We start from the raw sequence: 57,671 nt of genomic DNA on the forward strand, positions 1-57,671 counted from the left end.
AATGCAATACGTTCGGTTGTAACATTGCAACATGATAAAAAGGAACTGCACGCAACGTTTACAGGTAATCCTGTTCATTATCGTTATGTAAATGAAGAGTATATGGGGATTACGCTATATGATCAAAATGGGAACACAAAAAAGCGTGTAACAGCGGAAGGACAAGAAACTTCAAAGAAATTTGCGGAGCAAGTGAGTGGAATGCAGTTTGAATATGGTGATGTAGTAAAAGTATTCCATGCAGAACCGGACCGCTTGAAATGGTATCAAAATAATAGCCTTGCTGGCCAAGGTAAGGCGAAAGTAGAAAAAGAATTATTCTTCAAGGTAACTGAAAAAGGCTTTGAAAGAATGGAAACTTTACAAGAGGTAAAGGCAGTACCACAGAAGGTAGTAATCGGAACAGATGTAGAGAAAATAAATGCAAAAAACTTTGTTGAAGTAAAAGATGGAGAAGTAGTTGGATTTGTAGAAAAACCAAATACAACAAAAATCGGTGAACAAAAAGTAAAAGTAGAAACGAAAGATCGATTTGGAAATAAGAAAGTGACAGAAGTTCCTCTAACAGTAACATATGGAGATAGCCTACTTGTATATGGGCTGAGCTATAGAGATGGTGACTTGAAATCAATTGTAACTTTGCATCATGATACGAAAAAACTGAGTGCGACAGATACAAAGAACCTAATTCATGATTACTTTAAAGATGAAAAGTATTTTGAATTCACATTGTACGATAAAGAAGGAAGAGTGAAGAAAAATATAGCAGTAAAAGGTTTAGAGAATACGCAAGAATTTGCTAAGGAAGTAAATGGAATTGCATTTGAGTATGGAGATGTAGTGAAAGTATATCATGCGGAATCTTCTCGTTTACATTGGTATCAAAAAGATGTATATGTGGGCGAAGGAAAAAGTAAAGAGATAAAGGAATTAGTCTTCAAAATAACTGAAAATGGATTTGAAAGATTAGACGGTGAGCAAACAGTAAAAGCAAATCCGCAGCAAGTAGTAATCGGAACAAATAGCGAAACGCTAGACGCGAAGAACTTTGTTGAAGTACAGGGTGGAGAAGTAGTAGGTTTTGTAGGGGAAATAGATACGACAAAAATTGGTCAGCAAAAAGTGAAAGTAGAAACGAAAGATCGATTTGGAAATAAGAAGGTGACGGAAGTTCCTGTAGAAGTTACATATGGAGATAGCATAGTATATCAAGGTGTGTCGAATGTAACACGTTCAATTGTTACGTTAAACCACGCTGAAAAGAAATTACATGCAACATTTACAAATGAGGAGATTCATTATCGCTTTGTAAATGAGCAGTATATAGGCCTTACGATTTATGATCAAAATGGAAATGAGAAAAAGCATGTAACGGCAGAAGGACAAGAGACTTCAAAGAATTTTGCTGGGCAAGTAAATGGAACGGCATTTGAGTATGGAGACGTGTTGAAAGTATATCATGCGGAACCGAGTCGTTTGAATTGGTACAAAAAGAATGAGTTCGTTAAAAAAGAGGATGCGATGAAGGGGCAAGAAATATCCTTTAAGATTACTCAAAATGGATTAGAGCAAGTGCAATAATAAGAAAAAGCTCGTAAAACATAATGTTTTACGAGCTTTTTTTATTATTCAGCTTCAGAAACTACTGTGAAGCGTTCGTTTACGTGTTTTGGGTTTTCGATTTCATCAAGTGCTGCAACTGCGAAGTCTTCGTAACTTACGTAGCTATCACCTTTTGAGTTAACAAGAAGATTGTCTTTGCCAGATTTGTAAGAACCAGTGCGTTTTCCTAATGCGAATAGTGCAGAAGGGCTGATGAATGTCCAAGTGATATCATTTGTTTGTTGCAAGATTTCTAAGTTTTTACCTTGGTTTTGAGCTGTTGCAAGGTATTCGCCCGGGAAACCTGGTGTATCAAATACACGTGTTGTTTTTTCTTCGTCTACAAATAAGCTTCCTGCTCCGCCAACTACAAGTAATTTTGTATTTGGTGCACCTTTCACAGCTTCAATAAGTACGTTTCCTGCATCTACGTGAAGGTGTTCTTCGCCTGCTGGAGCACCGAATGCATTTACAACTACGTCAAATGCCTGCAGGTCGTTAGATGTAAGAGAGAATACATCTTTCTCTAAAACTTTTACATTGTCTTCTGTAATTTTTGCAGCGTTTCTTACGATTGCAGTTACTTCATGTCCGCGATCCAATGCTTCTTTTAAAATACGACTTCCTGCTTTACCAGTTGCTCCGATAATTCCGATTTTCATAATAAATCCCTCCAAAGTGTTTTGTTAAAGTGTATATCTGAAAGTAAATGAATTTGTTGTAATTAGGTTTGTTACAACCTGTTGTAATCATTATAGTTACAGGTTGGTATTTTTGTCAATAGGGTTGTTTGTGAATTTAGTTTTTGTTTTAGTATGCACAGTTAGAGGGAGGGTAGTCAGTCATAAAGATATTGTTACTGTGAACCTGGCTAATATTTGGAAATTGCAAATTGTCGAAAAATGTTGATTTTTGAATGTTTTTTAAATATAATTCGTTTTATGGAGAAAAGGAGGGGGTTAATTGTATGAATATTTTAGAGCAATTTATTTCATCAACGAATACAATTCTTTGGTCATATATTCTTATTGCAATGTTAATTGGTTTAGGGCTTTATTTTTCTATTAAATTAAAATTCGTACAACTTACTCATTTAGGGGAAATGATTCGTTTAATGAGTGATGGACTAACTGGCAAGACACGTAAAAAGGGCAGCGTATCATCGTTCCAAGCATTTTGTATGAGTTCTGCAGCTCGTATTGGTATCGGGAACTTAGCTGGTGTAGCGTTAGCTATTTCTATGGGAGGACCTGGAGCTGTATTTTGGATGTGGGTTATTGCGATTATCGGTGCGTCTTCAAGTTTCGTAGAAAGTACGCTTGCGCAAATTTATAAAATAAAAGATGGCAGTGGCTTCCGCGGTGGTCCTGCTTATTATATGGAAAAAGGTTTAAATAAACGTTGGATGGGGATTTGGTTCTCTATTCTGATTACAATTAGTTACGGTTTAATTTTCAACTCAGTACAAGCAAATACAGTAACATTAGCGTTTGAAAATGCATTTGGCTTAGAGCGTTATATTGTTGGTATTGTATTAGCTGCATTAGTTGGGGTTATTATTTTTGGTGGTGTAAAAAGTATTGCACGTATGTCGGAAATGATTGTTCCGCCAATGGCGCTTATTTATATTGCAGTAGCTATTTTTGTTGTCATTAAAAACTTCTATTTAATACCAGATGTGTTTACGGAAATCTTTAAAGGTGCATTCGGTTTAGATTCAGCTGTAGGTGGCGGTATCGGTGCTGCGATGAAATATGGTATTCAGCGCGGATTATTTGCGAACGAAGCAGGTATGGGTAGTGCGCCGAACGCGGCAGCAACAGCTGATGTAACGCATCCAGCGAAACAAGGTTTTATTCAAACAATTGGAGTATTAGTAGATACATTCTTAGTATGTACATCAACAGCGTTTATCGTACTATGTTCTGGTGCATATAAAGCAACGAATTTAGAAGGTATTGAATTAACACAAAATGCATTAAGTTCACAAATTGGCCCATGGGCGAGCAGTTTCTTAGCGATTATTATTTTCTTATTTGCATTTAGTTCACTTCTAGGAAACTACTATTATGGTGAAACAAATATTGAATTCATTAAGCAAAGCAAAACGTGGTTAACAATTTACCGTATTGCGGTAGTTGGAATGGTATTATTCGGTTCTGTTGCGACGCTTCAAGTTGTATGGAATATGGCAGACTTATTTATGGGTCTAATGGTAATCACGAACTTAATTGCGATTACACTTCTTGGCCGATTTGCGTATGCAGCATTAGCAGACTATGTAAGGCAAAAGAAACAAGGAAAAGATCCAGTCTTCAGTGCAGATTCTATTCCTGGTTTAACGAATACAGAGTGCTGGGATAAGTCAGTGGTAACAGATAAAGAAAAAGCAGTGTAAATGAAAAGGCGAGCATCGAGGCAAATTCGATGCTCGCCTTTTTTGTTGTAGTAAATGATGAAAAGGGTGAGAGGTAATTATCAATATAACTTTTTTTGTTTGTTTCTCTCGTTATTTATGGGGAACGTACTATTTTAAAAGTATGACTGGTCGAAGAGGATAAGTGATTGAGTATTGGATAAATGCATGTAATAGCTATATTTTTATGAAAAAAACACGTATGTTAAGAGAATTAACATACTCATGTCATAAAACCTTACATAAAGTTCTTGATTACTTAAAGTTTTTAGAATATAATTTTCTTATTGTTAGGAAGAGGGGGCAATACAAATATGGATTTTTTAGCTAGGGTAATTGGGGATGTAAATAATATCCTTTGGTCATATGTCATTATTGCGATGTTAATTGGGTTAGGGCTCTATTTTTCATTTCGTGTGAAATTTGTCCAAGTTCGTTACTTCGGTGAAATGATTCGTTTGCTTGGGGATGGAGCAAGCTCGAAAACGAGGAAAGCGCAAAAAGAGAAGAGCGGTGTATCGTCATTCCAAGCATTTTGTATGAGTACAGCTTCTCGTGTAGGTACTGGTAACTTAGCTGGTGTAGCTATTGCAATCTCAGCAGGTGGACCAGGAGCAGTATTTTGGATGTGGTTAATCGCGGTAATTGGGGGTGCTTCTGCATTTGTAGAGAGCACATTAGCGCAAATTTATAAAGTAAAAGATGGGAATGCATTCCGTGGGGGCCCAGCGTATTATATGGAAAAGGGTTTAAATAAACGCTGGTTAGGTGTTGTGTTCTCTGTTCTAATAACAGTAAGTTTCGGATTGATTTTTAACGCTGTACAGTCTAATACTGTAGCAGCTGCCTTTGATGGTGCATTTAAAACAGATAGCAGATTAGTAGGTCTTGTTATGGCTGGTTTACTTGCAGTTATTATTTTCGGCGGAGTAAAACGAATTGCTCGCGCGGTTGAAATGATTGTTCCAGTAATGGCAATTATTTATGTAGCAGTGGCATTATTTGTTGTTGTAACAAACATTACGGCAATTCCATATGTATTTAAAGAAATTTTCTTACATGCTTTCGGAATTAAAGAAGTAGTAGGCGGAGGATTAGGAGCTGCGATTTTATTAGGGGTAAAACGTGGGTTATTCTCAAATGAAGCAGGTATGGGGAGTGCGCCGAACGCAGCAGCGACTGCAAACGTAACGCACCCAGTTAAACAAGGTTTCATTCAAACTTTAGGGGTATTTACAGATACATTATTAATTTGTAGTTGTACAGCATTTATCATTCTTTTATCAGACGTGCATAATGCAGCTGATTTAAATGGAATTCAATTAACGCAGCAGGCGTTAAGTCAACATATCGGTCCATGGGCTTCTATATTTGTAGCAGTTGCGATCTTCTTGTTTGCATTTAGTTCATTAGTAGGTAACTACTACTATGGTGAAACAAATATTGAGTTCTTAAATGGAAGTAAAGTGCTATTAAATGCATACCGCATTGCTGTACTTGGTATGGTTATGCTAGGATCTGTAGCGACAATTCAAATCGTTTGGGATTTAGCAGATTTATTTATGGGAATTATGGCTGTTATTAACTTAGTAGCAATTGTATTCCTTTCTAAGTATGCTTTCGCAGCTTTATCAGATTATATTAAGCAAAAGAAACAAGGGAAAGATCCAGTCTTTTATGCGGAGTCTATTCCAGGTTTGAACAATACAGAGTGTTGGGATAAGCCAGCGGTAGCTGATAAAGAAAAAGCAGTATAATGAGGTGAGCATCAAGTGAAACTTGATGCTCATTTTTTGTTGGTTCAGCTATTTGTGTGAAGTGAAACTCCTGCTCATTAAAGTTTCGCTTTATAATGAAAAAGACGAACATTCATGAATGTTTCGTAATAAAATGTATTTTTTTAAGAAAAGTGCGGATATGAGTTGTGATTTATGTTAGAATGGAAAATGCCTTTGAAATAAGAGGTTTTATGATCTTTCCTATCCGATTGAAGATTTTGGAGGAGAAATGGAAAGTTCGGATTATTTCTTGTTTTGAATGGTCAGACGTTCAACGTTAATGAAGAGTTAAATGGAGGATTTTATTAATGAAGTTTGTTATGTTCCTTGTAGGATTACTCGTTGTATTTGTACTCGGTTTTCTTATAAGTGCCGATCGAAAGAAGATTAAGTATAAACCAATCGCAATTATGCTTATTATTCAGCTAGCATTATCTTATTTCTTATTAAATACGCAAGTTGGTTATATTTTAGTAAAAGGAATTTCAGATGGATTTGGCGCACTTCTTGGATATGCGGAAGCTGGAATCGTTTTCGTATTTGGTGGTCTTGTTAATAAAGGAGAGGTTTCATTCTTCTTAACAGCGTTATTACCAATCGTATTCTTTGCGGTTTTAATCGGAATTCTGCAACACTTTAAAATTTTACCGATATTTATTCGTGCTATTGGTACGTTGTTAAGTAAAGTAAATGGTCTAGGAAAACTAGAATCATATAACGCAGTAGCAGCTGCCATTGTTGGACAAGCAGAAGTATTTATTACAGTAAAAGATCAATTAAGTAAAATCCCAAAACATCGTTTATATACATTATGTGCATCTTCTATGTCGACAGTGTCGATGTCAATCGTTGGTTCTTATATGAAAATGGTCGAACCGAAATATGTAGTAACAGCACTTGTATTAAATTTATTTAGTGGTTTCATTATCATTCATATTATTAACCCGTACGATATTACAGAAGAAGAAGATACACTGAAATTAGAAAATAAGAAAAAACAATCATTCTTTGAAATGCTGAGCGAGTACATTATGCTTGGTTTCACGATTGCGATTACAGTAGCAGCTATGTTACTCGGTTTCGTAGCATTAATTACAGCAATCAATAGCTTGTTTGATACAATGTTCGGTATTACATTCCAAGCTATTTTAGGATATATTTTCTCACCATTAGCATTCGTAATGGGCATCCCGCAAGCAGAAATGGTAACAGCGGGACAAATTATGGCAACAAAATTAGTATCAAACGAGTTTGTTGCGATGCTTGACCTTGGAAAAGTAGCTGGTGATTTATCGGCTCGTACGGTTGGTATTCTTTCTGTATTCCTTGTATCATTTGCGAACTTCTCATCTATCGGAATTATCGCAGGTGCAACGAAAGGTATCGATGAAAATCAATCAAATGTTGTATCATCATTCGGTTTACGCCTTGTGTACGGTGCGACGTTAGTAAGTATTCTATCAGCGATTATCGTTGGTGTTATGTTATAAAAAAAGGATGGCTCTAGCTCATAGCTAGGGCTATTTTTTTTATGGTAAATTTGCATGAAAAAACCAATTAATTAGGAATATATTAACATATAAAAATCTTTTAAAATTTATATTGCATTTCACCTAGATAACGCTTACAATTTGATTTGTAGGTGGTATCAATTTCAGACTTTCAAGTATGGTAGGAGAGAAGAAGCTACCTTTTATAAATTGCAATTTATGTAAACGCTTACTGATTTTAGATGACAGTTGAATAGTTTTAGGGGTTTTAAATTTTTTTAACAACAATGGTCAGACGTCATTCGTTATACGTTATACGACCAATAATTCGTGGGAGAAGTGGGGGATTCACATATGAAGTTCGTAATGTTTCTAGTCGGTTTACTTGTAGTGTTTGTACTAGGTTTCCTTATCAGTTCAGATCGTAAGAAGATTAAATATAAACCAATTGCACTTATGCTTGTTATTCAATTGGTACTTGCGTATTTCTTACTAAATACAAAGGTCGGATTTGTATTAGTAAAAGGGATTGCAGATGGATTTGGTTCTATTTTAAAATTTGCGGAAGCTGGGGTTAATTTCGTATTTGGTGGTCTAGCAAACGATGGACAAGCACCATTCTTCTTAACAGTATTATTACCGATTATTTTCTTAGCAGTATTAATCGGGATCCTGCAACATATTAAAGTTTTACCGATTATCATTCGTGCAGTCGGTTTCCTATTAAGTAAAGTTAACGGTTTAGGAAAACTAGAATCATATAATGCGGTAGCAGCTGCAATCGTTGGTCAAGGGGAAGTATTCATTACAGTAAAAGATCAACTAAGCAAATTACCGAAAAATCGTTTATACACACTTTGTGCATCTTCAATGTCTACAGTATCGATGTCAATCGTCGGTTCTTATATGAAAATGATTGATCCAAAATATGTAGTAACAGCACTTGTATTAAACTTATTCAGTGGATTCATTATCGTTCATATCATTAATCCATATGAAGTAAAAGAAGAAGACGATATTTTAGAATTACAAGAAGACAAGAAACAAACATTCTTTGAAATGTTAGGCGAATATATTATGCTTGGTTTTTCAATCGCTGTAACAGTAGCGGCGATGTTAATCGGTTTCGTAGCATTAATTACAGCAATTAACGGTGTATTTGATTCAATTTTCGGAATCACATTCCAAAGCATTTTAGGATACATTTTCTCACCATTAGCATTTGTAATGGGTATTCCAACATCAGAGATGCTACAAGCAGGACAAATTATGGCAACAAAATTAGTAACGAACGAATTCGTTGCAATGCTTGATCTTGGTAAAGTAGCTGGTGATTTATCAGCTCGTACAGTAGGTATTTTATCTATCTTCCTTGTATCATTTGCGAACTTCTCATCTATCGGAATTATCGCAGGTGCAACGAAGAGTATCGATGGCAAACAAGCAAACGTTGTATCATCATTCGGTTTAAAACTTGTATACGGTGCAACGTTAGTAAGTATATTATCAGCGATTATCGTTGGGGTTATGCTTTAATAAATAATAAAGAAGTCGTTTATCTCTCGCTTAGAGGGATGAACGACTTTTTTGTTTTTGTATGATAAATAATATAGAGAGGAGGAATTAGGTTGAAAGAACAGGGTATTTTAAAGGAACTTGATGAGGTTATAGATAACATTAATCATTTAACTGGAGAAGATGCTAGAGCATTTTTGAAATTTACACATGGGTACTTAAACATAGTAGAAGAGGGAGAGGGTACTTTTACTCATAGTGATTTTGTTGAAAAGGTTGCAGGGCTTTATAAGAAGGATATGGCTAAGGTTATTGAGCTTAGAAAAGAACAAATTAAAAAATCACCTTAATCCATTCATTAAGGTGATTAAAAGTATTATTCAGCTGGAGGCGTAAATGTACGTTTCTCTAATTCAGCATCTAGCATAAACAGTGCGTTTGAATCGCTTGTAATACGTTTTAATTTTTGAATGATGCTATCGAATGAAGCTTCTTCTTCAACTTGTTCGTCAACGAACCATTTTAAGAATGTAATTGTTGCATGTTCACGCTCGTCCCAAGCGATATCAGATAAGTTATAAATACGTTTCGTTACTTCACGCTCGTGCTCAAGTGCGACTTCAAAAGCGTTTAATACAGATTCGTATTCGTTATTCGGATTATCAAATCCAGTAATAATAGCGCGCTCTCCGCGGTCATTAATATAGTTGTAAAGCTTCATTGCGTGGAAACGTTCTTCTTCAGCTTGTACAAGGAAAAAGTTAGCGAATCCATCATAGCTCTCAGCTGTACAGTAAGCAGCCATTGCCATATAAGCATGGGCAGAATAAAATTCAAAGTTCATTTGTTCATTTAATGCGTCGTGCAATTTTTTTGATAACATAAAATCCCCCTTAGTATTGTGACAAGAATATTATACCATAATTGATAATATTCTCATTTAGATACTTCGAACCTTTTCGAAAGCTTTGTGACGTGTGCGTCCATAATGTCTTGTAAGTCTAAATCATATTTTTGCGAAAGAATAATAAGGTTAGATAGTACATCGCCAAGTTCTTCTTTTAGTTCTTGTTTTAGCTCTTCTTCTGTTTTCGCCTCTTCATCAGGGCGATCGCGGCCAATTTCAATAGCACGAACGACTCGTGAAACTTCCCCAACTTCCTCGGTTAAGAAATTTAAGCGAATAAAGGCATTATACTGTGACCAGCTTCGTTTTTCGTAAAATTCCTCAACCCATCTTTGAAATGCAACGATATCCATTTCTTCCTCATCTCCTCAATATGTTGTACAATGTTCATTGTATCATAACAATATATAGTTTCGGGGTGTAGGAATGAGAAAGATTTGTGTGTTTGCAGGTTCTAATTTAGGGGAGAGACCAGAATTCAAAGAGCAGGCAATTCAGTTAGGTAAAATGTTTGTTGAGAACGAGTATGAGCTCGTATACGGTGGTTCATGCGTTGGATTAATGGGAGAAGTAGCAAACGAAGTTCTTCGTTTAGGTGGACGTGTAACAGGTGTTATGCCACGCGGTCTATTCCGAGGAGAAATTGTGCATACAGGATTAACAGAATTAATTGAAGTAGAGACGATGCATGAACGTAAAGCGAAAATGGCAGAGCTTGCAGATGCTTTTATTGCGCTTCCAGGCGGATACGGAACGTTTGAAGAACTATTTGAAGTTGTATGTTGGTCACAAATTGGTATACACAATAAGCCGGTTGGTTTATTAAACATAAAAGGTTTTTACGGACCAATTCTGCAAATGGTTGAACGTGCAGCAGAAGAAGGATTTATGAATCCATCAAATAAAGAATTGATCGTTTCAGCTGAGACGGCAGATAAACTAATTCATGCAATCCAAAATTATGAGCGTCCTGTTTTGGGAACGAAGTGGAAGCAACTATCATAGCAAATACGGAAACACATGTCGTTTTAATTTAAGATGGCATGTGTTTTTAATTTGGTTAAATATGTTAATGTTGAGATATGATGTTTTTTGGAAAAGGAGAAATTGATGGAGGAGTTTGTGTATTTACGTCCTGTTTTTAAAAGTATTTTAGCAGCGTCTATTCTTGTTATGCTAATCGTTTCAACACAGAAGAAAGAGCTAATTAATGAATTTTCGCTTTGGTTTATTTCGATATTGTGTATCGGTGTTTCGGCGATAACACTCTTTATGATTGGCTTTATTGTTGATGAGTATAATTTGGCTGGAGATCCACAATCGCTTTGTATGTTTATTGCGATTGGTTGTATTAGTGGCCTGAATTTCATTATTTATTACAGAAGGCAATAAAAGAGGCATTCCATATTACTTTGGAATGCCTTTATCATTTTGATTGCTTTGTTTTTTATACAGGTACCAGCCACCCCATCCGCCACCAATTGCTACGACAACGAGGAAAGCATAGTCTTTAACCTCGACACGTATATTGAAAATATTAGCTATAAGTAAGAGAATCCCAACTGTTATTAACGCAAAAAATGCTCTAATTAAGTAGTCTTTCAACTGAACCACTCCCGTCATTTAAGTAGTAAATGATGAATTTGGAAAAGCTTTTTGGATCTATGATACTAAAGGGTGTTTCCTATATTTTAACATAGATGAGATTGTAATATATTGATAAAAGTAGGGGAGAGGGGCGCTGATATTGTCGTGATTTGTCGGCAAATTGATATCCTTTGTCAAATCGTTGATATATTGCGGGTAATGATCGATATAATGAAAAAATCGTTGATATATTGCGAGTTATGATCGATATATTTGAAAAATCGTTGATATAATTTCGTGTACCGTTAAGTGCGACCATTACATAAAAAAGCGACTCTAAACGAGCCGCTTCCGCTTTAAAGTCTATTATTGATTCAAGAACGCACGTAGCATCCAAGCGTGTTTTTCTAGTTCTGTGTAGATACCTAGTAGTAGGTCAGATGTCATTTCATCGTCAGAGTCTTGAGCGATTTCCATGCCTTTTTTCAGTTCGACTAGCATCATTTCGTAGTCTTTCATAATTGCTTCGACCATCCCTTCTGCAGTTTCTCCGTATGCTGCTTCTTGAATAGAAGATAGTTCTAAGTATTCTTTCATTGTTGCTACTGGTTTGCCGCCAATTGCTAAAATACGTTCTGCAATTTCATCGATGTGAGTAGCTGATTCTGTGTAAAGTTCTTCGAATTTCTCGTGTAATGTGAAGAATTGAGGTCCTTTTACATACCAATGGAAGTTGTGAAGTTTTGTGAATAAAACGCTCCAGTCTGCTACTTGTTTGTTTAATACTTCGATTACTTGTTTGTTCATTATGATCAATCTCCTTTTGAGTTGTTATGTGATATCAATTACTAATTTATAATTATTATAATCTAGTAATCTCTATAAATCAACCCTTTTGCTGGAATTAATTTGAACAAATTATGAACTGTTGTAAATAAAAGGCCCTATTACGGTGAAGTAATAGGGCCTTTGTTTGAGATATGGCTCTTGTTCTAAACGAGCCGCTTCCGCTTTTATTTGTTAAACAGCCTTTTGTTTTTCTTCTATATCCTGTCCATCCCAGCACTCTGTATTCTTTAAGCCAGGGATAGAGTTTGCAACGAAGACAGGATCTTTGCCTTGTTTCTTTTGCTTCAAATAGTCTACTAATGCAGCGTAAGCAAATTTGCTAAGGAATGAGATGGCAATTAAGTTTGTGAATACCATTAGTCCCATGAATAAATCAGCTAAACTCCAAACTGTTTTAAGAGCAGCGATTGATCCGAAGAATACCATTCCGACAACTGCAACACGATAAATCATTAACCATGTTTTGCTTTCTTTAATGAATGCGATATTTGTTTCACCATAATAGTAGTTTCCTAGAAGTGAACTGAAAGCGAATAGGAAAATAATAATCGCTAAGAAAGTGCTTGCCCACGGTCCAATTTGTGAACTTAATGCGTTTTGTGTTAATTCGATGCCTTCTAAATTTGATCCTTTGTAAAGTCCAGAACATAATACGATAAATGCTGTTGATGTACATACTAAGAATGTATCTACGAAAACGCCTAACGCTTGAACAAGCCCTTGTTTTACAGGGTGAGATACATCAGATGTTGCGGCTGCATTAGGAGAACTACCCATTCCCGCTTCTGTAGCGAATAAACCGCGCTGAATTCCGAACTTGATTGCTGCTCCAATACCACCAGCTATAGCTTGGTCTAAACCGAATGCACCGTTAAAGATTTCCATGAAAATGCTTGGTAACATACTGAAGTTGTTAATAACGACAAAAATAGCCACGCCGATATAAACGATTGCCATTGGCGGAACAATCATTTCTGTAATACGTGAAATGCTCTTAATGCCACCAAAAATAATAACTGCAACTAATAAGGCTAATAGAGCTCCTACGATTGTTCGCTCTAGTCCAAAAGCATTTTCAAACGCTATTGTTACTGTATTTGCTTGCACTGAATTGAAAATTAATCCGTACGCAACTGTAATAAGAAGTGAAAACCAGACGCCCATCCAGCGTTTGTTTAACCCTTTTTCCATGTAATATGCTGGTCCACCACGGAACCTACTTCCATCTTTTACTTTATAAATTTGCGCAAGTGTACATTCTACAAAACTAGTAGCTGCTCCGATAATTGCGATAAACCACATCCAAAATATTGCGCCAGGTCCACCCATTGAAATTGCTAATGCTACACCAGCTAAGTTTCCGATACCGATACGTGCTGCTGCACTTAAGCAAAATGCTTGGAATGGTGAGATGCTATCTTTCTTTTTTTCTTTTCGATTAAACCCTTTACTAATTAAGCTGACCATCTCACTGAAATGAGTAATTTGGACAAATTTTAATTTAAAAGAGAAGTAAAGACCGAAGCCGATTAGCATTGCAATAAGAATATATGACCATAAAATATTATTCGTTACCTCAAGGAATCTGCTAAAGATATCAACCATATAATACACTTCCTTTTTTTCGTAATAAGAAAATTATATGCAAAAAATATACGAGAATCAATTTTTCTAAAAAATTATGTTACTTAAATCATTTTTGTGTTATGATTATGTTACATCGTAATATTTTTAGAATTATTTACATTTTAAAAAACTAAATTTAAAGCGAGAAGGTGGGGATAATTTGAAAGAAAATTCTTTATGGAAAGTAAGCCTTGAGAGTTTGAAAATGAGAAGTAATATATTTTTTATCATTACATCTTTAAGTATCTTTTTAGGGTCCACTTATTATTACAATAAAAGATTTCCAAATCACAAATATCCTGAGTGGTTAGAATTTCTAAAGTTGATTGGATGAATAAAAGACAGAAAAACAGAAAATTAAAATAAATAAGTTATGGAGGAGCTAAAAATGAATATTAGAGAAAGTGAACTTCCAGGTATTGGTTATAAGTTTCAAATCGTTACGAAAGGTAACGAAAAGATGGTAATTGTCATTCATGATGATGGTCGTAGAGAAATGTATCATTTTGATTCAGATCATGAAGAAAGCATCTCAAGTATTTCGCTACGTGACTCAGAGGCGAGACAAATCGCTGCAATATTAGGTGGAATGGTATATAAGCCTAGGGCGTTAGAAAATGTTGAGATGGTTTTTGAAGGTTTAGCGATTGAGTGGTTCAAAGTGGAGAATACAGCTCCAGCAATCGGAAAAACAATTGGCGATCTTGAAATAAGAAAAACATATAGCGTAACAATAATCGCGGTTATGAAGAAGAACATGAAGAAGTTATTTAATCCAGGACCAGAAACAGTAATTGAAGAAGGAGATATGCTTGTAGTTTCAGGTGAGAGAGAAGAAATTAAAAAAATCATTAATGAATTACTTTCAAATAGGGGGGACTGATTAGATGGATACGTTAATTTTTGAAGTTGGTACAGCTTTAGTTTTAGTGGCAATTGCAGCAGTAATTGCTGGAAAATTTAAATTCTCAGTAATTCCTTTTCTAATCGTTCTTGGAATGTTAGTAGGGCCGCATGCACCGACAATAGGTGTTATCGATCTCAAATTTATTGAAAGTGCAAGTGTAATTTCCTTCCTTGGACGGATTGGGGTTCTATTCCTTCTATTCTATCTAGGATTAGAATTTTCAATGAAAAAACTAATTAAATCTGGACGCTCTATTGCGATTGGCGGAACGATTTATATTTTAATTAACTTTTCACTTGGTTTGTTATACGGATTTATAATGGGATTCCCATTACTAGAAATCTTAATTATTGCGGGTATTATTACGATTTCTTCTAGCGCTATCGTTGCTAAAGTGTTAGTGGACTTAAGAAGAACTGGTAATAATGAAACCGAATTAATTTTAGGAATTATTATGTTTGAAGATATATTCCTTGCTGTATATTTATCAGTTGTTTCTGGTTTAGTACTTGGGGATCATGCTTCCTTCTTAGGTGCCCTTACTTCAATTGGAATTGCTTTAGGATATATGCTTCTATTCTTTATAGTAGCTAGAAAGGCTACGCCGTTATTAAATAAATTGCTCAATATTAGCTCAGATGAAATCTTTATTATTGTAGTATTTGCTTCATTATTCTTCATTGCTGGTTTTTCAGAAACAATTCACGTTGCAGAAGCAATTGGAGCACTTCTTCTAGGATTAGTTTTCTCTGAGACAGAGCATAGTGACCGAATTGAACATCTTGTTGTTCCATTTAGAGACTTTTTCGGAGCTATTTTCTTCTTCAGCTTCGGGTTAAGTATTGATCCGTTCTCATTAGGCGGAGCGATATGGTTAACGTTAGGTGCTGTCCTTCTTACGATAATCGGTAACTTTGTAGCAGGAATGATTGCAGGAAGACAAGCTGGATTATCTCATAAAGCATCAACAAATATCGGATTAACAATCGTTTCAAGAGGAGAGTTCTCCATCATTATGGCTAATATCGGTATCGCCGGTGGTTTAATGTCAGTACTGAAACCATTCTCAGCACTATACGTGCTTATACTATCCATTTTAGGCCCACTTTTGACAAAAGAGTCGAAGAATGTATATAAATTCTTAAATAAAATCTTTAAGTGGGATACGAAGACTAACTAAACTAAATTTTAAAAAATAAAAGTACAAGATATTTCCTGCTTGTACTTTCATTTTTGTAATGAAAACAGTAAAGAGAGGTACATGATGTTAGGAGAGTTGATCCATTCGGTTTTAGTTTTTTTAGAAGGACTTGGTTATTGGGGAATTATGCTTGGATTAATGCTAGAGGTTATTCCAAGTGAAATCGTATTGTCTTATGCAGGTTATTTAGTATCAACAGGAAGCATTACATTTTGGGGCGCTGTCGCGTTCGGTACAATTGGTGGTGTAATTGCACAACTATTCATTTATTGGATTGGTCGATATGGAGGAAGACCTGTTCTTGAGCGATATGGAAAATATATTTTAATTCAGAAGAAACATATTGATTATGCTGAAGATTGGTTTAATCGTTATGGAACTGGCGTTATCTTTACCGCACGTTTTATTCCGGTTGTGCGTCATGCTATTTCGATACCAGCGGGTATTGCGAAAATGTCACATGCTAAGTTTATTACGCTAACTACATTAGCTGTTATTCCGTGGTCAATTGTGTTTGTATATTTAGGTTTTAAATTAGGAACAGAGTGGGAAAGTATTAATAAAGTTGCGGGGCCATATGTGAAATACTTTGCACTTGCTGCTATTGTTTGTGCAATTGGTTATTTTGTATTAAAAAAAATGATGAAAAAAAAGTGATTACAGAAAAGGAATCTATGTCGACGTAGATTCCTTTTTTATTGGCATTTTTTCAAGGATGAAAGAATACGTTTAATATTTACCATATTGTGGCATACATATAGAAAAAGGGTGCTTGGAAAGGGGAATAAAGAGAAATGGAACTCCAGTTTCAAAATGTATATCAACAGGTAGAGAATTGGTATGTGTTGGATTCGGAGCTTCCTTGGGATGTCAAAAAGTTGAGAGAGGATTTGTTTTCTCTTATTGGAGTATGTAAAACGCCCGTTATTTTTTGTGATACGTGTGATGCAAATGATGTGCTTCTATCATTAGGGGAAGAGGAAGAAGAGTTCCTATTCCCAGTAGGTGGTTTTTATCATAAAGAAAAGCAGTTAATTTTCGTTTGTATGTGGGAAGAGTATGATCAAGTTCTCAAAACGCTACTGCATGAATTCCGCCATGCGATGCAGCATAAGAGAGATATATTGTATGTGGGAAGTGAACGGTACGAAGAGCGGTGGATTGAAAAAGATGCGAGGAAGTTCGCCGAGAGGAAATTAGATGAATATAAGAGTAGAAAGTTAATGTAAAGCATAGTGGAGAAATAGCGCTGTGCTTTTTGTACTTATTAAAAATAAGTATTTGACTTTTATTAAGTTTAGTTCTAAACTAATGATATGAAACAAGCGAGGTGATGAAATGAAAACAGAAGATAGACTAGGGCTACTATTATGGTTTCGTTTGTCACGCTTTTATAATAAGAGTATTCGTGAGACGAATCAGCATTTGAAAAAATGGAATATATCTGCCGCCCAGTTTGATGTGTTAGCTCAAGTTGGAGGACATAATCGTTTAACGCAGCAAGAACTTGGAAATAAGCTATTTGTTACGAAAGGAAATGTAACGCAGCTTTTAAATAAAATGGAGCAGCTTGAGTGGATTTTGCGTGAACAAGAGGGTACTACGAAATATATTTCTTTAACAGAAAAGGGAAGAGCTTTATATGAGGAAATCGTCCCACCTCAAGAAACGTTCCAAGCAGAGAAGTTTCATAATTTAAACATAGAGGAACAAAAGCAATTATTAACACTACTAAAAAAGTTACAGTAAGAAAAAATTTTAAAAAAAATCTCGAATTCGAGATAGTATGAGGTGAAGGATATGTTTAGAAAAGTTGATCATAAAAATATGGGCAGAGCAAATCATGGTTGGTTAAATACACATTTTCATTTTTCTTTTGCCAATTACTACAATCCAAATAACATGAACTTCGGAGCGTTACGTGTTATTAATGATGATCTAGTAGCGGCGCAAACTGGTTTTGATATGCATCCGCACCGTGATATGGAGATTATTTCTTACGTTGTAGATGGTGCTTTAACACATGAAGACAGCATGGGAAATCGCGGAACAATTGAGCGTGGACATGTTCAATATATGAGTGCTGGCACGGGTGTATTTCATAGCGAGCATAATTTAGGCGATGAAACGCTGCGTTTATTACAAATTTGGATTTTACCAGACCGCGCAGATCATAAACCAAACTATGGTGAGTTTAAATTTGATTGGAGCAAGCGTGAAGATGAATGGTTCCATATGGTATCTTCAGTAGAAGGAAATGCACCAATTCAAATTCACCAAGATGCGAATTTATATTCTTTATCATTAGAGGCTGGAAAAGAAATTCATTTTCCAGTGAAAGAAGGCCGTCAATTGTACCTTGTACAAATTGAAGGAAGCAGTGTAATAAATGGTGAAACGTTTGTTATGCGGGATGCAGCAGAATCTGTAGAAGAAGATATTCACATTCAAGCGAAAGAGCAATCACACTATTTAGCAATTGAATTGAAAAAACAATAAAAGGTTTATAGAAAAGAGGACATCCGATAGATGTCCTCTTTTTTTGATTGGAATTGTCTGAAAAATGTTTCTCAAATTTTTGGTAGAGGTATCGGCTGGGAAAATAAGAATTGTATAAAAGTGTCAAAAATCTTTATGGGAATGGGGAATGTTATAGTGAAAAAGCAAGTCATTTCATCAGCATTAGCGTTAACTGTTATCGCCGGGGGATTTGGAGCGTTTGGGGCAACGACAACGAAAGCGGAAGAACAAAAAATTCAATATCATCAAGAATTTAAAACACCTGCATACATAGGTGAAGAATGGAAAGCACCGGAAGGACTAGATAAAAAAGAGACAGTCTTTCAATACTTAGAGAGTAAGAAAGATATGTTTAAATTAGCAGGAAATATTGAAAAGCATTTTAATATCGTTGGGGAAGAAAAAGACGCTGAATCTGATACGACACATGTGAAGCTAGTTGAGAAACATAATAACATTCCTGTGTACGGTTCTGATCAAACTGTTACACTTGATAAAGAGAATAATGTAAAAGCATTCTTCGGACAAGTTATTCCGAATTTAGATGATAAAAATATTCCTGCAGCTGCAAGCATTACTGCGGAACAAGCAGAAACAATTGCAAAGGCAGATATTGAGAAAGAAATTGGTAAAGTAAAGAGTTATGATGGTGTGAAAAAAGATTTATTTGTATATGAAAAAGACGGTAATTACTACCTTGCATACTTAGTTAAGGCATCGATTTCAAAACCAGCTCCAGGGTATTGGCATTATTTTGTTGATGCAACGAATGGAAATGTTATTGAGAAATATAACGCTGTAGATAACATTACTGGATTTGGTTACGGAGTATTAGGTGCTAGACAATCATTTGAAATTGCTCAAGATACGAAAACAGGACAATTCAACTTGTTTGATGGTAAACGAGGACAAGGTGTTCATACATTTGATGCAGAAAATATGGACGAGAACTGGTTTAATTTATTCTCACAATGGCTTGGATATACAGGAGAAGAAGTTGAAAGTAAATCTAAGTTCTTCGAAGATAAAGCTGCAGTTGATGCGCATGTAAATGCAGGAAAAGTATATGATTACTACAAAAAGACATTTAATCGTAACTCTTTCGATGATAAAGGTGCGAAACTTATTTCAACTGTTCACGTAGGGGAGAGCTGGAATAACGCAGCTTGGAATGGTGTGCAAATGATGTACGGTGATGGCGATGGAAAAACGTTCATTCCATTATCTGCTGGACTTGATGTTATCGGTCACGAATTAACGCATGCTGTAACTGAACATACAGCAAACCTTGTTTACAAAAATGAGTCAGGGGCGTTAAATGAATCGTTATCTGATATTATGGGTGTTATGGTTGAGAAGAAGAGCTGGGATTTAGGTGCTGATATTTATACACCTGATAAACCTGGTGATGCACTTCGCTCTCTTAAAGACCCAGCGTCTATTCCAAATCCATTAAAACCAAGTGAGGGTTACCCAGATCACTATAGTAAACGTTATACTGGAACAGCTGATAATGGCGGTGTTCATATTAACAGCAGTATTAACAATAAAGCTGCATATTTAGTATCTGAAGGCGGAGATCATTACGGCGTGAAAGTAACTGGTGTGGGCCGTGAAGCGACAGAAAAAATTTACTACCGTGCTCTTACGAAATATTTAACTGCAAACTCTGACTTCAAAATGATGCGTCAAGCTGCTCTTCAGTCAGCTGAAGATTTATATGGTAAAAACTCTAAAGCTGTACAAGCTGTAACGAAAGCTTATGATGCAGTAGGTGTAAAATAATAAGAGAAAAGACCTGACATCCTAGTCAGGTCTTTTCTTTATCCCGCTATCCGCAAATGATGAAATTTCCACTTTATTTAGTCGCGAATACCTAATGCGATTTTCGCCATACGTGACATACGTTCTTTCGACCACGGTGGATTCCAAACGACATTTACTTCTATTTCATTAACTTCAGGTACGTTTGTTGATAATACTTTTTTAACGTCTGATACGATTTGCCCAGCCATTGGACAACCGATAGAAGTCATAGTCATCGTAATGACAGCATTATTATTTTCATCTGCTGTAACATCATAAACTAATCCAAGATTAACGATATCAACACCTAGTTCAGGGTCAATAACAGCCTCTAAATTGGCAAGTAATTTATTTTCAAATGCTTCTTGTGACATAAGCAGCCCCTCCTACACTTTAATGATATCGATTCTCATTATAACGGAAATGAGCATAATGTGCAGGAAATGAGCTCAAAAAAATATCCCTCTTTCAAAGAAGGGATATTTTTTGAACATCTATTCTGTTTTAAAATGAGATACGAGTTGATCTAACTCTTCAACTGTTTGTTTCATTTTTCCAGCAGTTACTGCCATTTCATTCATAACAATAACTTTCTGTTCAGCAGATTGTGCCGTTGCGGCAGTTTCGCTCGATACTTCAGTAGAGATAGAAGCGATGTTATTAAGTGAAGCGTTCATTTCTTCAGCACTTGCAGCCATTTCTTCAGCAGTTGCTGATATATCTTGCATTTGAGTAGATACTTTATTTACTTGTTCTACAATTGTTGAGAAAGAAGTACCAGCTTCACGAATAACATTAATGCCTTCAAATGCTTCAGAACGGCCTTGAGACATCATAGAGCTAGCAGTTTCTGTATCATTTTGAATTTGATGTAGTAATTGATTAATGTCTGTTGCAGCTGTTTTAGATTGTTCAGCAAGTTTTCGAACTTCGTCAGCTACGACAGCAAATCCTTTTCCTTGCTCACCAGCACGAGCTGCCTCAATAGAAGCATTTAAAGCAAGTAAGTTTGTTTGCTCAGCAATATTAGAAATAGATTGTACAGCAGTATCAATATATTTCGTATGAGTGATTAGACGTTCAACCACTTCTGACGTAGCATTTACAGCTTCGTGTATTGTTGTCATTTGTGAAACAGATTTTTGGATAACGGTACTGCCATCGCTAGCATGTTCAGATGTGGCAACAGCAAGTTCCGCTACAGATGAAGCAGATTCAGCAATGCGCTGAACACTTACTGCCATATCATCCATTGCAGTTGAACTTTCTTCCATACTAGAAGTTTGTGATTGAATACTTGCATTTAAGTTGGACATCGAGCTTTGGACTCTTAATGTCGCCTCACGTGATGTATTCGTTTTTTCTAGCATATTTTCAGAAGCGGTTTGTACTTCCACTGATGTTTTTTGAACACGATTAATAATATGTTGTAGGTTTTCTAACATTTTATTAAATGATGTTGCGATAGCACCTATTTCATCGTTGCTATTTACTTGTAGACGTGCCGTTAAGTCACCTTCTTGAGAGGCCAATTCTTTTAGTTTCGTGTCAATTTGTTGAATTGGTTTCACCAGTTTACCAGAGAACCACCATGCAAGAATAATTGCAACGATAATACATACAACAAGTGATAAGAAAATAACATATTCGATTAAGAGTGCAGATTGATCAATTTTTTCAATAGATTGTTCACGTAATTTAGCTTGTTCATTACTGTAATTTGTGAAGTCACCAATTACTTTATAGACCGTTCCGTTTTCTGAAGAAGCTACTTGTAAAGCTTCTTCCCATTTTTGTTCTTTTGCAAGAGTGAATACTTTTTCTTCAATGAACTTTCTCCAAGTAGACCCTAATTCCATTGTGCTTTTTACGGACGAAGAAAGATTTGGATTAGAAAGAAGTTTATCTTTTGAATCCTCAAGACGTTTACTCATCTCATTAAACTTGTCTAATTCGACTTGATCATGTTGTAGTAAATAACCTCTTAAAGCAGAGAGCTGTACTTGATAAGCGTCTCCACGCTCTTTCAATTCTGTTGCCAGTGGAGAAATTTCTTTTTGTAATGTTTCAGCTTTACGAGATTGATCGATAGCAAAAAATAAAATAAATGCTAAGGCGACACCAAATAAAGCGCAAATCGTTCCCATCATGAACATAAGTTTTTTTCTGATACTTACAAAATTCATATAATTAAAAGCCTCCTTTGTGAAATCTTAGTATTAGAATTAATAAATGTAAAAAATTGAAAGAAAGCTTTACTCCAGTTGGAATAAAGCTTTCTTATTTCCTTTAGGAATTATAGCAGACGGAATGAGAGATAGAAAGAGATATTTTAAAGTGAAAAAGTAGAACCTGTAAAACTTTCTTTCCTATACCTTTGAGCTCGTGTCATTTTCACTTTAAGCGTTTGTTTTGAAATGAGAGACGAGAACTTCAAGTTCTTGTACGATTGTTTTCATTTCAGATGATTTTTTAGCCACGATACTCATTTTGTTTACTTGATCACCAGCCGAATGCGCTGTTTGTGATGTTTCTGCAGCAACTTCGTTTGAAATAGAAGCGATATTATTTAAAGCTGCGTTCATTTCTTCAGAGCTTGCAGCCATCTCTTCAGCAGTTGCAGACATTTCTTGCATTTGTGTAGAGACTTTGTTAATGTGGTTAACAATTTCTGAGAATGAAGATCCGGCGGTACGAATAACCGTAATTCCTTCAGAAGCTTCTGCTTGACCTTGTGTCATCATATCATTTGCTATTTTTGTATCAGATTGAATTTGATGAAGTAAATGGTTAATGTCAGTTGCGGCTAGTTGAGATTGTTCAGCAAGTTTTCGAACTTCATCGGCAACAACAGCGAATCCTTTGCCGTGTTCACCAGCACGAGCTGCTTCAATAGAAGCATTTAAAGCGAGTAAATTTGTTTGGTCGGCGATATTTGAAATAGATTGAAGTGCAGTATCTATATGATTTGTATGTGTAATGAGCCGCTCAACTACTTGTGATGTAGCGTTAACAGCTTCGTTAATTGTATGCATTTGTGTAATAGATTTCTCAATGACTTTATTCCCATCATCTGCTTTTTCTGAAGTTGTGACAGCTAAACTAGTAACAGAAGAGGCGGACTCAGCGATACGCTGAACACTCGTTGCCATGTCATCCATTGCGGTTGAACTTTCTTCAATGCTAGAAACTTGTGAACGAATATTGTGTTCAAGAGCATTCATAGTTTCTTGGGTTCTTGCGGTATTTTCCATAGAAGCGGTTGTTTCGATAAATACATTTTCGGAAGCTTCTTTTACACTTGTTGATGTTTGTTGAACTTGTTTTATTATATGCTGTAAGTTAGTGAGCATTTGATTAAAGGAATTTGCAATGTCACCAATTTCATCTTTACTTGTTACGTGTAATCTAGCCGTTAAATCTCCGTCTTGAGAAGCTAATTCTTTTAACTTCTCATCAATTTGTCGAATTGGTTTAACGAGTTTACCAGAGAACCACCATGCTAATAAGATAGACGTTAATGTACATGTAATAAGTGAGAAGAAAATAATATATTGAATAAGTGATGAAGAAGACTCGACATCAGCAATTAATGCGTCACGTTTCTCATTCTCTTCATTTGTATATTTATTAAAACGACCTAAAAGATCATTTACATAATCTGTTTGTGATAAAGCAATTTTGGATGCTTCGTCCCATTTTCCTTCACGCGCAAGAGGTAGTACCTCATTATCTATGACGCTACGCCATTTTCCACCCATTAAAATAGCTTCTTTCATTCCTTCTGGGAGCTTCTTGTCACTTGTTACTTTCTCTCTAGTATCAGCTAATTTTTTCCCTTCTCGATTGAACTTATCTAATCCTTTTTGATCATGTGATAGCAAATATTCTTGTAAACCAGCAACTTGTGCTTGGAACCAATCGCCACGTTCTTTTAAAATCGTCGCTCTTTTTGATACATCATTTTTTAACGTTTCGATTTCACTTGCTTGATTCATGGCGAATGAAAGAATAACAATAAGAGCAATACTAAATAAAGAAGAAATGCTTAAGAGTGTGAACAGTAGTTTTTTTCGAATACTAACATATTTCATCGTTACCCCTACCCTCGTTTAAACTGTTTATTATGATTTATAGATATTTAAAACAAAATTAATAAAAACATTATTATGAAGTTATTAATCTGTTCAATGAAAATTATAGCAGATAATGGAAGGAGTCAGATTAGTATTAGAAAAAGTTCTTAAAATGTATACATTTGCATATCATAAATTTCATAAATAAATATTAGAAATGCTATTGAAATTTGAAATGACATCATGTATACTTCTAATTAGTTGATAACGATTATCAGTATCAACTAAAAACATTACTCTTCGTTATGTTGGTCATACCCCTTTTTGACGACGTAAGTCAGAGACGAAATGTTGAAATATCTTGTGTCCTATTCTACAGAATTATGGTAATCTCCAACCTCAACTTATATGCGTGAGCATGCAAAAAGGATCCTATCCGTGAAGGGATCCTTTTTTGCATGCTGTCGCAATTATTGTATATAGACCAGGGATACGTTCTTCGATTCCTTCTGGTGCAGTAGAAGGAAAGACCCATCTTTGATGAGATCCATGTTCTTCAACTAGTTTTTCGATTTTAAAACGTTCTTCCGCAAGTGTTGTAATGATTTCTCCTAGCGTCCAGCGACGGATGGTTGTTTTAGGTAGCGATTCTTTCTGTGCTTCTGTAAGAAGGATGCTATAAGCAACATCATCTTCAATTAATTCTTCATCGAAATAATTTCCATTGGCCTGAAATGATGGGTGGTCGACTCCTAATAATTTTGTGTAAACAGGATGATAGTCACGAAGTATAAGCATTCCATCTCGCTTAAGTAAAGTAGCAATTTTTTGAAAGAGTGGTTTTAAATCTAGAAAGTAATGGAGTACACCAAGTTCCAGCAATACGATATCAAATGATTCGGAGAGCTGCACATTTAATACATCAGAAACGACATACTGGATAGAGACACCTGCTGCGTCCGCAAGTTCATTTGCATATTTTGCATTACTTGCTGAAATATCAACAACTGTTACGTCAGAGCCTAAAAGGGCAAGTGCGACAGCTTTATTTCCTTTTGAGCCGAGTAAGTTAATAATACGTTTTCCTTTTGGAGATTGTATGTAAGGTAAATAATGTGCTACTTCGCGTGTGGGATCTTCCATAATTTTTTTTGCATAATCCTCTGGCGCCCCATGGCGATTCGTCCAAGCTTCATAAGCAGCTGTATTCCAGCTTTTTTCATTTATAGTGCTTAGTTGTTTTTGGTTCAATGTTATCACTCCTTTTGTGAACGTATAGGTATTCGGCGGGAGGATGGGATTTCCTTTTCGTTCTGGATAAAAGTTTGATTTTTCTGTGATTAAGTCGTACAATACTTGTTATACGTAAAAGCGTTGAAAAGGAAAAGTAGGATGAACACATTCTTTCCAGAGAGCTTCGGTAGCTGAGAAGAAGCAAGAATATTCATTTGAACAATGGCCTTTGAGCTTCGTCCTGAACTTATCAAATGATAATAGTAGGCGGCGACGAGAGTTGGTACTCGTTATCAAAACCACAGTATAAGAGCATAGAGCTCCGTACTTGTTAAGGCTAATTATGTGAGTAATTGGCGAAATAAGGTGGTACCGCGACTGTTTATACAGCCCCGCCCTTATCTTTTTTAAGATAGGGGTGGGGCTTTTTATATTTTAAAGGAGGAATGTAAGATGAGTATTTTTATTGGGGGCGCTTGGCCGTATGCGAATGGTTCATTACATCTTGGTCATATTGCGAGTTTATTACCTGGAGATATTTTAGCACGTTATTACCGGTCAAAAGGTGAGAATGTGCTGTATGTTTCAGGAAGTGATTGTAATGGAACACCGATTGCAATTAGGGCAAAACAAGAAGGTGTGACGGCGAAGGAAATTGCTGATCAGTATCATGAAGAGTTCCAGCGATGTTTTCGTAGCCTTGGTTTTACTTATGATTGCTATACACGTACAGATAGTGAGCACCATCATGAAACGGTTCAAAATGTTTTTTTACTTTTATTAGAAGAAGGACATATTTATAAAAAAATAGTGGAACAAGCGTATTGTGAAACGTGTACGCAGTTTTTACCGGATCGTTATGTAGAAGGAATATGTCCACATTGCCATGAAGCAGCAAGAGGAGATCAATGCGATGCGTGTTCTGCTATTTTAGATCCACTCGATTTGTTAGAAAAGAAATGTAAGTTATGTGGTAGTACACCATCTGTACAGGAAACAGAGCATTTCTATTTCGCATTGCATACATTTCAGGAGCAAATTAAAAGGGTTGTAGAAATTGCCAAGCAAACAGGGACATGGCGCGACAATGCGATTCAACTAACAGAGAGATATGTAAAGGAAGGATTACTAGATAGGGCCGTATCACGTGATTTACCAATTGGAGTACCAATTCCAGTAGAAGGGTATGAAGATAAGAAAATTTACGTATGGATTGAAGCAGTGACAGGCTATTATTCAGCGAGTAAACATTGGGCTGAAGAAACAGGGAAAGATGATCAAGAGTTTTGGGATAGCGAAGCGAAAACATATTATGTGCACGGAAAGGATAATATTCCGTTTCATTCCGTCATTTGGCCAGCGGTATTACTTGGAATAGGGGAGGAAGCAATCCCGCGTCATATCGTTTCGAATGAATATTTAACAGTTGAAAAAAGAAAATTATCTACAAGTAAAAACTGGGCAGTATGGGTGCCTGACATATTAGAACGCTATGATCCAGATTCTATTCGTTACTTTTTAACCGTCAACGCACCAGAAAATCGCGATACTGATTTTTCATGGCGGGAATTTATTTACAGTCATAATAGTGAATTATTAGGTGCATACGGGAACTTTGTGAACCGGACATTAAAGTTTATCGAAAAATATTATGGTGGTATCGTGCCGAAGGGAAGCATTGAGGTAGAGCTGAAAGATAAAGTAGAAGGATTATATAAGCGTGTAGGAGAGGCGATTGAGCAAACTAAATTTAAGGTGGCGCTAGAAACAATATTTGATGCAGTACGTTTTGCAAATAAATACTTTGATGAAAAGCAGCCTTGGAAACAAAGAGAAGATGATCCAGTTTCATGTGAAGAAACGATTTATAACTGTGTGTATCTTATCGCTAATTTTGCAAATCTCCTTGAACCGTTTTTACCATTTTCAAGTGAAAGAGTTCGAAACACATTGTCGATTGTGAAACGAAATTGGGAACCGCAAAATACGTTGCCAAGTAGAATTGATAGCGTACAGCCATTATTTGAGCGAATCGATGTAAAACAAATTGAGCATGAGATAGAGAAGCTGTATGGAGCGGTAAAATGAGATAGAGAAAAAGACCTTTCAAGTAAATGAAAGGTCTTTTGTTATGCAGTATGATTCTCTTTCTTATCTTTCAAAAAGAAAAGTACAGCAAGGATTACAAGAATAATAGCTGCAATATCATACGTTATTTTAAATGTAGTATTAAAGTTTAAGTACTCTACGAAAGGAGTTTTCACTGCTCCTGCATATATACAAACGGGAATGAGAAGTAAATCGTAAAATTTCTTTTCTTTCATATATCTTATTAGGAAGAAGATACACATAATAGCAAAAAATACGATGCTTAAAATAGTCATTTATACCTCCAGATAAATTTACTTATTTTAATTGCAGTTATATCTTTTATATAAATTCTGTATTTTTTCAAGCGCTATACACGCGATTTTGTTTCCTTTCTTTCCTAGCCGTAAGCAGCTGAGGAGTGAAGATCCCAACTAATATGAAAATAATTCCAATCCACTGCATGAACGTTACGACTTCATGTACAAGTGTAATAGAAGCAATAATAGCAGTTGGTAATTCAGCTGCACCTAATATTGTACCAAGCCCTGTTCCAACCTTTGGTACACCGATTGAAAAACAAATGACAGGTACAACAACGCCGAATAATCCGAGGAAGAAAGCATATTTCCATAGACCGGCTTGCAAAGCACCGTCTGTTAAAAAGGTTGGCGGAAAGAATAGGCATACGATAAGAGTAGCGCTTGTTGTCATAAGGAAGCTTTTCGTATAAGGCGGAACATCCGTAGCGACGCGCCCGCTTGCAAAAACATAGAATGAAAAAGAGACAGCAGCTAATAGTCCAAAGATAATCCCTTTCGTAGAAAAACTTTGTCCGAGGCCTTCAAATACACCACCTGCAAACAATGTACCAGCAAATAAAATAAGGATAGATATAATCTTATCGCGGCTTGGAAATGTTCGATTTGCAATTGCTTCGATAATGACACCAATCCAAGTGAACTGAAAGAGTAGGACGACAGCGATAGATGCGGGTAGTTCTTCTACAGAAATAGCGTAGAAAATCCCGGTCATACTCATTGTTGTTCCGACGGTTAGTAAGGAAAAGAATTGTTTTTTTGTTACTTTATGACGTGAAAAGAAAAGAACGAGTAGAAATAGTCCAATCCATCCGAAGACATATTGTCCCCCTAATAGTTGATGTGCTGAAAATCCATTTATGAATCCGAGTTTGAAAATAGTTGAAAGTATGCCATAGCTGCAAGCACCGAATAAAACGAGCAATGAATATTTAAACTTCTCCATAAAAAATCCTCCTTTTAAGTAATAAAAAACGCCCGCTATCCAAATAAGGATAACGGGCGAACGAAACAGAGTCATATACTCTACAAAATTCCGCCACTCATACGAAGTATGAATTTGGGGTATGAAATTGTAGTAGGTTTTTACATTGCTTTTGGGAATACAATAGAACATTTTACACCTTGAGGCGTGTTTTGTATCCCGTAAGGAAACTGATGTTTATCTAATATTTGTTTCACGATATATAATCCAAGACCACTACCTTGTACTAAACCGTGTTTATCAGGGTTTGCGCGATAGAAAGGCTCAAATAAATGAGCAAGTTTATCTTCATCAATTTGTGAACCTGTATTTAATACTTCTAATGCGTAACCATTTGGTTTTTCATAAAGCTTTATATATACGTGCTGATGGTCAATTGTATAATGAATTGCATTTGAAATAATGTTAAAAATAGCAGTTTGAATAAACTTAGGATCAGCTAAAATTTGTACGTCGTGTTTAATATTAGATTGTACATTTAATTGTTTTACAGATACAAAGTAATCTACTTTCTTCATAACATCCTCAATAATATTAGATAAAGAAATGACTTCTAAATTCGGTTTAAATTGAGGGTTTTGTATTTTGGATAATTCCGACATTTTTTCCGTTAATATGTTAATGTCTTGCATCATCTCGTAGGAACGTTTCAAATACTTATCTCTATCTTTATAAGCTCCAATTCCGTGAATCATGCCATCTAGTTGTCCCATAACGGCTGCGATTGGTGTTTTTAATTCATGGGATACCATAGACATAAATTCTTTACGAGATTGTTCTAATTGTTGTTCCTTCTTGAGCTCGTTTCTTAAATCTTGATTGCTTGCATGTAAATTCTTCACAATATTTGGTACTTGTGAAGCAGCTACTTGCAAATTAAAATCTGTTTGATCTGTATTTTTGTTAAGTAGCTTTTTATCTGAGAAATCAAGATTCATAATATCTTTTAAAGCATCGCTCATATATTGAAAAGGTTTGGCAATTAGTTTTGTATAAATTAAAGATCCGAGTAGTGATAATGCAAGCATTGTCGCGCCAATATGTGGAGCTAATTGCTGCAACGCATCTGCTAACTTTGGATTATCATTTGTATCATTTGTTTTACTTGCTGCATTTTGTGTATGTAAGGCATCATTATTAGCGGCTTTCTTTTCTGCTTCTGTAGGCGGATTAGAAGTGCTATTTTTCCCCGAAAGATTTTGTGTATGTTCTTTTGCCTTTACAGTTTGGCTAGGCTGCAAAAGGTGATTGATAGCTGTAGAAAGAGATTTATAATCTATAATAGAAGATTGGAAATTAGAAATGCTCCCCTCTGACACAGCTTTATTTTGCTTCGTTTTACTTCCGTCGTTTTGCTTATCTGAATCGGCCTGTTCTGTAGTCGGCGTTCCATTTTCTTTCGCAAAACGTTCTTTATCGTAGTTTGAAGCTAGAAAGTAAATAATTTGATAAAGACAAAGTGATAAAAGAATACAAAATAATAAGGTTTTGATGAAAATATTTTTGGTGATGTTGTCTTTGCTACGATTCGATTTTGTAGCCAATGCCTTTCACCGTTTTAATATAAGGAATTCCTAATTTTTTTCTTAAGTTTTTAATATGTGTATCTATAACTCTTACATCACCATAATGTTCATAGCCCCATACCTTATTCAACAAATCACTTCTTGATAATACTTTTCCTCGATTTTGCAGTAAAGTATAAATAATTTCAAATTCTTTTGTTGTCAATTCAATTTGATTACCATGAACATAAGCTGCATATGCTGTAGAGTTTAACATCAATTCATGGAATTGTAGTATAGTTGCAGCTTCTGCTTCCTTCGTTGCTGCCCTTCTTAATACAGCCTCTACACGCTTAATAAATACAGTGTAATGGAACGGTTTCGTAATATAGTCATCAATACCTAACTCAAATCCTTTAATTTCACTTTCTTCATTATGTAAGCCTGTTAACATAATGATTGGTACATCAGATTGTCCTCGCATAATTTTACAAATACTATAGCCATCTATATCTGGTAACATTACATCGAGGAGGACAAGATCGTATGAATTTTTTTGGAAAAGAAGAATACCTTCTGTTCCAGCACCAACTACATCAACTGTAAAATTTTGTGCCATTAGAAATTCACGAATAAGTTCTTGTATATCTGGGTTGTCTTCAATCACCAGTATATGCGTCATAGTAACACCTCCTAAATAACGCTTTTTACTGCAATATTCGAATTCATCATTTTTCGAGTGACTCAGATTGTTTATACATATAATAAGCCCCCGCTATAAAATAATCATGAAGGTAGCAAGGGGAATAGTTTAGTGTTACTGAATAGTTCAGAATTACAGTAGTTCTATTATAGTATGTATTATAAAATTTATAAAACATTATAACTGTATAATTTTAATATCTACGTTTATCAATGTTTAAATATTAGCTAATCAAATCTATTCCTATTATATATGTAAATACAGTTGTTTTGCTACTGTAAATGAATAAATAAAATAAGCCAAGACATAAAATTCTTGGCTACACATAAATCTTGTTTTTAGGCTATTTTACAGTGACAGTAGCTTGCTGCTGAACGCGCTCAAATAACCAGTGTATATCATTGTTATACATACGAATACAACCAAGTGTTGTCCATTTGCCGATTGCTTGATTATTGTTAGTTCCGTGAATCGCATAAGTTGTTCCGTAAGTTCCTGCCATATTTAATCCGAGCCAACGGTCACCAAGTGGATTACGTGGATCGCCGCCTTTAATTTTGCCTGTATAATAAGGACGATTTTTAATTTTATTTACGATTTGAAAAGTGCCTTTAGGTGTAGGTGTTGCAGCTTTTCCAGTAGCGACAGTAAAACTTTTTATAAATTTTCCATCCTGATAATAATCCATTTTATTTAACTGAGTGTCTACGATTAATTGATCTTTCGTTGTAGCTGCCTCTGCACTAGCGAATGGAAGGGTTAAAAATCCTAATGATAATAGTGCGCTTAATAATAATTTTTTCATTGTTATTCTCCTTTTACTATCGTAAGAGTCTTACATACAATGAAGTTGTAATCCTCGTAATGCTTTATTTACATTTTCATCTAATGTTTCAAAGAATGTAGTGATTTTGCTGTTGTGTTTGTTGTTGTTATCAATAAGTAATCTTTCATTTAATAAAAGCTCGCCACGTAGTCCAAAACTTTGAACTTGAATATTTAGCTCATCTTCATTTTCAGAGATGATTGGTAAGAAATAATGAAAAGCTTTTGTTGGAATGATGTAGCTTTTGCCAATCATGCTTTCTTGATTTGAATTAATCCATTTTTTCGTGACAATTTTAATATTCTTTTTTGAAACGATAAAAGATAGTGTTGTAGATTTTGTTAAACTTACGTCAAATTCACTTGTTTCACATATTTGTAAATTAAAAACGGTTTCATTTTGATGAGATTCAACATTTGTATTAATAAAATCGTGCATTTTATATGCTTCCATTTCGTATTCACCCTTTTTTCAATTTCGAAAAACGACTTATATTTATTCAAATTAATGCTTAGTCATATATTGGTTAAATTTTTCAACAAATTCCGATATAATCTTACAATACGTATATGAAGCTAATATGAAGTTAGCATGAGTTTGTGATGGTTTTTTATTGAGAACAAAATAAGAGAGGTTTTTTAATGCTAAAAAATGGATAAAATTTGCATGTTATTAATGCGCCTTTTCGCTATTTCGACTTGAAAAATGATTTTTACTATTTAATAAAGAACGAAAATCATTAGTGTGACCCTTACAAAAATGTAATAAAAATGTAAGCTATTGTGATAGTTATTTCGACAATTTTTTTATACAATAATAGTAAGAAGTTGTACGTGATTGAAAGGAGAGATGACATGGAATGGATTCATGAATTATTTCAGCAATACGGGTACTATGTTGTACTTGTCGGCTTGCTGTTAGAATATATTGCACTTCCGTTTCCGGGAGAGCCAACATTAGCATATGCGGGATTTTTAGCACATAAGGGTGATTTAAGTTTACCGATTTTAATTATTCTATCCTTTATTGGGACAAGTGTAGGAATGACGATTCAATACTTTTTAGGAAATAAATTAGGTATGCCTTTCATTCAAAAGTATGGGAAATACGTATTTTTAACACAAAGAAAAATTGACTTAACGAGAATGTGGTTTGATAAGTATGGATACTTCCTAATTTTTATTGGTTTCTTTATTCCTGGTGTACGTCATTTCACAGGATACTTTGCAGGAATTATTAATTTACCATTCCGTCGTTTTGCCATTACAATTTATTCAGGCGCTCTATTTTGGGTAGCATTCTTCTTAATCGGTGGTTACTGGTTAGGTGGAAACTTACATGATATCTTTGGAGTGCTAGAAGGTCATATCGGTAAAATCATTTTTGGAGTTATTGTGATTGTAGCGGTTACGTTAGGTATTCGTTTCCGTAAGCAGTTAAAACGAGTATTACTACAAAACGCAAGTTAATATGAAATCCATTCTATGTCAGAATTTAGGAAGTCAGTGCAAAAGCACTGACTTTTTTATTTTTAAGACTATGTTTAATGCACATTTTACATTCTTTATAGGAATTTGATACAGGATAAGAAATAAGTATCTTGTCAATTATTATAGTCGTAATGACAATTATAATTGACAAAGATAAGGATATTATTTACAATTTTAATTAAATAAATGAAAAAGAGGGAAGACATGAAGCTTCAAAATCGAGTGAGGGAATTGCGAGCAAAGCATCGTTTATCACAAGGGGATTTAGGGAAAGCGATTGGATCATCACGGCAAACGATTAGTTTAATTGAGCGCGGGGATTATGCACCATCTATCGTATTGTCGTTAAAAATCGCACAAATTTTCAATGTACCGGTGGAGGAAATATTTACGTTAGTAGAGGGGGAAGAGGACGATGAAGAGTAAACGAAAAAAACAATTTGATTCTGTGGGGAAAATAGCATTAAGTATGATGGGTGGCTTTTTAACGTCTTATATAGCTTTAAATTTACTCTCGGATGAACCGAGAAAATTATCATCCAATACATTTATAGGTATATGTACTATTTTTGGAATCTTAATGATGTACTATACTTGGAAGAATACACTTATGTTAGCAGAGGCACGCGATGAAGAAGAGAGCGTACAAGGCAGAAAATTAGGCATTATAAGTATATATTTACGTGTAGGCGATATAGTTACGCAGGCATGGTTTGTATATGCAGTTATTACATGTAGACGTGCACTGTTGCAGGATACAAATGTTTCATTTGCGGTGTGGAATTTAGTAGCTTCTATTGTTTGTTTAACTACTGTAGTAATTATCGGACTTATAACAAAAAATCGTTATAATAAGCTATATCCTGAACAAGGTGTAACGTATATGGAATCTATGAAAATGTGGACGAAAAACGCAGATGAAGGATTAAAGCACATTGTGCATGAGGCTGGATATAAAGCGTATGAATTTACGAATACAATATTGGCATATGTATGGTGGGCTGCCGTTATATATACAGCTGCTAGTAATATCGATTTTGTATTAATTGGCTTAATCTCATTTATTTGGATATTGCATCTTGGGAAGTTCATGTACGAAATGCAGAGGAAAATGATTTATTAAGGGGAGAAAAAGGTGGATATTTTAAGAAGGCCAGCTGGCTCAATGACAGTGGCGCTAATTCTGTCCATTTTATACGGAGTAATCCGAACTGGGAAATTAGAAGTAATTTTGAACCTATGGGCAATAGTTGGAATTTCATTATTAGTGTTAGCCATTCATGAGCTAGGACATGTAGTATTTGGTGTAATAGGTGGTTTAACATTTAAATTTATGACAGTAGGACCCATTACTATTCAAAAAGAAAAGGGAAAATTACGCATTCGAGCAAATAAATTATGGGCTTACTTTGGAGGCGTTGCAACACTAGTACCACCTTCTATAGAGACACCGAATCTTTCGAAAAAGTGGGCGTGGCTCACTTTAGGTGGACCGATTACGAGTTTACTATTTGGTATTACTTCCGGTTACATATATATGGTGAGTTATTATCAATATCTTTTATATTTTTCCTTTTTCCATTTTGCAATCTTTGCGGTTACAATCGTGCCGATAAAAGGAACGCTTATGAGTGATGGGATGCAATTTCTTATTTTAATTAAAGATGATGAAAGAGCTAGAAATCATTTATATGAGATTCAAATATCGAGTGAGTTATTTAGTTATAAAAGACCGAAAGATTGGGATGAAAGATTAGTAGAATTGAGTGAGGAGAAAATAAAAGAGAATAAAGGGATAAGAGAGATAATGAGTAGACTTATGCTTGTCTTTTTTGCTCGTGCAGATCAAGAGGGAATGGAAAGAGCGATACCGTATATAGAAAGAATTGTTCAACTACCTGTAACGAAAGAAAATAAGTTTTTCGTTAGTAGTTTTCATAGTTGGTATCTTTTATATAAAGCCCTTTATGAGATGGATAGTCTTTCTTTGCAAGAAGCAAAGGAACATGCAAAGGCTATTACAAAAATGGACCTAAGTGGATATTACCGTACACAAGGAATTATTAGATATGTAGAGGGTAATATGGAAGCGTCCCGTACTTATATGAAGAAAGCCGATCAAGAATTAAAGAGCGCCGAGAAGAGTGAGATGGGATATTTACAATTAGAAAGAGAATGGTTTGAGCAGCTGAAAGAGAGGGTATCTTACGATGGGTGAGGTATCCTCTTTTTTCTATGTCATCTTATGCCGTTCCATAAACAGCCTAGGACGAGTAAAATGAGATAAGAAGAGCAAAGCTTGGAGGAATTCTAGATGGAAATTTTAACGATTATTTTAATCGTCTTGCTCATTTATGCTGTTTTTAAAGTGGCATATGTAGCATTAAAGATACTCGCGATCTTATTAATTATCTTTTTAATCGTAGAGTTCGGCAGTAAATTGCTTGGTGGATAGGGTATGTTGTGCGTTTTGAGTGTCGAAGGTTGTCGGTAAATCGATATCTTGTGTCGAAGCGTCGATATAATGAAAAAATCGTTGATATAAGTGGAGAAACGATCGATATATTTGAAAAATCGTTGATATATTTTAGTGAATACGAAGTGGGGTATATGGAAAAGAAGTTGCCGTGAGGGCAACTTCTTTTTATCGTGATGCGGGGTATGCAAACCAACATAAAAAAGCTGGAAGAGTATCTTCCAGCTTAAGAGTTACTTTCAATTTGGCGACCGCTATCTTCTTCATTGTCTTGTAATAGGTTGAATACGTCTGCTAAGCAGAATGCAATGAACCAAGTCCATAGACCGTGGAAGAAAGCTGAGCTTAATTGAAGTGGTAATGTATAGTTTGTCATTGAGTAGGAAATACATCCACCAACGATTCCGATCATTGTTAATAACATTGTTTTTTGAGCGTTTTCTTCTGGATTGAAGAGGAAGTAAATGTATCCGCCTAAAATTGAAGCGCTTACAAGTGTTTCGATTCCATTAAAGATGATATTCTCTCCAAGCTGAGTGTTTGTCCAGAAGCAGATTGTTCCGCCGATAATAGCAAACAGGACAGCTATTGTATATCGTATATATTGATTCATATGTTCATCTCCTTATGTAATAAGATGATTTGGAAGTCAAAAAGGTAGGTATAGTATATTGAAGTGAGTTTTAATTGTACGTATCTTTTTATAAAAAGATCATTGAAGAGTAACTAAGATGATCGGTTGTTTAAACCGTTACGTGTATGGTGTCTGAAATATACCCGACTGCTCGTTTCTTTTTGCTTGTAAAATAAGAGAAACTTCCAAGTCTATATACTCTTTTTTTGTGAGTCTGCTTTCATTATAACACATTTAGGGACATAATAATAGAATTATCTGATTTTGTAATAAGTGTAAAAAATAAAAAGCGCAAGGAAATACCATTAACGGTGCAGTTTAGTGGAAGAAGGATTTTAATTTATTATGATGAAATATGTAATCAAGGTGATATCTAAGAATGAGGCTTAAATACTATAAAAAATGTTTTATAGCATGAATGTAAGGGAGGAGAGCTAACTTGGAGTTCACAACAGAAAGATTAATAATTAGACCTTTTAAGAGTACTGATTTACAGGATGTATTTGCTATTTATAATAGTGATGATACATGTAAGTTCCTATTACATAATAAGTGGACTCATGAAGACATGCAGAAAAGATTTAATAAGAAGATAGCAAATAATGTACTTACTAAAGAAACAATATTAAGTTTGGCAGTTATATACAAAACTAAAGTAGTTGGTGATTTATCAGTATGGTACACAAATATGAAAGACACTGTTGAGATTGGTTATAGTTTTTCAAATGAAGTAGCTGGGAGAGGTTTGGCAACAGAAGCAGTAAGTAGTTTGGTATTGAAATTATTTAATGAATGTAATGTACATCGTATACAGGCTAATCTTGATGCACGTAATACAGCTTCACAAAAATTGTGTGAACGAATAGGCATGAGAAAGGAAGCCCATTTCATACAAGATTTTTGGAATAAAGATGAATGGACAGATAGTATTGTATATGGAATGCTATCCTCCGATTTGTAGTAATAAACTTAGTGATTTTATTATGCTAAAAGGTACGTTAGTTGAATAACAAAGGGCATAACATATTATATATGACTAATATGTTATGCCCTTTAATTTGTTAACCTGTTTTATATGCGTTTGAAACGGCCGACAATTTCAACTGTTTCAGTAATGTTCATAAATGCTTTGTTATCCACTTGACGGATAATACGTTTCATTTCGCCTAACTCATAGCGAGTCACGACAGTGTAAATCATTTTTTTCTTATGGTTTGTATAGCCGCCGACAGCGTCTACCATTGTCACCCCGCGTATGCCGTGATGTAGTAGTGCGCTTTTTATTTCCTCGCCTTTTTCTGTAATAGTCATTATCGTTAATTTAATATGTTTCGTATGCACAGCGTCGATAACTTTGCTGACTACAAATCGACTAATTAACGTATAAAGTGTAATATCCCATCCGAAAATAAAACCTGCTGCTACAAGTAAGATTAAGTTGAATACAAATATGATTGCTCCAATTGAAACATCTCGATATTTCGCTACAATCAATCCGACAACATCAAAACCACCTGTTGAAGAAGCAAATCGGAATATAATTCCTGAAGCTGCTCCGCAGATAACACCACCGAATACAGAAGAAAGTAAAATATCGTCTGAAACTTGGTGTACCGGGATAATGTTCATCGCTAACGATGATACAGCTACAAAGTACGCTGTTAAAAAGGTTGTCTTCTTTCCTAAGTAAAAGTGACTTAAAATAAGAAGAGGAATGTTTAGTAAAAAGATAAGTGCACCGATATTGTAGTGCATTAAATAACCGATAATCATCCCTACACCAGCGAATCCACCGCTAATCATATTATGCGGGATAAAAAACATATTCATAGAAATTGCATACAAAATAGAAGCTATAAAAATAACAACCAACTGTATCATAAATTCTAAGTGAAATGTTTTAGCTGCTGGGAAGGATAAAAAGGCGGTGTCGGGAACGTAATCGGCGTCTCCTAGTTGACCCATAGTATGTTTCATCTCCATATTCATTTTTGATTACAAGAAGAGAATAAAGGTTTTTTCAAAAACTGGCAATAGTTTTATTATAATGCAAAAATTTTATAAATTTCTAATAAATCAAGCCTATTCATTGATGTGTGTGAATATGCTAAAGAAAGCGAATACAACGTTTCTTAATTATTGTTTTCTTGAGAAAATATGCAAAATACTTTTTTTGAAAATAAAAGGAAATAGAGAATATTTGCCCGATGTGCTAAAATGACCTTATTAAGGATGTGAAGCGATGGAATTTTTATTGCAGGATGCAATTCTATATATATCGTTTGTAACGACAGCACTTTGTTTATTAGAAGTTTTCTTCCTTGCTAATGTTTCTCGCTTTGTGCGTCAACAAGCATCAAGCGGTAGACAAAGAGCTTTTGCGTTAGTTGATACATGTGAAGATAGTGCGGGAAATGTACCGCTATTTTCAATTTTTTATAAATATGGAATGATTCGTTCTGTACGCAGACAAGAATCAAGTGAAGAGAATGATGAGGTTGGTCCGTATACACCAATGTTTCGCTAAATAATTACGAAACATTGGAGGAATGAACATGTTAAAATCATACCGAGCTGCGCTCATTAGTTTATCAGTAGTACTTGTTTTTGTTTTATCTGGCTGCAGTAATGCAGGCACAATTGATTCACATAGTACGGGAATATGGAACCATTATTTCGTATATCCAATCTCGTATATGATTCAATTTGTTGCTCATCATATACCGGGAGCTAGCTTCGGGGTTGCTATCATTATTATGACGCTCGTTATTCGTTCAGCCATGATTCCATTAGCTGTTTCACAATATCGCAGCCAAGCGAAAATGAAGAAAATGCAACCTGAATTGCAGAAGCTAAAGAAAAAATACGGTGATGTAAGCAAAGACCTTGAAAAACAAAAGCAGTATCAAAAAGAAATGTCAGAACTAATGAAATCAGGCGGTTGGAATCCACTTGCTGGTTGCTGGCCAATTTTTATACAAATGCCGATTTTCTCTGCTTTGTATTATGCGATTAGCAGAACGGAAGAGATTCGCACATCTTCGTTTTTATGGGTGAACCTAGGACATGCAGATCCATATCATATATTACCGATTATTGCAGCGTTAACGACATTTATTCAGATGAAAGTTTTCCAATCGAATATTACACCTGGAGAACAAGTACAGATGCTAAAGATGCAGCAAATTATGATGCCAGCAATGATTCTATTTATGGGGTTTGCGGCGCCATCAGGACTTGTGTTGTACTGGATAACAGGTAACTTATTTACAATGACACAAACAATTGTATTAAGAAAAATAATGGAACGTGAAGAGTTACAATTACAAAAAGCATAGAGAAACACCGCTCATTACGAGCGGTGTTTTTTATTTGAATCGTTAAGGAAATTTTAAGAAACCAATATTACTATTGGCGTTGTATACGAAAGTGTACATGCTTTAGAAATATGAAGGAGGAAATTTCCTATGAAGAAGAAAACAGTTGGTTATTTAGCGATTGCAGGTGCTTTATCATTCGGAATCATTGGAGGAGTCGGTGTTCCGGCATTCGCGGCAACAAATACTCCAACAGCTGAGCAAGCGACAAAAACAGTGAAAAAAGATTTAGATGACGCTACAAAACAAAAAGTAAAAACGATTATGGACGATACAAAGAAACAGTTACAGGAACTAGGTGTAAAGCTTCCGGAGAAAGAGAAGCGTAAAGACATGTTTGCAGGATTAGATGAACAGGCGAAAGAAAAAGCGAAGTCAATTTTAGAGCAAGAGAAATCCGGAAAACTAACACGTGAACAAGCAAAAGAGGAATTAACAAAGTTAGGCGTAAAAATGCCGGAGAAAGGTAAGCGTGGAGACATGTTTGCTAACTTAGATGAGCAGGCGAAAGAGAAAGCGAAGTCGATTTTAGAGCAAAAGAAATCTGGAAAATTAACGCATGAGCAAGCAAAAGAGGAATTAACAAAGCTAGGCGTGAAAATGCCGGAGAAAGGTAAACATGGAGACATGTTTGCTAACTTAGATGAACAGGCAAAAGCAAAAGCAAAGTCAATTTTAGAGCAAAAGAAATCTGGAAAATTAACGCATGAGCAAGCAAAAGAAGAATTAACAAAATTAGGTGTGAAACTTCCAGAGAAAGAGAAGCATGAAGACATCTTTGCAGGATTAGATGAGGCAACAAAAACAAAAGCAAAAGCGATTTTAGACAATGAAAAGAAACAATTAGAGGCATTGAATGTTGATTTACCGCACCATAAGTTTTTTATGAAAAAAGATGAGAAATAATTGAATGAAGTCGTATCTTTCGTGTGGGCAACCGAAAGGTACAGGCGTGAGGGGGCTTTCTTTTGAAAGACCTCCTTTTATTGTTGGCGTTTTTTGTTGGTAAATCGATATATTTGAAAAATCGCTGATATAATTTTTACAGCTACACTGCTCCAAAGATACGAGGGAATTAGAGAAATATTACAGCTTCTGTTATAATATAAGAAGATAAATATTTCCTATGTTATATAAAAAATATATTGATTTTTTCTAACAATTCAATATAATGAACAATAACTACAAAATTCGACATCAAGAAGTGATGATGAGGACACGATCAATTTTTTACGATTCTCAGAGAGGGAAGCCTTTGGCTGTGAGCTTCCTAATACGAAAAAATGGATTACCACCTCTGAACTGCAGCAGTGAACGAGCATCTAGTAATTGCTTGCCGGCAAAAACCGTTATTTAGACTTGAGAAATTGGTGAAGTGTGTTACTTTACGAATTGAAACAAGGGTGGAACCACGAATACAACACTCGTCCCTTTTTTAGGGAGGAGTGTTTTTTTATTTCATTTTTGCATCACACTAGGATTGGAAGGAGGATACGCAGCATGCATCATGATGAGAAGAACAAAATTGGTTTAACAGTAGCACTTTCTATCGTAGTAGGAACGATTATTGGATCTGGTGTGTTTATGAAACCAGGGAGCGTATTAGATTACTCGGGGAGTTCTAATATGGCCATTCTTGCTTGGGTAATTGGTGGTCTGTTGACGCTAGCAAGTGGTTTAACAGTAGCTGAAATTGGAGCGCAAATCCCGAAAAATGGTGGGTTGTATACGTATTTAGAGGAGATTTACGGAAGTTTTTGGGGATATTTATCAGGTTGGATGCAAACAATTGTTTATGGACCTGCTATTATCGGAACATTAGGTTTATACTTTAGTTCTTTAATGATTAATTTTTTCTATTTAGATAAAGTGTGGAATTTACCAATCGCAATTGGAACGGTTGTGTTCCTTGGCGTTGTAAATAGTATGGGAACAAAATACGGAGGTATCGTTCAAACAATCACGACAATTGGGAAGATGATTCCGATTGTGTTAATTGTTGTGCTAGGTTTCTGGAAAGGGAATAGCGATATCTTTAACGTAGTTGTGCCGATATCGGAAAATCAAAGTATCGGTATGGCAATTTTAGCAACGTTATTTGCTTATGACGGCTGGATTTTACTTGCTTCGATTGGTGGAGAAATGAAGAATCCAACAAAGTTATTACCGAAAGCAATGACAGTAGGAATTTTAATCGTAACGGCTGCTTACGTATTAATTAACTTGGCGTTATTAAATGTATTACCAGCAGCGAAAATTGTAGACCTTGGAGAAAATGCAACAGCGACAGCTGCGGGCATGTTACTTGGAGAATATGGCGGAAAAATTATTAGTATCGGTATTATCGTTTCTATTTTCGGTTGTTTAAATGGAAAGATTTTAACATTCCCACGTATTCCAATGTCTATGGCAGAGCGTGGACAACTTCCATTTTCTAAGTTTATTGCAAAGGAAAGTCCGAGATTTAAAACACCAGCAAATGCGATTACTGTTGAAATCATTTTAGGAATTATTTTAATGATTATTAGTGATCCAAATAAGCTATCTGAGATTTCCGTATTCATTATTTATATTTTCTATGTAATGACGTTTATTGGTGTCTTCATTTTAAGAAAACGTAATAAGAATAAAGAGCGTGCATATAGTGTGCCGTTATTCCCAATCGTACCAATCGTAGCGATTTTAGGTTCGTTCTTTGTAATTGGTAGTGCAATTATCAATGATCCGGTAAGTTGTTTCTTATCAATTGGAATTGTCTTTACGGGACTTCCGGTGTATTGGTATTTAAATAAGAAGAAAGAAACAGAATGATGGAAGGGTAGGCGTATAATACGCCTACCTTTTTTACTGTAAAAAATTATACTTGCGTCCACTTTCTATTTTGGTTACTATAGTAGTAGTAACCAAAATAGAAAGCGTGGGGAAAGACTTGAATTTTCGTGTTTATATTTTAGCTATCGCGGCTTTCGTAGTCGGAACGGTTGAGTTAATTATAGGAGGAACGCTCGATTTAGTTGCCAATGATTTAGGAGTATCTATTAGCGCAGCTGGTCAGCTTATAACAATATTTTCGGTAGTATTTGCTTTGTCAGGTCCAGTTTTATTAGCTGTGACAGGGAAGTTTGAAAGAAAAACATTGTATGTTGGAGCATTATCGATTTTCTTAAGCGGAAATATTATTTCCGCATTTAGTGTGAATTACGGAATGCTAATGTTCTCAAGGGTTATTTGTGCGGCGAGTGGTTCATTAATTATTGCACTATCGGTAACACTTGCTTCTAGTGTTGTAGAACCGCATTTTCGTGCGCGTGCAATTGGAATCATTTTCATGGGAATTAGCGGATCACTCGTACTTGGAGTACCGCTCGGTCTTGTGCTCGGAAATGCATACGGATGGCGTGCACCATTTGTATTAATTTCTGTATTAACAGTTATGGCAATAGCTTGTATTTCATTGTTCTTAACGAAAGTACCACCGACATCGGTATTATCAATAAAAGAACAACTTGCTACTTTAAAAGATAAAAAAATTGTAAGTGCACAGTTAACATCATTTTTGTTTTTAACGGGGCATTTAACATTGTATGCATATTTAACACCGTTTTTAAAAGATGTCATGCATGTTGAAGCAAACTGGATTAGTGTGTTTTACTTTATTTTCGGAATCGCAGCAGTAATCGGCGGCGGATTCGGTGGCTGGCTTGCTGATAAATGGGGATCGAAGAAAAGTATTATCTCGATTATTATCGTATTTGCATGTGCAATCTTCATACTGCCAATAATGACATTCTCATTCCCGCTCTTCATCATTATGATGGGACTTTGGAGTATGCTGAGCTGGGCGATTTCACCAGCACAGCAAAATTATTTAATTGAAATTGCACCGGAATCAGCTGGTATTCAGCAAGGTTTAAATAACTCTGCGCTTCATTTAGGAATTGCACTCGGTTCAACAGTAGGCGGAGTTGTTATTGAAAAATCATCTGTTATATATAATGCTTGGGTAGGCGGTGGCTTTATTATATTAGCACTGCTTTGCGCGATTTTCTCAATTACGAGAGGACGCTCTACTCAGTTCGTGAAAGAAGAATCTATCGTTTGATAGGTTCTTTTTTTATTTGTAAAAAATTGCAGGTTTTAGTAGGTAAATGGAGAAAAGGGTATATAGCGAGGTGATAGTATATGGATTATTCAATTATTGGTTTTATATTCACAGTATTGCCGTTATTTGTAGTTATCATTGTTTTTAGATGGATTCGTTTCATCTATCAAAATTCAGAGAAACAGGTAGAGCAAAATGAGAAAATCATTGAGCTGTTGATGGAGATAAAGGAACAAAATAAAAAGGAGTCTAAGTGAAAAACTAGACTCCTTTTTATTATTTAATTAGTACCTCAATTTCATCAACAAACTCTTAATTTCCTCATCTTCCATAAAGAGATCGTGGTGCTTCTGGGTAATCTTTGCAAGTGCAACGTCGTGATAGAAAAATTCTGTAAAGAACTTTACGAAAGGTTGTGACATTGTTTTCATCGCTTGCCATGACTCTTGTTCTACGCCAGCAAATAAAATTTCACGATCGTCAACGATGAGTAGCAAGTAGCGCTCTAATGCATTAGGTTCTTCAGCTGGGATTAGAAAATGCATGTTTTCTAAGTCTGTTTCTACTTCTCCAACAATAAGGGACTCAATTTGAACACCTTGTTTTGCTTTTTGTTCTAGTAAAGGAAGATATTCTAAAAGAGTATCATTCCAAGCTGAAATACGGATTGATTCTTGTGCACTTTCAATGAGTTCTTTACTTTGAACTCGAATAGAAGATTGCATCTTTAAGCTCCACACACGGTCATCTGTAAATGATTTTTTTGATATATTTGTTTCCAGTTCTTTAATATTTGATTGGAATTCTGTCGTTAATTTTTCAATTGCTAGCTTTAGTGGTAATGCTGTATACAATTTTTTCTTTTCTGAAACAGAATCCATTACCATTCCTTTATCGATTAGGCGTGCTAGCACTTCATATATTTTTGCTTTTGGAACACCTGAATGCTTCACAATCGTTGTAGCATCTAATGGTTCATTGCTTGATACGACAACTTCATAAGCCTGGCTTTCATATTGTGAGAAACCGAATTTTTGTAACATAGTTCCCTCCGAACGAATGAGATTATATTTTAAGGATAATGAACTATTTGTTTTTGCACAAGTGGTAGTCCGTTTTCTAATTGTATTAAGGTGAGAATTAATTTCAATTTTTTAATTTTATCTATTATACTTAATATAATGATTAATAAGTTTTTTAATTTAATACGAAGGGGATGCTGGGGGGAAGATGTTAAGAAGTTTACGTTTAAAAATTGCGGTAGTGTTTTCAGTACTTATTTCTATGATGTTCGTAATATTGGGTACAGCTGTGTATCAATTACAGAAAGAAAAGGAAGTGCGTTCCTTAGACGAGTATTCTCAAAATGCGATGGATCTTGTGACAGAGCAACTTACGACATTTGTTCAAAGAACGGATGAAGATATGGGGTATTACGCGAACAGTGAGATGATTCGTAATATACTTCAAGGTGGGGTTACTCCAGAAGAGGAAGCGTTTTTAACGAAAGAGTTTGCGGAGTATAAAAAGAATCATCCTGGTATTTTAGATTTATATATTGGTACGAAAGATAAAAAAACATTAAGTGCCAATCTTGCTGAAGGTGGGCAAGTGCCAGAAGGATATGACCCAACGACAAGACCATGGTATAAAGATTCAGAGGCTGATGTAAAAAAGGTCCATTGGGGACAACCTTCTTATGAAATTGCAACAGGAAAGTTAAGTGTAGGTGTTTCTAAAGCAATTACAGCTCAAGATGGGTCTGTATTAGGCGTTGTTGCGATGGATGTATCGCTTGGTACGATTCAGAAGTTGCTTCACAATATTCAATACAATAATGACGGAGAAATGTTTATTATAAATGATAAAAATATGGCTCTTGTTTATCCAGAAAAGATAGGGAAAGATGTTTCTAAAGAGCCACTTATACAGAGCTTAAATAAAGAGGTAACAAAATATGCGGTCACTACAATAAAAGGTGAAGATGTAGTTGTTTATAGTCAATCATTTGACACGATGAAATGGACGATAGGAATCTTTTATCCGAAAGAAACGATCGATGGGCTATTAAATAGTACGAGAAATACAGTTATTATAATGGCATGTATTAGTTTATTAGTTGGAATCGTAGCTTCCTACTTGTTCTCAAGAAGATTAGCAAGACCACTGCAACTATTAAAGAATCACGTGCAAAAAGTAGCAGAAGGCGATTTAACGCTGCGAATGAAAGTGACAAGTAAAGATGAAGTTGGAGAGTTGACTAAGCACTTTAATGATATGGTTGAACAAATGAATGAAATGGTAAGTAAAATTAAAAACAGTGTATCAACGGTGCAACAATCAACGAATAGTTTACATTATTTAACGAACGAAACAGTAGCGGCTAGTAGAGAAGTTTCAGGAGCGATGGATGATGTGAGCGGAGGAGCTTCTACTCTTGCGAATAGTGTGGATGAAGTTTCAGCTCAGCTCGAGAATATGGCGGAGTCAGTAGAACAAATGAATAGCTCCGTTGGTGAAATAAAAGGAGTGGCTGGCAAAGCGGAAGAGGCATCTAAGCAAGGATTAAATACAATGAGGAATTTAATCCGTACGAGGGGACAATCATCTTCGATTGTTGTTCATACAGAAGAAGCATCGGATAAGTTAGAACAAAGAGTTGGATCGATTCAAAATGTTGTTGAGCTTATAAAAGGTATTTCGGATCAAACAAATTTACTTGCTTTAAATGCATCGATTGAAGCTGCCCGTGCAGGTGAGCAAGGTAAGGGATTTGCGGTTGTTGCTGAAGAGGTTCGGAAATTAGCGGAACAATCAAAAGAGGCAACCGGAGAAATCACAATGATGATTGGTGATGTACAATTAGAAGTAAAAAGGGTTGTAGAAGTTGTAAGTAAATTGAAAGACATTGCAGATGTGCAAAATAAAGTGACGACAGAGGCGGAAATGGAGTTCCGTACAATTATGTCAGTTGTAAATACGATTAGTACTTCAGTTGAAAAAATTGTAGAAGAGGTACATAACATAGGTTATGAGCAAGGGGAAATTACAGCGGTAATGCATACAATTGCTGGTACGAGTCAAGAAAGTGCAGCTGTTTCTGAAGAGGTACATGCTGCAACGGAATCACAGGTGAATCATTTAGAAAAGGTAGCTCACACGATGGAAAGTTTGACAGAACATATGAGAGATTTAGAAAGATTAGTCGAGCAGTTTAAAGTGGAAGAGTAACATATTAGTAAAATGATGAGGATTTCGGTAAAATAGACAATGGATATATAAGAAACGATTATAGGAGGAAGACTACTATGGCAATTGTTGATGTATCGATTATTCCAGTAGGAACAGGTAATCCAAGTGTTAGTGAATATGTAGCAGAAGTACAAAAGGTGCTAGAGAAAAATGCGGATCGCGTGAAGTATCAATTAACACCGATGAATACAATTATTGAAGGAGATCTTCCTGTCATTCTAGAAGTAATACAACAAATGCATGAAGTTCCATATACGAAAGGTGCACAGCGTGTTGCAACAACTATTCGTATTGATGATCGTCGTGATAAAGTAAGCACAATGGAGAAAAAAATAAACTCTGTTCGATCAAAATTATAAGAAAAAGCAGCGATCTTCGCTGCTTTTTTCATATAGGAGGTAAATAAGATGAGTGAAAAGTTTAATGAACAATTTGACGGGTTGTTAGAGAAATACACGGAATTATTACTTGGAGAGAGCAATGAAGAGAGAAAAGAACAGGTACAGAAGTGGGCACTGTATTCTTACATAGCTAAGACGATGCCAGCTTTAGTAAAGCATTGGAATGAAACTTATCCAGATGCGAAAGAAGAGATGGTACAGTTAATTACAGATATTAAAAGGCTGAATGAAGAGAAGCGAAATGAGCAATAAAAAAACTTGAGGTAAATATAATCGCAAGTTTTCTGTATTAATATCCTTATATAATTTACATAGAATATAAAGGATTTTATAGGCATGTCGAATATTTTCGACATGCCTATTTTATGCCTATTAAACTCCATTTTTCTAAATGTCGAAAAATATTTCAGGTATATTTATAAGCAGAAATATAGGTTTTTAAATGTTTTTATAGTATTTTATAAATTATCTAAATAATTATTTGTATCCAATAATTTTAAACAATGATATAATTTTGAAGAGGGGTAAAAAACAGATAAATTACAGTCATAGGGGTGAATTACATGGAACAATTAATGCGAAATTCGTTTCTTTTCTTATCTAAAAATAAAGCGCTAACAAAACTGGCTAAAAAGTACGGTTTACGCTTTGGTGCAGGTCGCTTCGTCGCAGGGGAGACGATTGAATTAGCGACAGCTGCCATTCAACAATTAAATAAGCAAGGTCTTTGTGTAACAATCGATTATTTAGGTGAATTCGTTGATAATGAAGCGGAAGCAAATGAAATGGCTAACCAATCGATTGAAGCGATCCGTGCAATTGGAAGAGAAGGTCTTGATTCGCAGCTTTCTTTAAAGATGACTTCCATGGGATTAGATATCTCTGATGAAATCGTAATGAACAATATGCGCCGTATTTTAGAAGCTGCAAAAGAAAATGGTGTGTTCGTTACAATTGATATGGAAGATTATACACGCTGCGGAAAGACAATTGATATCTTTAAACAGTTAAAATCTGAGTACGATAATATTGGTACTGTTATTCAAGCTTACCTATATCGTACAGAAAAAGATATTGAGGATTTAAATGCTTATAAACCTAATTTACGTCTTGTAAAAGGAGCTTATAAAGAACCTGAAGAAGTGGCGTTCCCGGACAAGAAAGATGTAGATGACAATTATAAAAAGATTATTAAAATGCACTTATTAAATGGAAATTATACTGCAATTGCTTCACATGACGAAGCGATTATTGAATATACAAAAAAACTTGCTGAAGAACATAATATTCCAAGGGATCAATTTGAATTCCAAATGTTATATGGTATTCGTAATGAGCGTCAACTTGAGCTAGTAAAAGAAGGCTACAAAATGCGTGTTTACGTACCTTATGGAAACGACTGGTATGGATATTTCATGCGTCGTCTAGCAGAGCGTCCAGCAAACGTTGCGTTCGTATTAAAAGGTATGGTTAAAAAATAACCAAGGAGAAAATACTCCTTGGTTATTTTAATTGCTGAAATGCGTAATGTGCCATTTTTTTCGTATCAGGATATAGTTGCGCGCGAGTAGAAGATAATACGACGTTAATGACGCGTTTACCGTCTTTTTCATCCACTGTTACGACTGTATATTTTCCGAGTGCTGATAGACCGCTTTTACTTCCAATCGCATATGGATCGTCATATAGTTCTTCTCGTCCGTAGTTTGCGATGTTTGGAGAGCGTTCTGAAGTATGTAGAGTTGTACGTGTTGAATTCATATATTCTAAAACAACTGGATACTTTAATGCTTCTTTCGTAATAATAGCAATGTCATATGGCGATACTTTATTTCCAAGTGCATCAGCACCACTTGCGTTCTTGAAAGTCGCATGCTTTGTACCGAGTTCCTTCGCTCTAGCATTCATCATTTTTACAAATTCATTTTTTGATCCTGCAATATGTTCTGCGATTGATTCAGCTATTGGATCTGCACTAATGATAAGCATAAGTTTTAATGCCTCATCACGCTTTAATTTTTCTCCAGCACGAAGTTTAATTTTCTTACTTTGACTTTCTGTTTTAATTGCGTTTTCTGTAACTGTAATTTCTTCATCCTCTTTTACATTCTCTAGTAAAAGAAGGGTTGTCATCATTTTGGCTATACTAGCCGGATAAGAGCGTTCGTCTTCGCGTTTTCCATACAAAACTTCACCTGTGTCTGCATCGATTGTAACTCCATATTGCCCAGTAATATTAGGTTGATCAGCTCTTACAGCTTGTTGCCTTTGTGCATAAGAGAAGAAAATCATCCCTGTAAATAGTGTGGCAATCATTACAATCATAACTATTGTTCGTTTCATTATAATTCCCTCATTTGTTACAAATAAATTGGGCAGAAAAAGCAGCCATTAATCATTATGCCACGTTCTCTGCCCAAAAATATAGCGTTATTTTTCGCCCATATTATGCTTTTTATATTGTTGGTTATTACCTTGACGTCCTTTTTCCACGCCGTGGTTATGCGGACCTGCGTTTCCAGTTACACTAGCTGCACTAATTCCAGCCTTTGAAGGGTTCTTCTTAAGTTTTGCCATATATATTCCTCCAGTTTCGTCAGATTATAAAAAGGGAAAGTGTATTTTAGTGAAGAAAATACATATATAGCATGGGCAAATAAAAGAAAAATATTTATTTCAGAAAATTTTATCAATAAATATATTGCGAAAATTTAAACAGTATCATATATTTATTAGTAGAGGCTCACTCATTGATTGCGACTTATGTCGAAAAATTGAATGAGCATTCATTCAAGAATAGGGGGAGAATTGGATGTTCCAAATTAAAAAGGCTGCTGTTCTAGGTTCAGGCGTAATGGGTTCGGGAATTGCGGCACACTTAGCTAATATTGGTATTCCGACATTATTGCTTGATATTGTACCACCTGCGCTTACGAAAGAAGAAGAAGCGAAGGGACTTACATTAGAACATAAAAGTGTGAGAAATCGTTTTAGTAATACGGCTGTGCAAAAACTATTAAAGCAAAAACCAGCTCCTCTGACAGTGAAAGGAAATTTAGCACTGATTGAAGCAGGTAACTTAGAAGATGACCTTGAGCGTCTAGCTGATGTAGATTGGATTATTGAAGTAGTAGTTGAAAACTTAGATATTAAAAAGAAACTATTTGAAAAAGTAGATGCGGTTCGTAAACCGGGTTCTATCGTAAGCTCGAATACGTCAGGTATTTCAGTTGAAAAAATGGCAGAAGGTCGTTCAGACGACTTCCAGAAACACTTCTTAGGCACACACTTTTTTAACCCACCACGATATTTAAAACTTCTAGAGGTAATACCGACGAAAGAAACAGATCCACAAGTATTAAGCTTCATGAAACTATTTGGCGAAGACGTTCTTGGAAAAGGCGTTGTTATCGCAAAAGATACACCAAACTTTATTGGAAACCGCATCGGTACGTACGGTTTACTTGTTACTCTTCAAGAGATGGTAAAACGCGGCTATAGCATTGGGGAAGTTGATTCTGTAACAGGCCCACTTATTGGTCGTCCGAAGAGCGCAACGTTCCGCACATTAGATGTTGTCGGTTTAGATACATTCGTACACGTTGCAAATAACGTATATGAAAATGTGCAAGAAGAAGAGCGTGATGTATTTAAAGTACCAGCTTTCATGCATGACATGCTTGAGAAAAAATGGCTTGGAAGTAAAACGGGTCAAGGCTTCTTCTTAAAACAAGGAAAAGAAATTTTAGAATTAAATCCTGAAACGATGGAATACGAAGCGCGTAAAAAATTAAAAGCTGCATCCGTAGAGTTAAGTAAACAAGAAAAAGGATTAGCGAATAAATTGAAAGCGCTTGTATACGCGAAAGACCGTGCAGGAGAGTTATTATGGAACATCATTACACCAACTCTTTTATACTCTGCAAAACTTCATAAAGAAATTGCTGACGATATCGTTGCAATTGATCAAGCGATGAAGTGGGGCTTCGGCTGGGAGCAAGGACCATTTGAAGTGTGGGATGCAATCGGCGTTGAAAAATCTGTTCAAAAGATGGAAGAAAACGGCGTAGTTGTTCCTACTTGGGTGAAAGAAATGTTAGAGAAAGGTTTCACTACTTTCTATAAACATGATAACGGCGATAGCTACTATTACGATAATGGCGAATATAAGCTAATTGAGCGTAATAAAAAAGCAATTTCTCTTAAGCAATTAAAAGCGAAAAATGGTGTATTAAAGAAAAATAGCGGAGCGAGCTTAATTGATTTAGGCGACGGCATCCTTTGCTTAGAGTTCCATTCGAAGAGCAATGCAATCGGTATGGATATTACGCAAATGATTAACTACGCTGTTGATGAAGTAGAAAAGAATTATAAAGGTCTTGTTATCGGTAACCAATCGAAGAACTTCTGCGTTGGTGCGAACCTAGCAATGATCTTAATGGAAGCACAAGACGACAACTACTTTGAAATTGAGTGGGTTGTGAAAAACTTCCAAGATGCAATGACGAAAATTAAGTACTCTTCTAAGCCAGTTGTAGCAGCACCATATGGTATGACGCTTGGCGGAGGTACAGAAGTTTGCTTACCAGCAGCGAGCATTCAAGCTTCTAGTGAAACGTATATGGGCTTAGTAGAAGTTGGTGTTGGCTTAATCCCTGGCGGAGGCGGTAATAAAGAGCTATACATTAAACACTTAAACAAAATGGCAAACGGTGTAGAGTTTGATCTGCAAAAAGTTGCAAATAAAGTGTTCGAAACAGTCGCAATGGCGAAAGTTTCAACTTCAGGACAAGAAGCAGTTTCTCATAACTTCTTAGGTGATAAAGATGGTATTAGTGTGAATGGTGATCACTTACTATACGATGCGAAACAGAAAGCACTTGCTTTATATGAAGCTGGTTACAAAGCGCCAATCCGCAAAAAGATACCAGTTGTTGGGGAAACAGGATATGCAACTCTTGCACTTGGTGCGGAAGCAATGCATTTATCTGGTTACATTTCAGAGTACGATCTTCACATTGCTAAGAAACTTGCATATGTCATTGCGGGCGGAAAAGTACCGTACGGAACAGAAGTTGATGAGCAATATTTATTAGATGTAGAACGTGAAGCATTTATTAGCTTAGTAAGTGAGATGAAATCACAAGCAAGAATGCAGCACATGCTTGTAAAAGGAAAGCCATTACGTAACTAATAACGAGGGGAGATATCGTTCATGAGAGAAGCTGTCATTGTTGCGGGAGCAAGAACACCAATTGGAAAGGCAAAGAGGGGTTCATTAAAAACAGTTCGTCCTGACGATCTAGGGGCGTTAGTAGTAAAGGAAACGTTAAAGCGTGCGAATTATGAAGGACCAATCGATGATTTAATTTTCGGTTGTGCGATGCCAGAAGCAGAGCAAGGTTTAAATATGGCTCGTAATATCGGCGGATTAGCAGGACTTTCTTACGATGTTCCAGCTATTACGATTAACCGTTACTGTTCTTCAGGTTTACAAAGTATCGCTTACGGAGCAGAGCGTATTATGCTTGGTCACTCTGAAGCTGTATTATCAGGCGGAGCAGAATCAATGAGTTTAGTTCCAATGATGGGACACGTTGTTCGTCCGAATAGTCGCCTTGTAGAAGCGGCTCCAGAATATTATATGGGTATGGGACATACAGCAGAGCAAGTTGCTGTGAAATATGGAATTTCTCGTGAAGAGCAAGATGCATTTGCAGTAAGAAGTCATCAACGTGCTGCGAAAGCATTAGCTGCAGGAAACTTTGCTGATGAAACAGTACCTGTAGATGTGACGTTCCGCTCGGTTGGATCAAACAATAAACTGCAAGAAGAAACAATCACTTTCGCACAAGACGAAGGTGTAAGAGCAGAGACGACGCTAGACATTTTAGGGAAATTACGTCCAGCATTTAACGTTCGCGGTTCTGTAACAGCTGGTAACTCTTCACAAATGAGTGACGGTGCAGCATCTGTACTATTAATGGATCGCGAAAAAGCAGTGAGCGATGGCATGAAGCCACTTGCGAAATTCCGTTCATTTGCAGTAGCTGGCGTACCACCAGAAGTAATGGGAATCGGCCCAATCGCTGCAATTCCAAAAGCGCTAAAACTAGCTGGCTTAGAGCTATCTGATATTGGCTTATTTGAACTAAATGAAGCATTCGCTTCTCAATCAATTCAAGTTATTCGTGAACTTGGTTTAGATGAAGAAAAAGTAAACGTAAACGGTGGTGCAATCGCACTTGGACATCCACTTGGCTGTACAGGAGCAAAACTAACACTATCTCTTATTCACGAAATGAAACGCCGCAACGAACAATTCGGTATCGTAACAATGTGTATCGGCGGCGGAATGGGAGCAGCGGGAGTATTTGAATTACTTTAAAAAAAGTGGAAGCGGCTCGCTCAGAATGAGAGGGGGATGGAGCTTCAGACGTAGAGGCGTTCTTTGCCTCGCAGGAAGAAGCGAAGCCACCGAACATTCTAGCCGCTGGAACTGGATTAGATAAAAAGTGCAGGTGGCTCGTTTAGAACAGGAGGGCGTTGGAAGCCCTGACGAAGAGGCGCTTTTTGCCTCACAGGAAGGGGTGAAACGACCGACTGTTTTAGCCACTGGAACTGGATTATAAAAAAAGTGGAAGCGGTTCGCTCAGAACGAGACGACGCTAAAGCAAAGAATGGAAGCAACAAAGGTTTATAAAAAAAGGGAGAGCCAGCTTCTTTCAAAAAGAGAGAAGCGGCTCATGAAAATATGAAGGAGGAAATTTTCATGGAAAAAACAGTAGGAAATGCGGTTAAAGGCGGTAGCTTTTTAGTAGATGAGATTACGATTGATCAAGTGTTTACGCCAGAAGATTTCTCATCTGAGCATAAAATGATTGCAAAAACGACAGAGGACTTTATTGTAAATGAAGTTCTTCCAGAGCTTGAATATTTAGAGCAACATGAGTTTGATCGTTCAGTTCGTCTTTTAAAAGAAGCTGGGGAACTTGGTTTATTAGGCGCTGACGTTCCAGAAGAGTACGGCGGAATTGGTCTTGATAAAGTAAGCTCAGCGTTAATCGCAGAGAAATTCTCTCGCGCTGGTGGCTTTGCAATTACTCACGGTGCTCACGTAGGTATCGGATCTTTACCAATCGTATTATTCGGTAACGAAGAGCAAAAGAAAAAGTATTTACCATTACTTGCAACTGGTGAAAAATTAGCTGCATACGCATTAACAGAGCCAGGTTCAGGATCTGACGCATTAGGTGCAAAAACAACTGCACGTTTAAATGCAGAAGGTACACATTACGTATTAAACGGTGAAAAACAGTGGATTACAAACTCTGCATTCGCTGACGTATTTATTGTATATGCAAAAATCGATGGAGAGCACTTCTCAGCATTTATCGTAGAGAAAGACTACGCTGGCGTATCTACAAGCCCAGAAGAAAAGAAAATGGGTATTAAATGTTCTTCAACTCGTACGTTAATTTTAGAAGATGCGTTAGTACCGAAAGAAAACTTACTTGGTGAAATCGGTAAAGGTCATATTATCGCATTCAACATTTTAAATATCGGTCGTTATAAATTAGGTGTTGGTACAGTTGGATCTGCGAAACGTGCAGTAGAAATTTCAGCACAATATGCAAACCAACGTCAACAGTTCAAACAACCAATCGCTCGCTTCCCATTAATTCAAGAGAAACTTGCGAATATGGCAGCAAAAACATATGCAGCTGAAAGCTCTGTATATCGTACAGTAGGTTTATTCGAAAGCCGCATGAGCACATTATCTGAAGAAGAAGTAAAAGATGGTAAAGCAGTAGCAGCTTCTATCGCTGAATATGCAATCGAGTGCTCTTTAAACAAAGTATTCGGTTCTGAAGTATTAGACTATACAGTAGATGAAGGTGTTCAAATTCACGGTGGTTACGGATTTATGGCAGAGTACGAGATTGAAAGAATGTACCGTGATTCTCGTATTAACCGTATTTTCGAAGGAACGAACGAAATTAACCGCCTAATCGTACCAGGTACGTTCTTACGTAAAGCGATGAAAGGTGAATTACCACTTCTTCAAAAAGCACAAAAATTACAAGAAGAGTTAATGATGATGATGCCAGAAGAAGTAGGCGATGAGCCATTAGCACTTCAAAAGTATTTAGTAACTAATGCGAAGAAAATCGGCTTAATGGTAGCTGGATTAGCGGCTCAAAAATACGGTAAAGCATTAGATAAAGAGCAAGAAATTCTGGTAAATATCGCTGACATCGTAAGCAATCTATACGCAATGGAATCAGCTGTTCTTCGTACAGAAAAAGCAATCAAAACAACTGGTCTTGAAAAGAATAAACAAAAAGTGTTATACACTGAAGTATTCTGCCAAGAAGCATTTAACGAAATCGAAGCAGATGCGAAAGAAACACTTATCGCAGTTGAAAACGGCGACATGCTGCGCATGATGTTATCATCATTACGTAAATTAACTCGCCACACACCACTTAACGTAATTCCGAAGAAACGTGAAATCGCTGCGAAAATTTTAGAAGATGAGCGTTACACAGTTTAATATCTTTAAAGAACAGTAGTCTTTTATACGGCTACTGTTCTTTTTTTTGAAAAAAGAACTTTTTAGTGACATAAAACTAATACCATTAGTATAATAAAACTAATGGTATTAGTTTTCATGAAAAGGGAGATGGGACTATGAGGATGATACATGAAAAAACGTTATATCAATTGTCATTTTTGCCAAGAGCGTTTCCTGTAAATTGTTACTTTGTAGAGGAAGAAGATGGTTTAACTTTAATTGATGCGGCTTTGCCATATAGCGCAAAAGGTATTTTACAGGCGGCTGAGAAAATAGGAAAACCAATTACTAAAATTGTATTAACACATGCGCATGATGATCACATTGGTGCATTAGACGCATTAAAGGAAGTACTTCCTCATGTTCCAGTCTATATTTCTAAGCGGGACGCAAAGCTGTTAGAAGGAGATACGACGTTACAAAAGGATGAACCGAATATACCGATAAAAGGCGGTGTACCTAAAAAATTAAAAACGGTACCTGATGTTTTATTGGAAGATGGCGACCGAGTTGGATCGCTTTTTGCGATTATGACACCGGGACATACGCCGGGCTCCATGTCGTTTCTTGATGTAAGAAATAAAGCTCTTATTGTTGGGGATGCATTCCAAACAAGAGGAGGTATGGCCGTTTCGGGACAAATAAAACTTTGGTTTCCGTTTCCGGCGATGGCAACGTGGAGCAAAGAAATATCATTACAAAGTGCACAGAAGCTAAGCGAATATGAGCCTTCCTTGCTTGCAGCAGGGCACGGAAAAATGATAGAGGATCCAGGGGCTGTCATAGAGCTTGCTATTAAAGAAGCGAAGCGGAATATAGAAAGTAAGAAAGAGGGTTAATTTATGTCACCGAGAATCGGACTTACATTACAAAAAATTGTAGAAACAGCAGCAGAAATTGCAGATGCAAATGGAGTACAAGAAGTAACGTTAGCTTCATTAGCGCAAACGTTAGGGGTACGTTCGCCCTCACTATATAATCATGTAAAAGGGTTACAAGATGTACGGAAAAATCTTGGCATTTACGGAATCAAAAAGCTGCATAACAGACTGGAAGAAGCTGCCGAGGATAAACGGATGGATGAAGCAATTCATGCTTTAGGAGAAGCGTATGTAGCATTTGTCCGAAAACATCCTGGACTATATGAAGCAACTTTTTTACGAGATGAAGAAGTAAGAAAAGCAGGTGACGGAATTGTAAAGCTTTGTCTTCAGGTTTTACAACAGTATGGCTTAGAAGGAGAGAATGCACTTCATGCGACACGCGGATTCAGAAGTATTTGTCATGGATTTGCTTCGATTGAACAGCAAGGCGGATTTGGTTTGCCGTTAGATCTGGATATAAGTTTACATGTATTATTGGAAACGTTTATTAAAGGATTACGTGAATAAGAAGCGAGGCAAACAAAAACCTTAGAAGTG

The 57,671-nt window shown here is 35.9% G+C and carries 58 protein-coding genes and 2 other annotated features (1 of these 60 only partly in view); of the genes, 37 read left to right on the top strand and 21 right to left on the bottom strand.

Annotated elements, in window-relative coordinates; translation table 11 throughout:
* Positions 1-1,581 carry the 3' end of a putative mucin/carbohydrate-binding domain-containing protein gene (locus tag ACTFRU_RS19740; protein ID WP_440037776.1) on the top strand. The gene continues 2,232 nt to the left of window position 1, outside the view, so 1,581 of the gene's 3,813 nt are visible here — the last part of the coding sequence; its start codon lies off the left edge, out of view; the stop codon is at positions 1,579-1,581.
* A 44-nt stretch (positions 1,582-1,625) separates the two neighbouring features.
* On the opposite strand, the gene ACTFRU_RS19745 is transcribed toward ACTFRU_RS19740, so the two are convergent.
* Positions 1,626-2,264, bottom strand: a complete 639-nt coding sequence (locus ACTFRU_RS19745; RefSeq protein WP_075717273.1) for an NAD(P)-dependent oxidoreductase — start codon at positions 2,262-2,264, stop codon at positions 1,626-1,628.
* Positions 2,265-2,569: 305 nt separating this feature from the next.
* Between ACTFRU_RS19745 and ACTFRU_RS19750 the strand changes: the two genes are divergently transcribed.
* The 5 genes from ACTFRU_RS19750 (at position 2,570) to ACTFRU_RS19770 (ending at position 9,151) form a co-directional block, all read left to right on the top strand.
* Positions 2,570-4,000 (top strand): alanine/glycine:cation symporter family protein, encoded by a 1,431-nt coding sequence (locus tag ACTFRU_RS19750; protein ID WP_440037777.1) that lies wholly within the window; start codon positions 2,570-2,572, stop codon positions 3,998-4,000.
* 332 nt (positions 4,001-4,332) lie between these two features.
* Positions 4,333-5,775, top strand: a complete 1,443-nt coding sequence (locus ACTFRU_RS19755; protein WP_000346413.1) for an alanine/glycine:cation symporter family protein — start codon at positions 4,333-4,335, stop codon at positions 5,773-5,775.
* A 329-nt stretch (positions 5,776-6,104) separates the two neighbouring features.
* Positions 6,105-7,286 (top strand): NupC/NupG family nucleoside CNT transporter, encoded by a 1,182-nt coding sequence (locus ACTFRU_RS19760; protein WP_440037778.1) that lies wholly within the window; start codon positions 6,105-6,107, stop codon positions 7,284-7,286.
* A 354-nt stretch (positions 7,287-7,640) separates the two neighbouring features.
* Complete coding sequence (locus ACTFRU_RS19765) at positions 7,641-8,822, top strand: NupC/NupG family nucleoside CNT transporter (RefSeq protein WP_053563400.1); 1,182 nt, start codon at positions 7,641-7,643, stop codon at positions 8,820-8,822.
* A 92-nt stretch (positions 8,823-8,914) separates the two neighbouring features.
* Positions 8,915-9,151, top strand: coding sequence for a hypothetical protein (locus tag ACTFRU_RS19770; RefSeq protein ID WP_000662911.1), 237 nt, complete (start codon positions 8,915-8,917; stop codon positions 9,149-9,151).
* Between the two features lie 26 nt (positions 9,152-9,177).
* On the opposite strand, the gene ACTFRU_RS19775 is transcribed toward ACTFRU_RS19770, so the two are convergent.
* Both ACTFRU_RS19775 and ACTFRU_RS19780 read right to left on the bottom strand, forming a co-directional pair.
* The gene (locus ACTFRU_RS19775; RefSeq protein ID WP_000949403.1) at positions 9,178-9,684 is read right to left on the bottom strand and encodes a ferritin; all 507 of its coding nucleotides are present in this window, start codon (positions 9,682-9,684) and stop codon (positions 9,178-9,180) included.
* Between the two features lie 53 nt (positions 9,685-9,737).
* Positions 9,738-10,061, bottom strand: coding sequence for a MazG nucleotide pyrophosphohydrolase domain-containing protein (locus ACTFRU_RS19780; RefSeq protein ID WP_000355758.1), 324 nt, complete (start codon positions 10,059-10,061; stop codon positions 9,738-9,740).
* Between the two features lie 88 nt (positions 10,062-10,149).
* Between ACTFRU_RS19780 and ACTFRU_RS19785 the strand changes: the two genes are divergently transcribed.
* Entirely contained in the window at positions 10,150-10,713 is a 564-nt protein-coding gene (locus tag ACTFRU_RS19785; RefSeq protein ID WP_002094193.1) for a TIGR00730 family Rossman fold protein, read from the top strand.
* 105 nt (positions 10,714-10,818) lie between these two features.
* Positions 10,819-11,100, top strand: coding sequence for a hypothetical protein (locus ACTFRU_RS19790; RefSeq protein WP_078401324.1), 282 nt, complete (start codon positions 10,819-10,821; stop codon positions 11,098-11,100).
* Between the two features lie 15 nt (positions 11,101-11,115).
* Here the strand turns inward: ACTFRU_RS19790 and ACTFRU_RS19795 are convergent, their stop codons facing one another.
* From ACTFRU_RS19795 to ACTFRU_RS19805, 3 genes are all read right to left on the bottom strand, one after another.
* Positions 11,116-11,313: a hypothetical protein gene (locus tag ACTFRU_RS19795; protein WP_000656312.1), complete on the bottom strand. Its 198-nt coding sequence runs from the start codon at positions 11,311-11,313 to the stop codon at positions 11,116-11,118.
* Between the two features lie 348 nt (positions 11,314-11,661).
* The gene (locus ACTFRU_RS19800) at positions 11,662-12,102 is read right to left on the bottom strand and encodes a Dps family protein (RefSeq protein WP_001041895.1); all 441 of its coding nucleotides are present in this window, start codon (positions 12,100-12,102) and stop codon (positions 11,662-11,664) included.
* A 213-nt stretch (positions 12,103-12,315) separates the two neighbouring features.
* Positions 12,316-13,749: an alanine/glycine:cation symporter family protein gene (locus ACTFRU_RS19805; RefSeq protein WP_173631443.1), complete on the bottom strand. Its 1,434-nt coding sequence runs from the start codon at positions 13,747-13,749 to the stop codon at positions 12,316-12,318.
* 409 nt (positions 13,750-14,158) lie between these two features.
* Between ACTFRU_RS19805 and ACTFRU_RS19810 the strand changes: the two genes are divergently transcribed.
* The 7 genes from ACTFRU_RS19810 (at position 14,159) to nprB (ending at position 20,183) form a co-directional block, all read left to right on the top strand.
* Positions 14,159-14,653, top strand: coding sequence for a cation:proton antiporter regulatory subunit (locus ACTFRU_RS19810; RefSeq protein WP_001026075.1), 495 nt, complete (start codon positions 14,159-14,161; stop codon positions 14,651-14,653).
* Positions 14,654-14,657: 4 nt separating this feature from the next.
* Positions 14,658-15,857, top strand: a complete 1,200-nt coding sequence (locus ACTFRU_RS19815) for a cation:proton antiporter (RefSeq protein ID WP_000380223.1) — start codon at positions 14,658-14,660, stop codon at positions 15,855-15,857.
* Between the two features lie 84 nt (positions 15,858-15,941).
* Entirely contained in the window at positions 15,942-16,535 is a 594-nt protein-coding gene (locus tag ACTFRU_RS19820; RefSeq protein WP_000900214.1) for a DedA family protein, read from the top strand.
* A 137-nt stretch (positions 16,536-16,672) separates the two neighbouring features.
* The gene (locus ACTFRU_RS19825) at positions 16,673-17,107 is read left to right on the top strand and encodes a DUF3920 family protein (protein ID WP_000422806.1); all 435 of its coding nucleotides are present in this window, start codon (positions 16,673-16,675) and stop codon (positions 17,105-17,107) included.
* A gap of 109 nt (positions 17,108-17,216) precedes the next feature.
* Positions 17,217-17,627: a MarR family winged helix-turn-helix transcriptional regulator gene (locus ACTFRU_RS19830; protein WP_000845467.1), complete on the top strand. Its 411-nt coding sequence runs from the start codon at positions 17,217-17,219 to the stop codon at positions 17,625-17,627.
* Positions 17,628-17,678: 51 nt separating this feature from the next.
* Positions 17,679-18,377, top strand: coding sequence for a pirin family protein (locus tag ACTFRU_RS19835; protein ID WP_000488927.1), 699 nt, complete (start codon positions 17,679-17,681; stop codon positions 18,375-18,377).
* Between the two features lie 156 nt (positions 18,378-18,533).
* The gene (gene nprB / locus ACTFRU_RS19840) at positions 18,534-20,183 is read left to right on the top strand and encodes a neutral protease NprB (protein WP_000745123.1); all 1,650 of its coding nucleotides are present in this window, start codon (positions 18,534-18,536) and stop codon (positions 20,181-20,183) included.
* A 77-nt stretch (positions 20,184-20,260) separates the two neighbouring features.
* Here the strand turns inward: nprB and ACTFRU_RS19845 are convergent, their stop codons facing one another.
* From ACTFRU_RS19845 to ACTFRU_RS19860, 4 genes are all read right to left on the bottom strand, one after another.
* A complete protein-coding gene (locus ACTFRU_RS19845; RefSeq protein ID WP_000076422.1) occupies positions 20,261-20,578 on the bottom strand; it encodes a metal-sulfur cluster assembly factor in 318 nt (105 codons plus the stop codon).
* A 120-nt stretch (positions 20,579-20,698) separates the two neighbouring features.
* Positions 20,699-22,390 (bottom strand): methyl-accepting chemotaxis protein, encoded by a 1,692-nt coding sequence (locus ACTFRU_RS19850; protein WP_440037779.1) that lies wholly within the window; start codon positions 22,388-22,390, stop codon positions 20,699-20,701.
* A 213-nt stretch (positions 22,391-22,603) separates the two neighbouring features.
* Positions 22,604-24,298, bottom strand: a complete 1,695-nt coding sequence (locus tag ACTFRU_RS19855) for a methyl-accepting chemotaxis protein (RefSeq protein WP_440037780.1) — start codon at positions 24,296-24,298, stop codon at positions 22,604-22,606.
* A gap of 414 nt (positions 24,299-24,712) precedes the next feature.
* Positions 24,713-25,531, bottom strand: a complete 819-nt coding sequence (locus tag ACTFRU_RS19860) for a class I SAM-dependent methyltransferase (protein ID WP_001072260.1) — start codon at positions 25,529-25,531, stop codon at positions 24,713-24,715.
* A gap of 114 nt (positions 25,532-25,645) precedes the next feature.
* Positions 25,646-25,916: a binding site (T-box leader), on the top strand.
* 50 nt (positions 25,917-25,966) lie between these two features.
* On the opposite strand from ACTFRU_RS19860, the gene metG reads away from it, so the two are divergent.
* A complete protein-coding gene (gene metG, locus ACTFRU_RS19865; protein ID WP_440037781.1) occupies positions 25,967-27,601 on the top strand; it encodes a methionine--tRNA ligase in 1,635 nt (544 codons plus the stop codon).
* 41 nt (positions 27,602-27,642) lie between these two features.
* Here metG and ACTFRU_RS19870 read toward each other — a convergent pair whose 3' ends face one another.
* From ACTFRU_RS19870 to ACTFRU_RS19895, 6 genes are all read right to left on the bottom strand, one after another.
* On the bottom strand, positions 27,643-27,897 hold the full coding sequence (locus tag ACTFRU_RS19870) for a hypothetical protein (protein WP_000154129.1): 255 nt from the start codon (positions 27,895-27,897) through the stop codon (positions 27,643-27,645).
* A 67-nt stretch (positions 27,898-27,964) separates the two neighbouring features.
* Positions 27,965-28,867: an EamA family transporter gene (locus ACTFRU_RS19875; RefSeq protein ID WP_033696594.1), complete on the bottom strand. Its 903-nt coding sequence runs from the start codon at positions 28,865-28,867 to the stop codon at positions 27,965-27,967.
* A gap of 140 nt (positions 28,868-29,007) precedes the next feature.
* Positions 29,008-30,450 (bottom strand): sensor histidine kinase, encoded by a 1,443-nt coding sequence (locus tag ACTFRU_RS19880; RefSeq protein WP_000201958.1) that lies wholly within the window; start codon positions 30,448-30,450, stop codon positions 29,008-29,010.
* The gene (locus ACTFRU_RS19885) at positions 30,428-31,093 is read right to left on the bottom strand and encodes a response regulator transcription factor (RefSeq protein ID WP_000148833.1); all 666 of its coding nucleotides are present in this window, start codon (positions 31,091-31,093) and stop codon (positions 30,428-30,430) included. Before ACTFRU_RS19885 ends, ACTFRU_RS19880 begins: the two co-directional genes overlap by 23 nt.
* Positions 31,094-31,457: 364 nt before the next feature.
* Positions 31,458-31,919 carry a L,D-transpeptidase gene (locus ACTFRU_RS19890; protein ID WP_000735058.1) on the bottom strand — a complete coding sequence of 154 codons (462 nt, stop codon included), beginning with the start codon at positions 31,917-31,919 and terminating at the stop codon, positions 31,458-31,460.
* Positions 31,920-31,949: 30 nt separating this feature from the next.
* Positions 31,950-32,393, bottom strand: coding sequence for a DUF3978 family protein (locus ACTFRU_RS19895; protein WP_000388769.1), 444 nt, complete (start codon positions 32,391-32,393; stop codon positions 31,950-31,952).
* Positions 32,394-32,794: 401 nt separating this feature from the next.
* Here ACTFRU_RS19895 and ACTFRU_RS19900 point away from each other — a divergent pair, with 401 nt between their 5' ends.
* The 5 genes from ACTFRU_RS19900 to ACTFRU_RS19920 all read left to right on the top strand — a co-directional run bounded on the left by ACTFRU_RS19900 (position 32,795) and on the right by ACTFRU_RS19920 (position 35,885).
* On the top strand, positions 32,795-33,409 hold the full coding sequence (locus ACTFRU_RS19900) for a DedA family protein (RefSeq protein ID WP_000454748.1): 615 nt from the start codon (positions 32,795-32,797) through the stop codon (positions 33,407-33,409).
* Between the two features lie 225 nt (positions 33,410-33,634).
* Positions 33,635-33,856: a helix-turn-helix transcriptional regulator gene (locus ACTFRU_RS19905; RefSeq protein ID WP_000776168.1), complete on the top strand. Its 222-nt coding sequence runs from the start codon at positions 33,635-33,637 to the stop codon at positions 33,854-33,856.
* Positions 33,846-34,553, top strand: a complete 708-nt coding sequence (locus tag ACTFRU_RS19910; protein WP_440037782.1) for a DUF3169 family protein — start codon at positions 33,846-33,848, stop codon at positions 34,551-34,553. Before ACTFRU_RS19905 ends, ACTFRU_RS19910 begins: the two co-directional genes overlap by 11 nt.
* A 42-nt stretch (positions 34,554-34,595) precedes the next feature.
* The gene (locus ACTFRU_RS19915) at positions 34,596-35,648 is read left to right on the top strand and encodes a site-2 protease family protein (RefSeq protein WP_440037789.1); all 1,053 of its coding nucleotides are present in this window, start codon (positions 34,596-34,598) and stop codon (positions 35,646-35,648) included.
* A 96-nt stretch (positions 35,649-35,744) separates the two neighbouring features.
* Positions 35,745-35,885, top strand: a complete 141-nt coding sequence (locus ACTFRU_RS19920; protein WP_000404782.1) for a DUF3985 family protein — start codon at positions 35,745-35,747, stop codon at positions 35,883-35,885.
* 247 nt (positions 35,886-36,132) lie between these two features.
* Here the strand turns inward: ACTFRU_RS19920 and ACTFRU_RS19925 are convergent, their stop codons facing one another.
* On the bottom strand, positions 36,133-36,519 hold the full coding sequence (locus ACTFRU_RS19925; protein ID WP_001077773.1) for a DUF3938 domain-containing protein: 387 nt from the start codon (positions 36,517-36,519) through the stop codon (positions 36,133-36,135).
* Positions 36,520-36,979: 460 nt separating this feature from the next.
* Between ACTFRU_RS19925 and ACTFRU_RS19930 the strand changes: the two genes are divergently transcribed.
* Entirely contained in the window at positions 36,980-37,501 is a 522-nt protein-coding gene (locus ACTFRU_RS19930) for a GNAT family N-acetyltransferase (RefSeq protein ID WP_000397300.1), read from the top strand.
* 110 nt (positions 37,502-37,611) lie between these two features.
* On the opposite strand, the gene ACTFRU_RS19935 is transcribed toward ACTFRU_RS19930, so the two are convergent.
* The gene (locus tag ACTFRU_RS19935) at positions 37,612-38,505 is read right to left on the bottom strand and encodes a YitT family protein (protein WP_000530044.1); all 894 of its coding nucleotides are present in this window, start codon (positions 38,503-38,505) and stop codon (positions 37,612-37,614) included.
* A 277-nt stretch (positions 38,506-38,782) separates the two neighbouring features.
* Between ACTFRU_RS19935 and ACTFRU_RS19940 the strand changes: the two genes are divergently transcribed.
* The 6 genes from ACTFRU_RS19940 (at position 38,783) to ACTFRU_RS19965 (ending at position 44,276) form a co-directional block, all read left to right on the top strand.
* Positions 38,783-39,067, top strand: a complete 285-nt coding sequence (locus ACTFRU_RS19940) for a hypothetical protein (RefSeq protein WP_000394930.1) — start codon at positions 38,783-38,785, stop codon at positions 39,065-39,067.
* 28 nt (positions 39,068-39,095) lie between these two features.
* Positions 39,096-39,878 (top strand): membrane protein insertase YidC, encoded by a 783-nt coding sequence (locus ACTFRU_RS19945; RefSeq protein WP_000920519.1) that lies wholly within the window; start codon positions 39,096-39,098, stop codon positions 39,876-39,878.
* A 129-nt stretch (positions 39,879-40,007) separates the two neighbouring features.
* Entirely contained in the window at positions 40,008-40,823 is an 816-nt protein-coding gene (locus ACTFRU_RS19950) for a hypothetical protein (RefSeq protein ID WP_000730884.1), read from the top strand.
* Between the two features lie 292 nt (positions 40,824-41,115).
* Positions 41,116-41,352 (top strand) — a binding site (T-box leader).
* A 65-nt stretch (positions 41,353-41,417) separates the two neighbouring features.
* Complete coding sequence (locus tag ACTFRU_RS19955) at positions 41,418-42,728, top strand: APC family permease (RefSeq protein WP_000546311.1); 1,311 nt, start codon at positions 41,418-41,420, stop codon at positions 42,726-42,728.
* 106 nt (positions 42,729-42,834) lie between these two features.
* The gene (locus ACTFRU_RS19960) at positions 42,835-44,019 is read left to right on the top strand and encodes an MFS transporter (protein ID WP_141547938.1); all 1,185 of its coding nucleotides are present in this window, start codon (positions 42,835-42,837) and stop codon (positions 44,017-44,019) included.
* An 80-nt stretch (positions 44,020-44,099) separates the two neighbouring features.
* On the top strand, positions 44,100-44,276 hold the full coding sequence (locus ACTFRU_RS19965; RefSeq protein ID WP_000386584.1) for a hypothetical protein: 177 nt from the start codon (positions 44,100-44,102) through the stop codon (positions 44,274-44,276).
* 27 nt (positions 44,277-44,303) lie between these two features.
* Here ACTFRU_RS19965 and ACTFRU_RS19970 read toward each other — a convergent pair whose 3' ends face one another.
* Positions 44,304-45,062 carry a TrmB family transcriptional regulator gene (locus ACTFRU_RS19970; RefSeq protein WP_000939481.1) on the bottom strand — a complete coding sequence of 253 codons (759 nt, stop codon included), beginning with the start codon at positions 45,060-45,062 and terminating at the stop codon, positions 44,304-44,306.
* Between the two features lie 187 nt (positions 45,063-45,249).
* On the opposite strand from ACTFRU_RS19970, the gene ACTFRU_RS19975 reads away from it, so the two are divergent.
* The 4 genes from ACTFRU_RS19975 to ACTFRU_RS19990 all read left to right on the top strand — a co-directional run bounded on the left by ACTFRU_RS19975 (position 45,250) and on the right by ACTFRU_RS19990 (position 49,153).
* Entirely contained in the window at positions 45,250-47,250 is a 2,001-nt protein-coding gene (locus ACTFRU_RS19975; RefSeq protein WP_016123708.1) for a methyl-accepting chemotaxis protein, read from the top strand.
* Positions 47,251-47,327: 77 nt separating this feature from the next.
* Positions 47,328-47,630, top strand: a complete 303-nt coding sequence (locus tag ACTFRU_RS19980; RefSeq protein WP_440037783.1) for an MTH1187 family thiamine-binding protein — start codon at positions 47,328-47,330, stop codon at positions 47,628-47,630.
* Between the two features lie 48 nt (positions 47,631-47,678).
* Positions 47,679-47,924 carry a YusU family protein gene (locus tag ACTFRU_RS19985; RefSeq protein WP_001290594.1) on the top strand — a complete coding sequence of 82 codons (246 nt, stop codon included), beginning with the start codon at positions 47,679-47,681 and terminating at the stop codon, positions 47,922-47,924.
* A gap of 311 nt (positions 47,925-48,235) precedes the next feature.
* Positions 48,236-49,153, top strand: a complete 918-nt coding sequence (locus tag ACTFRU_RS19990) for a proline dehydrogenase family protein (RefSeq protein WP_000436783.1) — start codon at positions 48,236-48,238, stop codon at positions 49,151-49,153.
* Positions 49,154-49,175: 22 nt separating this feature from the next.
* On the opposite strand, the gene ACTFRU_RS19995 is transcribed toward ACTFRU_RS19990, so the two are convergent.
* Together ACTFRU_RS19995 and ACTFRU_RS20000 are read right to left on the bottom strand one after the other, a co-directional pair.
* On the bottom strand, positions 49,176-50,015 hold the full coding sequence (locus ACTFRU_RS19995; RefSeq protein WP_000831462.1) for a D-alanyl-D-alanine carboxypeptidase family protein: 840 nt from the start codon (positions 50,013-50,015) through the stop codon (positions 49,176-49,178).
* Positions 50,016-50,102: 87 nt separating this feature from the next.
* Complete coding sequence (locus ACTFRU_RS20000; RefSeq protein WP_001096344.1) at positions 50,103-50,249, bottom strand: YuzL family protein; 147 nt, start codon at positions 50,247-50,249, stop codon at positions 50,103-50,105.
* 235 nt (positions 50,250-50,484) lie between these two features.
* Here ACTFRU_RS20000 and ACTFRU_RS20005 point away from each other — a divergent pair, with 235 nt between their 5' ends.
* From ACTFRU_RS20005 to ACTFRU_RS20025, 5 genes are all read left to right on the top strand, one after another.
* On the top strand, positions 50,485-52,866 hold the full coding sequence (locus ACTFRU_RS20005; RefSeq protein WP_000486378.1) for a 3-hydroxyacyl-CoA dehydrogenase/enoyl-CoA hydratase family protein: 2,382 nt from the start codon (positions 50,485-50,487) through the stop codon (positions 52,864-52,866).
* A gap of 21 nt (positions 52,867-52,887) precedes the next feature.
* A complete protein-coding gene (locus tag ACTFRU_RS20010; RefSeq protein ID WP_440037784.1) occupies positions 52,888-54,060 on the top strand; it encodes an acetyl-CoA C-acetyltransferase in 1,173 nt (390 codons plus the stop codon).
* A 384-nt stretch (positions 54,061-54,444) separates the two neighbouring features.
* Positions 54,445-56,229: an acyl-CoA dehydrogenase family protein gene (locus ACTFRU_RS20015; RefSeq protein WP_000416282.1), complete on the top strand. Its 1,785-nt coding sequence runs from the start codon at positions 54,445-54,447 to the stop codon at positions 56,227-56,229.
* A gap of 137 nt (positions 56,230-56,366) precedes the next feature.
* Positions 56,367-57,089, top strand: coding sequence for an MBL fold metallo-hydrolase (locus ACTFRU_RS20020; protein ID WP_322360259.1), 723 nt, complete (start codon positions 56,367-56,369; stop codon positions 57,087-57,089).
* A gap of 3 nt (positions 57,090-57,092) precedes the next feature.
* Entirely contained in the window at positions 57,093-57,641 is a 549-nt protein-coding gene (locus ACTFRU_RS20025) for a TetR/AcrR family transcriptional regulator (RefSeq protein ID WP_000074925.1), read from the top strand.
* Positions 57,642-57,671: the final 30 nt, after the last annotated feature.

The organism is Bacillus cereus group sp. MYBK220-1, from assembly GCF_051916445.1.
In the GTDB taxonomy this organism is placed as follows: domain Bacteria; phylum Bacillota; class Bacilli; order Bacillales; family Bacillaceae_G; genus Bacillus_A; species Bacillus_A cereus.

What these genes read in the sequence shown, in the direction of transcription:
- ACTFRU_RS19745 (WP_075717273.1), bottom strand. Translation starts at nt 2,264, where the DNA reads ATGAAAATCGGAATTATCGGAGCAACTGGTAAAGCAGGAAGTCGTATT.
- ACTFRU_RS19750 (WP_440037777.1), top strand. Translation starts at nt 2,570, where the DNA reads ATGAATATTTTAGAGCAATTTATTTCATCAACGAATACAATTCTTTGG.
- ACTFRU_RS19755 (WP_000346413.1), top strand. Translation starts at nt 4,333, where the DNA reads ATGGATTTTTTAGCTAGGGTAATTGGGGATGTAAATAATATCCTTTGG.
- ACTFRU_RS19760 (WP_440037778.1), top strand. Translation starts at nt 6,105, where the DNA reads ATGAAGTTTGTTATGTTCCTTGTAGGATTACTCGTTGTATTTGTACTC.
- ACTFRU_RS19765 (WP_053563400.1), top strand. Translation starts at nt 7,641, where the DNA reads ATGAAGTTCGTAATGTTTCTAGTCGGTTTACTTGTAGTGTTTGTACTA.
- ACTFRU_RS19775 (WP_000949403.1), bottom strand. Translation starts at nt 9,684, where the DNA reads ATGTTATCAAAAAAATTGCACGACGCATTAAATGAACAAATGAACTTT.
- ACTFRU_RS19780 (WP_000355758.1), bottom strand. Translation starts at nt 10,061, where the DNA reads ATGGATATCGTTGCATTTCAAAGATGGGTTGAGGAATTTTACGAAAAA.
- ACTFRU_RS19790 (WP_078401324.1), top strand. Translation starts at nt 10,819, where the DNA reads ATGGAGGAGTTTGTGTATTTACGTCCTGTTTTTAAAAGTATTTTAGCA.
- ACTFRU_RS19800 (WP_001041895.1), bottom strand. Translation starts at nt 12,102, where the DNA reads ATGAACAAACAAGTAATCGAAGTATTAAACAAACAAGTAGCAGACTGG.
- ACTFRU_RS19805 (WP_173631443.1), bottom strand. Translation starts at nt 13,749, where the DNA reads ATGGTTGATATCTTTAGCAGATTCCTTGAGGTAACGAATAATATTTTA.
- ACTFRU_RS19810 (WP_001026075.1), top strand. Translation starts at nt 14,159, where the DNA reads ATGAATATTAGAGAAAGTGAACTTCCAGGTATTGGTTATAAGTTTCAA.
- ACTFRU_RS19815 (WP_000380223.1), top strand. Translation starts at nt 14,658, where the DNA reads ATGGATACGTTAATTTTTGAAGTTGGTACAGCTTTAGTTTTAGTGGCA.
- ACTFRU_RS19820 (WP_000900214.1), top strand. Translation starts at nt 15,942, where the DNA reads ATGTTAGGAGAGTTGATCCATTCGGTTTTAGTTTTTTTAGAAGGACTT.
- ACTFRU_RS19825 (WP_000422806.1), top strand. Translation starts at nt 16,673, where the DNA reads ATGGAACTCCAGTTTCAAAATGTATATCAACAGGTAGAGAATTGGTAT.
- ACTFRU_RS19830 (WP_000845467.1), top strand. Translation starts at nt 17,217, where the DNA reads ATGAAAACAGAAGATAGACTAGGGCTACTATTATGGTTTCGTTTGTCA.
- ACTFRU_RS19835 (WP_000488927.1), top strand. Translation starts at nt 17,679, where the DNA reads ATGTTTAGAAAAGTTGATCATAAAAATATGGGCAGAGCAAATCATGGT.
- ACTFRU_RS19845 (WP_000076422.1), bottom strand. Translation starts at nt 20,578, where the DNA reads ATGTCACAAGAAGCATTTGAAAATAAATTACTTGCCAATTTAGAGGCT.
- ACTFRU_RS19850 (WP_440037779.1), bottom strand. Translation starts at nt 22,390, where the DNA reads ATGAATTTTGTAAGTATCAGAAAAAAACTTATGTTCATGATGGGAACG.
- ACTFRU_RS19855 (WP_440037780.1), bottom strand. Translation starts at nt 24,298, where the DNA reads ATGAAATATGTTAGTATTCGAAAAAAACTACTGTTCACACTCTTAAGC.
- metG (WP_440037781.1), top strand. Translation starts at nt 25,967, where the DNA reads ATGAGTATTTTTATTGGGGGCGCTTGGCCGTATGCGAATGGTTCATTA.
- ACTFRU_RS19870 (WP_000154129.1), bottom strand. Translation starts at nt 27,897, where the DNA reads ATGACTATTTTAAGCATCGTATTTTTTGCTATTATGTGTATCTTCTTC.
- ACTFRU_RS19875 (WP_033696594.1), bottom strand. Translation starts at nt 28,867, where the DNA reads ATGGAGAAGTTTAAATATTCATTGCTCGTTTTATTCGGTGCTTGCAGC.
- ACTFRU_RS19885 (WP_000148833.1), bottom strand. Translation starts at nt 31,093, where the DNA reads ATGACGCATATACTGGTGATTGAAGACAACCCAGATATACAAGAACTT.
- ACTFRU_RS19890 (WP_000735058.1), bottom strand. Translation starts at nt 31,919, where the DNA reads ATGAAAAAATTATTATTAAGCGCACTATTATCATTAGGATTTTTAACC.
- ACTFRU_RS19895 (WP_000388769.1), bottom strand. Translation starts at nt 32,393, where the DNA reads ATGGAAGCATATAAAATGCACGATTTTATTAATACAAATGTTGAATCT.
- ACTFRU_RS19900 (WP_000454748.1), top strand. Translation starts at nt 32,795, where the DNA reads ATGGAATGGATTCATGAATTATTTCAGCAATACGGGTACTATGTTGTA.
- ACTFRU_RS19905 (WP_000776168.1), top strand. Translation starts at nt 33,635, where the DNA reads ATGAAGCTTCAAAATCGAGTGAGGGAATTGCGAGCAAAGCATCGTTTA.
- ACTFRU_RS19910 (WP_440037782.1), top strand. Translation starts at nt 33,846, where the DNA reads ATGAAGAGTAAACGAAAAAAACAATTTGATTCTGTGGGGAAAATAGCA.
- ACTFRU_RS19915 (WP_440037789.1), top strand. Translation starts at nt 34,596, where the DNA reads ATGACAGTGGCGCTAATTCTGTCCATTTTATACGGAGTAATCCGAACT.
- ACTFRU_RS19920 (WP_000404782.1), top strand. Translation starts at nt 35,745, where the DNA reads ATGGAAATTTTAACGATTATTTTAATCGTCTTGCTCATTTATGCTGTT.
- ACTFRU_RS19925 (WP_001077773.1), bottom strand. Translation starts at nt 36,519, where the DNA reads ATGAATCAATATATACGATATACAATAGCTGTCCTGTTTGCTATTATC.
- ACTFRU_RS19935 (WP_000530044.1), bottom strand. Translation starts at nt 38,505, where the DNA reads ATGGGTCAACTAGGAGACGCCGATTACGTTCCCGACACCGCCTTTTTA.
- ACTFRU_RS19940 (WP_000394930.1), top strand. Translation starts at nt 38,783, where the DNA reads ATGGAATTTTTATTGCAGGATGCAATTCTATATATATCGTTTGTAACG.
- ACTFRU_RS19945 (WP_000920519.1), top strand. Translation starts at nt 39,096, where the DNA reads ATGTTAAAATCATACCGAGCTGCGCTCATTAGTTTATCAGTAGTACTT.
- ACTFRU_RS19950 (WP_000730884.1), top strand. Translation starts at nt 40,008, where the DNA reads ATGAAGAAGAAAACAGTTGGTTATTTAGCGATTGCAGGTGCTTTATCA.
- ACTFRU_RS19955 (WP_000546311.1), top strand. Translation starts at nt 41,418, where the DNA reads ATGCATCATGATGAGAAGAACAAAATTGGTTTAACAGTAGCACTTTCT.
- ACTFRU_RS19965 (WP_000386584.1), top strand. Translation starts at nt 44,100, where the DNA reads ATGGATTATTCAATTATTGGTTTTATATTCACAGTATTGCCGTTATTT.
- ACTFRU_RS19970 (WP_000939481.1), bottom strand. Translation starts at nt 45,062, where the DNA reads ATGTTACAAAAATTCGGTTTCTCACAATATGAAAGCCAGGCTTATGAA.
- ACTFRU_RS19975 (WP_016123708.1), top strand. Translation starts at nt 45,250, where the DNA reads ATGTTAAGAAGTTTACGTTTAAAAATTGCGGTAGTGTTTTCAGTACTT.
- ACTFRU_RS19980 (WP_440037783.1), top strand. Translation starts at nt 47,328, where the DNA reads ATGGCAATTGTTGATGTATCGATTATTCCAGTAGGAACAGGTAATCCA.
- ACTFRU_RS19985 (WP_001290594.1), top strand. Translation starts at nt 47,679, where the DNA reads ATGAGTGAAAAGTTTAATGAACAATTTGACGGGTTGTTAGAGAAATAC.
- ACTFRU_RS19990 (WP_000436783.1), top strand. Translation starts at nt 48,236, where the DNA reads ATGGAACAATTAATGCGAAATTCGTTTCTTTTCTTATCTAAAAATAAA.
- ACTFRU_RS19995 (WP_000831462.1), bottom strand. Translation starts at nt 50,015, where the DNA reads ATGAAACGAACAATAGTTATGATTGTAATGATTGCCACACTATTTACA.
- ACTFRU_RS20000 (WP_001096344.1), bottom strand. Translation starts at nt 50,249, where the DNA reads ATGGCAAAACTTAAGAAGAACCCTTCAAAGGCTGGAATTAGTGCAGCT.
- ACTFRU_RS20005 (WP_000486378.1), top strand. Translation starts at nt 50,485, where the DNA reads ATGTTCCAAATTAAAAAGGCTGCTGTTCTAGGTTCAGGCGTAATGGGT.
- ACTFRU_RS20010 (WP_440037784.1), top strand. Translation starts at nt 52,888, where the DNA reads ATGAGAGAAGCTGTCATTGTTGCGGGAGCAAGAACACCAATTGGAAAG.
- ACTFRU_RS20015 (WP_000416282.1), top strand. Translation starts at nt 54,445, where the DNA reads ATGGAAAAAACAGTAGGAAATGCGGTTAAAGGCGGTAGCTTTTTAGTA.
- ACTFRU_RS20020 (WP_322360259.1), top strand. Translation starts at nt 56,367, where the DNA reads ATGAGGATGATACATGAAAAAACGTTATATCAATTGTCATTTTTGCCA.
- ACTFRU_RS20025 (WP_000074925.1), top strand. Translation starts at nt 57,093, where the DNA reads ATGTCACCGAGAATCGGACTTACATTACAAAAAATTGTAGAAACAGCA.